Genomic DNA, 48024 nt, shown 5'->3' on the forward strand with positions numbered 1-48024 from the left:
TTCAATATAGCTTCTTTTCTTTCTACTGAGATACGAGACACAATTACTCTTTATCGCCCAAACTGGTTAAATTTTAACAGTGACATCTACCCTGCCAGATAGGGCCCTGGTGAAGGTGGGGTCGCGCCAAGTATGACTTGGGATGGGTCTAAAAACCTTAGTGATATTGTATGGCATTGGCCTCATCCAAAGAGATTTGAGCTTTTAGGTATTGAGACATTGGGCTATAAAGGCAACGTTATCTTTCCTATGACCCTACATGTAGACGATTTAGATTCACCGGTGGTATTAGATGCAAATCTGACACTATCATCATGCACGACAGTCTGTGTTTTGACCGACTATCCTTTTGAAATATCATTTATTCCCTCAGAGCTGAAGCTTTCTGAATCTGCTATGCATATTTACGCTCAAGGGATGAACTTAGTGCCCAAACCATCCCCTCTTATTAAAAATGTGAACGCTATCTGGGATGAACAAAATAGTAAGTTACAAGTCACTGTCGAGAATAGCATGGGTTGGACGGAGCCCGACATGTTAATAGATGGTACCACAGAAGAAGTCCGAGACTCGGCATTCACACAACCCGTTTTCGAGGTTGAAGGGAACAAACTGGTTGCGACTTTTGACGTCACCAACTGGATGGGGACACCTCAGCTTGATGAGCAAACGATAACCGTCACTTTAGATGACAATAACTTCATTGCTGAGCACGCCACTACAGTCAAATCTCAAATGATTATTGAAGATCGGGGCAATTTTAATATCGCTCAGATGATTCTATTCGCTTTGTTTGGTGGCTTCATTCTTAATATCATGCCATGTGTCCTACCCGTTTTAGGAATGAAATTGAGTAGTATTGTCTCGACTCAAGGTTTAGAGAAAAGACAGATACGCTTTCAGTTTTTGTCTTCTTCCTTAGGTATCCTGGTTTCATTTTGGTTGATTGCACTATTTCTAACCGTCCTAAAGCTATCAGGTAGCGCTATTGGATGGGGGATCCAATTCCAGAACGCTTGGTTTATTGGGTTAATGGTATTCATCACAGGCGTATTTGGGGCAAATATGCTGGGGTTATTTGAAATACGCTTGTCCTCTAACGCAAACACGTGGCTAGCAACAAAAGGGGATAACTCATATAAAGGACACTTTACTCAAGGTATGTTTGCGACATTGCTTGCCACGCCGTGTTCAGCTCCATTTTTAGGCACAGCTGTGGCGTTTGCTCTCGCGACAAGTATTCCAGTTATGTTTTTGATATTCACGGCATTGGCTTTGGGTATGGCATCACCATGGATAGTTGTGGCTCTATTCCCATCGGTTGCACTAAGACTGCCAAAGCCGGGTCAATGGATGAATAAAATCAAGTTGTTATTTGGCTTTATGATGCTGATAACCAGCGTTTGGTTGTTAAGTCTGTTATCTAACCACGTGCCAATGTTATGGGTATATGTAATTTCAATAGTAGCTTTGGCTCTATTAGTCATGCGTACATTGCGTGTGTATGGAAAAAAGGTTGCCACATGGACAGGAGGTGCTCTGATTATATTAGCTTCAGCAAGTCTGGTTGTAGGCAGCATAACTTCTAATAAATCGGCCACATTACTCCCTCCTGAGCCAAACTGGGAGCCACTTTCAACAACAGCAATTGAAAATCATATTGCTGACGGAAAAGTTGTTTTTGTCAATGTTACTGCCGATTGGTGTATTACTTGTAAAGCTAATAAGATTGGTGTGTTACTACAAGACCCAGTCTATGGAATGCTGCATCATTCAGATGTTGTTGCAATGGAGGGCGACTGGACAGTACCTAGCCAAAGTGTAACGAGCTACCTGCAAGAAAATGGACGATTTGGTGTCCCATTCAATATCGTTTATGGTCCTAAAGCCCCTAATGGAATACCTCTTCCCATTATTCTTACAGATGAATCTGTGATAAGTGCGATTGAGACAGCGAACGGAAATAATAAAGAGTGAAATATAAAAAATTAAGGCGTTGGCTTAAAGAGATTGGTCTTTTCGTTTTTATTGCTGTTGTCTTTTCGATCGGGGTGGATTTGTGGAGGCAACAGAGTATTCCTGTTGCTAATGCTCCCAACATTGTTGGCCAGTCGATTGATGGTAAAAGTGTCGATATATTTGAAATGAGTAAAGAAAAGCCTGTCATCGTTTACTTTTGGGCAACTTGGTGTCCAGTCTGTAAGTTTGTCAGCCCGACCATCAACTTGATAGATAAAATGGATTCTTATGAAGTTATTGGTGTGTCAATTAGCTCTGGACCTGATGACCGAATAGCGAAGTTTTTAGAAGCTCACCATTATGACTTTTCGAATTTGAATGATTCACGAGGATTGAATGCGAGAGCTTGGGGGATTTTAGTTACTCCGACGATCGCAGTTGTTAAAGATGGTCAAATTCAATTCGTTACCACTGGTTTCACGACTCCTATTGGTCTCTTGGCTAGGATTTGGTTTGTATAATAATTGAGAAAATGAGATGAAGATTGGTTATAAAATATTGATTGCAAGTGTATTCGTTTCACCGCTTGCGTTAGCAACGACACATGATGATAAAATTGAAGACATTACTAAGATACTTCAAGAAAATCCTTTGATTATAGATAACCTCCATGAAAGCTTACACTTGTATGTGAATCAACAAAAAGCTTTCGAGGGTACAATCGCTGAAAATTACGACTATATGTACAATAACTCTAATCACACAAGCTTTGGTTCTAGTAATGCGAAAACTACGATCATTAATTTTACAGATTACAGTTGTCCTTGGTGCAAGAAATTAGATAGTGTGTTAGATCAACTTGTAGATAAATATTCCAATGATATTAAAGTTGTGAATGTTTACGTGCCTATTAAAGAGATGTCAAGCCATTCCAATTCAGCGAGTTTTGCCTTAAATGTGTGGGAGAACCATCCAGAAAAGTTTGCTGAAACTCATGCGTTGCTTATTAAAAAACCAGGAATACATGATCATCGTTCTATTGAACGAATTGCTAAAAGACTAGGTCTTGAGAACCATATCAAATCAGATGCTTTGACCGATGAGATGCTTGCAAAAAACTACCAGATATTTAACCAGTTAGGCATGTGAGGAACGCCCGGAATGTTGTTAAATGGTCAAATAATTCCCGGATATGTACCACTTGATAAGCTGGAAGCATTGGTGAAAGACTCCGCTGAGTAATTCGGATAGAAAGCTAAACCACCTCAAATTGAGTTATGTAGTGGCGTAGTTAATTTGGCCAATCTTCTTAGCAACAAAGATATCATACCTCCATATTGGATGATCTTATGATAATCAAAGACTTGAGTCAGAAGCAGTTCGGCATTATAACTCCGCACTAACTGGTGACCTCGGTGAGAAAGACCATTTTGAGGCTCTATTTAGCCTGGCTAGCACGCTGAGAAGCCTCGGGAAATATCATGAAGCAGCCGTTTGGTTTGAAAAAGCATGCACTCTTTTCCCCAATACAAAGGAGGCGATGCCATTTTATGCAATGTGTTTGTATAACCTTGGAGAGGATAAAAACGCGGTCGAGAGGTTATTAAACCTCCTGATTGACACAACAAGCTCAGAGGAGATTTTAACGTACAAACGAGCTATCAGGCTTTACGCGCAAGACTTAGATCGAACTTGGTAATTTTAAGGAAATGAAGCTGTGACTATTGATACGACACTCGCCATTGAACATGACATAAACGTCTATCTTGTTAATTCATTTACTAAAGGCGGATTAGGCGGAAATCCTGCTGGAGTTGTTATAGGCCCACCTTCCCTTAGTACAGAACAAAAAACATACATCGCGCGACAGGTTGGCTTTTCTGAAACGGCCTTTGTGTACACCAATAAAGAAACAGATTTCAAGGTGGAATTTTTTACTGCTGAAGGGGAAGTGGACTTTTGTGGTCATGCCACTTTGGCTGCATTTTTCGTATTGGCTTCGCAGGGGTTCATTGAGCAAGGTTGTTACACACAACAAACAAAAGCAGGTATTCTTCATGTAGCCGTCGATGATAGCTCTATTGTAATGGATCAAACCAAACCTCTGTTTCGTCGCGCCCCTCATGTTAAAGACATCGCTTATGCTATTGGCATATCCAGTGACGTGATTACGAGTACGGGATTGCCTATTGAAATCATCTCGACAGGTTTACCCGATATCATTGTCCCTGTGCAGACTGGACATTTAGATATCCTAAAGCCTAACTTTGCTGCGATATCGAAGCTAAGCCAAGAGTTCAATACTATCGGTTTCCACGTATTTGAACTTAGCAACGATAAGGCAACGATTGCCCATTGCCGAAATTTCGCACCTTTATATGGTATCAATGAAGAATCAGCGACAGGCAGTGCGAGTGGGGCTTTAGGTTGTTATCTTATTAAGCATGGCATCACTGATAGCTTAACGTTCGCTTTAGAGCAAGGACGCTCAATGGGGGCCTTATCTTTGATTCAAGTTACCATTGATTCTAAACAAGGTATCATTCGCCGGGTTAGAGTCGGAGGTCAAGCGTCCTTGGAAGGAATGAAGGAAGTGCCGATAAGTTTATCTCACATTGAAAACCTACGACTTTGCAAGGTTTAGAATCGTTATTTTTCGGTATGTCCTATGCCATCAAAAGCGTAAGAGTTACGTAACTCTTAATGGTTTTTGATGGCGCAGTTCATTCCCTAAATCAGGGCGGTGAACATCCTTGATATGAGGATTCATTAGTTTAAGTATCAAATTTTAATCTGATACTGACAAGTTAGAGTGGAGGTTCTAACTCGGAAATGTCCAAAAGTTTGTTACACACATGTCGCTAGAGGATTAATTGGAGCGTGGTAATTTTACTACGTTGAATTTTAGTCGTTGTTCAAATTTGCAGACTTTCGATGCAATGTTATGCGAACTTATGCTGCAAATATCATCTTAAGTAATTGATTGTCTGTTTGAGCTATGCAGAGTTATGTTGCAAGCATCACCTTAAAAAAGCCGCTCTTTATGAGCGGCTTTTTGCTATCTGAAACTTTCAAAAAGTGAACAACAGTTCGTGATTGGTGGTGTTCACTCTGTACATCAGCCTACTCGTAAATGCTGTATGAAAAGTATTTACTTGCGATTTTTTGATGTTGACCATTGTCGATCAGTCTTTGTATTCCACTATCGATAAGATCTTTTAATTCGTCATCTTGTTTTCTAACAGCGACTCCAATACCACGACCAAACCACTTCTCTTCTGTAAATTTAGGGCCTGTAAAGTGATAGTCCTTACCCTGATCCGTTTCAAGAAAGCCTGCGTTGAGCCCCATTGAACCACCAAACACGCTATCTAAGCGGCCGTTGAGTAAATCGGTAAAGGCTTCATCGAATGAGCCGTAACGTTTGATATCTACATCTGGATAGATCTCAGAAAGGTACTTGTCACCAATAGTTGCTCGTTGAACCCCAATTGTTAGTTCATTTAAGCTGCCGTCATCCATATTGATTTCACGCCCCTTTTCCATGACAAAACGAGTGGGAACTTTAGCGTAAGGCATAGTGAAATTAACTTTCTTTTCACGTTCTTCGGTAATGGTCATAGCCGCTATAATTGCATCGTTTTTACGGCTTAAAAGTGATGGGATAATACCGTCCCAATCAGTCTTTGAGATGATACATTTTACTTCTAATTCGATACACAAGGCGTTGGCTAAATCGACTTCAAACCCCTCTAATTCACCATCTTGCGTTGTCCAACTGAACGGTGGGTAGGCCCCTTCAACAGTAAAGCGAATTTGTTTCCAATCTTTTGCGTATGTGAACACAGAGAAAACACTGACGAATGCAACAAGTATCCATTTCATTGGTTATTTCCTTATAGTAATAATGGATATGGATAATTAACCAATTGTTAACATTTATCAATGCAAATGCATATTGATGTGAGCAAAGGCATGCAGATCAATTAGTTTGCTCCAGTTTTATTGCCAGAAGTACTGCTAGCGTATTTAAGGACGTTAACAATACTTATCCGATTAATCCGCAGGTAGCGTTACAGTAGACGATTTTTCCCCTCGAATGAAACTCAATTTATTGTTTTTTCCTTTACTGGCTCGACTATAGGTTGGAGCTGTGACTTGTTACTGCGAGTACGATGGCTGCAGTTAAAAGCGCTGAGCCACCGATTTTATTCAGGTACGTTGGGTGATCTTGCATAAACCCAAGAAGCTTCTTGGCAGAGGTGGCGTAAATCATCACCCACGTAAAATCCAACACTGCCATTGTGGGGCACATCACCAACATTTGTGATAACAGGGGCTTGGTTGGGTCTATGAACTGGGGGAAGAATGCAGTGAAAAAGACAATCGCTTTGGGGTTACCCGCTGCAACGAAGAAACCACTTAAATAGAGTCTGTGGCCTGAAATCGCGGTGGATGAATTGGTGGTTATTTGTACATCACACTCAGGTTTATCACGCAACATCTTGATACCCATATACAGCAATGTTGTGACCCCAAGCCACTTGATAACGGTGAACGCCAGCTCAGACGTTGACATTATGACGCCAAGTCCAACAGCAACAATGATCATCTGTATGAAGTTTGCTGAGATATCGCCTAGTGCCGTAAAAACAGCTTTATTGACGCCATATTTCATTGAATGAATGACGCCCAACAAAATGCTGGGACCTGGCGTCATGGTTAAGATAAGTGAAGCGAGGCAGAAGGTTAGCCATGTTTCTATAGTCATTTGTTTTCTCCGGGTGACTGGTATCTATTTTTCGGAAAAAGTAGTCTGCTAGCATAGAGATAGATATCAAAATAACCTGAGGTTATATAAATGGTTGAAGACTTGGAAAGCATCCCATCATTAGTTCCCAAATTACTTCTGCAGCTACTAGCACTCGGAAGTATCACTGATGCCGCTCTGGTATTAGGAGTCAGCCAACCCGCTGCGAGCAAGGCTCTTCGACGAGCTGAAGATGTGTTAGGTTTCGCTTTAGTCCGAAGAGACAGTCGCCCCTTATTGTTAACAGAGGAAGGGAGGTTGATTGCTGAGTTCGCTAAAAAGCAGGAATTGCAGGGAGAGGTGTTATTGAGACAGCTTCGACTTATTCAAAAAGATGGCGCTGGACAGGTGAAAGTGGCTTCTTTTGGCGCATCCGCTTCCACACATATTTTACCCAGCCTAATTCATGCGATCAGCCAACACTTACCTCAAGTTAAAATTGAAATAAGCGAGTTTACTGACGAAGGAGCATTATTAGCATTGCGAGAGGGGCGCGTAGATTTTGCAATCGCGGTTGATAAAGAGTATTTGGATCTAGATATCATCCCAGTCTTTACTGACCGTATGGTGGCTTTAGTTCATGAAGATGACCCTTTATCCCAGTTGCCAGTTTTGTCGGCTGTGGATATCGAAGATCGAGATTTTATACTGAGTAAAGGGGGCAGCGAGGCGCTCATTAGAGAATGGTTTAAGCTATCAAAATCTCGCCTTAAAGAAAAACACACCATTGTTCAATTGACCTCGATACTTGCTTTGATTAGAGCGGGCTTAGGTGTTTCTATTGTTGCAGAGCTTGCCGTTCCAGAATCTCATCCCAGCGTAAATGTTATCCCTCTTGCGCCCGAGTACCCTCGTAATATTTGTGTAGCGAAAAGAAGCGGTTGTTTTTCTTCGAACGCAGCCAGGTTAACTTGGGACTTTTTGAGTAAAAATAGGTCACACAGTTACCTAAGCAAGCGAGGTCATTAAGTGCGAACAGACGTTTAGCTGTCATTGCCTCATTTAATTCGCAGGCAGCACAACGGCAGACGCTTCTTCCTCCGAATCTTCTTTGTCTTCTACTTGGTCAGCAACCCAATCGATTGTCTTGGTTAAATAAAGCTTATTAGTTTCGGTGTCACACCAACTTTTTGATAACCCTCTTCGATTGAATTCACTGCCAATTGCTGCGAGTGTCTGGTTGCTTGAGCGCCCGTAATACAAGGTGTCGCACAGTTGCAGGTCCGACATCGATTGAGGATATGTATTGACCGACGAGGAGTTCATGCTCAGTGCTTTTGATTGGTTATGAGTGCACCCTGTTAGGCTCAGGAAAAAGAAAAGGATTAGCGTGTTTTTCATGGTGTATCAGGTCTATTGCCGATGATTTGCAGACAGTATTGGCGTGTATGATTAAATTATTGTCAATTTTTTGCCAACTAGTTATAGACCAAGACTTTCCTCCCAGTTAGAAAGCGTTATTAAGCCAACGACAAAAACAGTATTAACAAACAAAAGCGCAATTTTGTACAAAAGCTGAAAGAGACAATAGAGTAGACTGATAAGTCGCTCGATAATTAACAGGCTTAGGAATTGTTATGGAGAACAAGAAACGCTCTAAAGAAAAGGCCGAATATAAGATAACCGAAGAGCTCGGCGGCCTTGAAATTCTTAATGCTGAATACGAAAAGCAGAACTTCTCGCGCCACAGCCACGAGGGCTATACGCTGGGAGTCATCGAGCAGGGCGCTCAGCGTTTCTATCGAACGGGCGGACATCATATTGCGCCACAAAATGCGATTATTCTGGTCAACGCCGACGAAGTCCATAGCGGTCACTCTGCCACTGAAGGCGGTTGGGCGTATCGAGCCATGTATCCACTCCCAGATCAACTTGCCAAGATCACTCAAGAGCTAAACCTACCCAATTACGGGGCGCCTTACTTCCCAAGAGCGGTTGTTGAAGATCCTGAACTCGCCAATCAATTGAGATTAGTCTTTAACACGATTGATGAATCTGACAATCGCTTGTTAAGAGAGACCTTGATGTACGGGATGTTGGTTAAACTGATTAGCCGACACGGAAAATCGCCGCTTAACCCCCAACTCGATGGGAAAACTCAGCGCCAACTTGTCTTAGTGAAAGAGTTCTTAGATGACTTTCCACAAGCCGATGTGTCCCTAGAAGAGCTATCTAAGTTAGCGGCATTGAGTCCGTTTCACTTAGTACGTTCTTTTCAAAAAGAGTTTGGTCTTCCGCCACATGCGTATCAGATCCAATCTCGGCTAAGGCTTTCTCGTAAGCTATTGAAGCAAGGGCATACCATTTCAGATACCGCGCAAGAGTGTGGCTTTCACGACCAAAGCCATTTTCATCGACACTTCAAAAAGGCCAATGGCTACACGCCGGGGCAATACATTAAAATGCTCTAAATCGGACACCTTAATTGGTTCGCGAAATCGAGCAAGTTTGTGCAATCGAACCGACTCCACTCTTCTTACATTGAATAGCGAATGTAAAGAGAGAAAAGAATGATATGGATAGTGAAACAATGGATAGACGAACACAGTTATGGAAAGGCGTTTTAGCGGGAATGCCTTTGAGTATTGCGGTAATCCCTTGGGGAATTCTAGCCGGTTCATATGCGATAGATGCCGGATTGAATCAACTTCAAGCGCAAGCGATGTCGGCTATTTTGTTTGCTGGCTCAGCACAACTTGTTGCTGCAGGTATGTTTAAAGCGGGTATTGGTTTAGGCACTATGTTGTTGACCACACTGTTCATCACCTCAAGGCACTTTCTGTATAGCGTATCGATGCGTGACAAAATCAGCCATCTTCCTGCGCGTTGGCGTCTATTACTCGGTTTTTGGCTCACCGACGAGCTGTTCGCGATTTGTAGTGGGCAGTCTCAGAAAGAATTTAATCGCTGGTATGCTGCGGGTGTAGGCGGCGGTTTTTATCTCGTTTGGAATATTGCGAGCTTTGTCGGCATTGTCGCGGGAAGCCAAATTCCTTCGCTTAATGAGATTGGGCTCGACTTCGCGGTCGCAGCAACCTTTATCGCTTTGGTGTTCCCATTAATCCGAACTCTACCCGTCGTGGTGTGTGTTGTGGTTTCATTGGTCACTTCGGTTGCCATGTCGGTTAACAATATTGAGGGCGGGCTAATGATTGCAGCGATTGCAGGTATGTTAGCGGGCTTTTTGAGTGAATCGTTCCAAGAGCGAAACAACGGTAACAAGACAATCGTGGAGGGGAAATAGAGATGATTTGGTTAACGATATTCCTCATGACTGCGATTGTTTTCTTTAGTCGGTATCTGTTTCTTGAGCCTGCAATCCCGCTTCGACTCAATCAAACCGCAAGGCGCCTATTGCGCTATTCAAGCCCAGCGGTGCTGACTGCGATTTGGGGGCCAATTGTATTTGCTCCTGAACAAACATTTTGGCCAAGCCTTGAAAACCCATACTTGATAGGCGCGGTGGTGACTGGCTTATTGATTTGGAAAACAGGCAATGTGCTACTAACGATCGGCGTTAGCATGGCGGTGTTTTTGTTCTATAACCTTGTCGCGGTTGATTACCTTTTCTCGTGAGCTTCAACTTCAATGTCAACTTAGGCTTTGTGTTTCTCCTATTATTTAAGGGCTGTATAAATATGATTACTTGTTATGTTCGATATGTGATTGATCCTAAAAAGGTAAATGAGTTTGAGGCATACGCAAAAATGTGGATTCCTCTGGTCGCTAAATTCGGGGGCCAACACAATGGTTATTTCTTACCGTCGGAAGGGGCGAACAATATTGCCTTGGCGCTGTTTACCTTTGAAAGTTTGGCTGCCTATGAAGAGTATCGGATTAAATCGTTGAACGATGCTGAGTGTATTAAAGCGTTTGAATTTGCAGACGAAGTTGATTGCATCGTGAGTTATGAACGCAGCTTTTTTAGACCTGTTTTAGAGTGATAGACCTTGCAACGTATAGCGTGGTGGCATCTAATGTACTGATTCACTGTTTGTGTGTTTAGGTTTTGGTAAGGAGTTAGTTTGGCTAAGAAATATTATGTGGTTTGGAAAGGTCGCACACCGGGTATTTTTACCACTTGGAACGAGTGTAAATCCCAAGTCGATGGTTTCGCTGGTGCGAGATATAAATCGTTTCCAACACTAGACGAGGCTGAGTCTGCTTTCGGTGGTAAAACGTCGTCTGCGTCAGGTTCTACTGCGACAAAGCCAAGCTCTGCGGGTAAGTCGACGAAAGCTAAGGTGCCGCCTCTTTCGGAGCAGCAAATCACAGATATGCCTTTTGATATCAAGATCTTTACCGATGGTGCGTGTGAACCAAACCCTGGTGAAGCAGGGACGGGGTTAGCGGTATACCAAAACAACCAATTAACCGAATTGTGGTATGGCTTGTATCAACCTGTTGGTACCAATAATACCGCTGAGTTGCATGGCCTTAAACAGGCGTTTTTGCTCGCAAAAGAGAAGCTAAACGCGGGTCTGTCTGTAGCGATCTATTGTGACTCTAAGTACTCGATAGATTGTATTACTAAGTGGGCAACGGGTTGGGAGAAAAAGGGCTGGACTAAGTCGGGCGGCGAGATCAAAAACCTCGATATTATTAAGCCGGCGTATGCGCTCTACCAAGAGCTGGCTTCAAAAATTACCATCTACCATGTGAACGGACACGTTGGTATTGAAGGTAACGAATTGGCCGATAGAATGTCGATTGTGGCTATTTCATCGAAAGAGCAACAACTCGCTCAATATCGTGACATCGACGATATTGAGTCTATTTTGGCACTGCGAGCAGGCTAGTTAGGCTTCTTAATGAAAAGCTACTGAAAGTCACTGAAAGCATAAGTCGCCATCATTAGGCAGTGCTAGACGAGCGTTACATTTCAAATGGATGTAGCGCTCTTTTGTTTTTGTGGTGCTCCGTTTTCTTATGGTGCTTAGTCGTTCTTGTGAGGCGTAGCAGTCCTTGTGATGCTTACTGCCTGAGTTAATCCTTATTGAGCTGGGTTCTCTATCCAACGAGATAATTGCTGAGCTTGTTTGATCGAATTAAAACTGTCTTTCACTCTCTCACGTGCCTTTAAACTCATCGATGTTTTATCGTTACTGCTCAGCTGCGCGAAACGCTCAATCGCTTCTCTTAATTCTTCCACATTCTTTTCGCCAACCACAAAACCTGTCTCTTGTGAGACGATCTCTTTGCATCCCATGATGTTGGTGGTAATAACTGGCGTTCCTACGGCCATCGCTTCTTTTAAAACCAGTGGTCCTGTATCCACACTCCCGGTTTCGGAAAAACAGAAGGGCGCGATTAGGCTGTCATAATTCGATAGTTTCTCTTTCACCCATTCATGAGGCTTAGCGCCAAGAAAGGTCACGTTTCGAGTGAGCCCTTGCTCTTTGACCTGTAACTTTAACTGTTGCTCTAAATCGCCAGTACCGACGATATCGAGATGAATATCGAGAGGTTCGGCAATCGGCGCCAATGCATCAATAAGATGGTGGATACCTTTTTGCTCCACTAATCGGCCAAGGAAAACAAAGCGAAGTTGCTTCGTTTCGATTTTTGGGTTGAGTTGGAATTGTTTGGTATTAACTCCGCAATGCAGGAGCTTAATGTTTCCTTTCGCCATGGTATTGAAGTCAGCAAGCATGTCTTTACACACTGTAACCACAAAATCACTCGATGAGATTTTATGTTCAATGTCATAAGCGAACTCGTAAACATCATGACCATGAGCAACGAACGAACAGGTGATATTCAGCAGCTTTGCCGCGACGATGGCGTGAGCTGTGGTGTGCTGACAGAAATGCGCATGTACGTGTTCGACGTCGTTTTCCGCGAGTTGCAGCGCTAATTTAAACCCATAAGCGAACAGTGACTTTTTGGGCATACTGGTTTGCTTAGAAATAAATGAGACAGCCTTGATGAAACCTATCCAGTTAATGCTGGCGACTTTACCCTTCCGAACATTTTTACCTATTTCGACAATGTCGTAGTCGAACTGTTTTTCACTGTTTTCAATTTTGAACGTCATTACACAAACATCGTGCCCACACGCTTTCACAGAGTCGACTTCTGTTTGAATGAAGGTCTCACTGAGTACTGGGTAGGTTGGCGCCACAAATGCTACTTTCTTCATTCCTTACTCCTCAAATCCATATGACTAAAGCTATCAAGCCAAGGTAATAACCAATAAAGCAAGATACGAACCAAGATCGAATCGTAGCTTTGGAGGGCTTTCTGATTGCTTTTCGAAGGTTACCCCTTAAGAGGTAGCTCGTTTTCTCAAATTGATAATCAAATTGGAGTTGCAGTTTTTTTGAACATCTGTGTTTGGTCGTCATTTTGAGAATGGACGCGTAGGTGGCTGATCTAGATGTGATTTCATAGCAAGACACTCTCGGCATAGAACATGCAACGTCAGCCATATAACGTATAAATCTGAGGGCGTCATTATGGCTAAAGTAAGTGTTGTTATTCCTACCTACAATTGTTTGGATTACCTGCCGAAAGCGATTGGCAGTGTACTAAAGCAGACTCATCAAGATGTTGAGCTGATTGTCATTGACGATAACAGTAACGATGGAACGTCGACGTATCTTGCTTCTATAGACGATGAACGCATTATTACGTTGTCCACATTGGGTGTTGGTGCGCCTCAAGCGAGAAACCTAGGGATTGAAAAGGCGACCGGTGAATACATCGCTTTTTTAGATGCAGACGATTTCTGGTTTCCTGAAAAAATTGAGCGCCAACTCGAATTTCATCAACGTTACCCTGATCTCGCGATGAGCTTTACTAACTACGAACACCTGACTGAAGATTACCAAGTGATCGTGGATTGCTTTAGTTACTGGTCGCAATTTCAAGATCAAGACGAGCTGTTCATCAACATCGAGAACCCGCTGGAGTTCATCATTGAAAACAACGTGATTGGAACTTCAACGGTCATGGTGAAAGCGGATGTGTTTTCTCAAACAGACAGTTTCAATGCTGACATCAAGTATGGGGAAGATTGGGAACTGTGGCTTCGAATGAGTGAAAACCATCAGATCGGTGTGTTGAACTCGGTGCAGGTTGGCTACTTGATGAGAGCGAGCTCTGTTACCCAAACTGAAAGTCTTAAATTGAGAAATTTGCAGTCTATAGAGACTATTCTTCAACATTACCAAAATGACAGTCAACGATGGAATCTACCCACTTCTAGCTTCAAAATCGCAAAGGCGAGAATACTGGAAGGTTATGCTGACTATTATCGAGGTTTACAACAGAATAGACAGGCTATTGCCTACAGTTTCCGTTCTTTGGTCATGTCACCTCAAAAACGCACATTGCGACACCTAATTGGAGACTGTAAAAGTTTCCTAAAGCCAGCTTGGTAAGGAAAAGGTGACGACTATGGGTTCTTTAAAGCAGTCGGCTTACTACGCCATCGGTATATTAATGATGAAAGGGATTTCATTGGTGATGATCCCGTACATTACGCACAATATGACGTTGGCAGAGTATGGTTCCTTAGAAGCCATTGTCTTGCTGGCAGACATTGGGACGATATTGTTCAGCTTCGGTATTGTCGATGCCATGTATCGTTATGTGGGTGTCGCCGAAGGTGATGAAAAGCAAAAGCTCGTCTCGAACTGCTTCACATTGAGCGTGCTGGTGTGCGTGCTTGGGGGCGCCTTGATTGCCCTCAGTATGCCGTTGTTAATCTTAATGTTGCCAGTTGAATTCCAGCCTTACCAGATACTGCTTCTGCTTATTCCTACCATGCTCGATGGGGCGATTTCTATCCCGCTAACGCTGATGCGTATGAACGCGATGGCGAAACGTTTTTGCATGCTCAATGTGTTGAAAGCCGGTGTTCAAGCCATCATGACTTTTGTTTTGCTTGAGGCTGGATACGGTATAGATGGCGTGTTGATTTCAGCTGCGGTATCCAGTGTGTTGCTAATGGTTTGTTTAGTGCGTTATCAATGGCAAGAGATGGGATCTTTTGGTTGCTTCAAATACTCGGCGAAGATCTTAAAATTCGGACTGCCCGTTCTGGTTGGCGGTGCATCAATGTATATGATCATGGGGCTCGACCGCTGGGTAATGGCAAGCTTCGTCGGTGTCGAAGAACTCGCGATTTATGCGGTTAGCGGAAAGTTCGCGTTGATTCTTGGTCTGTTGTTGCAGCCTTACGCGCTTTGGTGGTTTCCAAACCGTGTGGCGATGCTTCAACAGCCGGGTGGCAGTAAGATGTGTGCCGATAGGGCGTTAGTCGGAGTGAACCTCGCCATTGTTTTAGGTTCGTTGATGATTCTAACGGTACCCGGATTTATTTCTCTCATTTTACCGAGCAGTTATCATTACGCGGGGGCCATTGTTGTTGCGCTGCTTGCGATTAGCGTTATCAAAAATGCAGGTGATTATCTTAACCTTGGTTGTTTTAGTGGCGATTCGAGTCAATCTCAAATGTGGATTCAAGGTGGATGTGCGGTCTTGGCGGCCATTGGTTATTTCACAGTGACGCCTATTTATGGCGTGTGGGGTGTTGTCGCGGTTCTTTGTGCAACTTATGTTGTGCGGCTCATGCTTCTGTATGTTGTAAGCCAAGCGATGGAACAATTACCTTATGAACACAGCAAGTGGGTAACCGCAGTTAGCATCGCATTAGTAGCGATAGCGAGTGATCAACTTCTGGGATTGGTGTTGGTTGATGTCCATGACTTTATTCTTGGATCGGCTGTTGGTGTAATCGCGCTGGTGGCCTTTGTTAAATACTCAGTGATCGTTGTCCCGCAAGCTCTGCTCGACAAGTTGATGCTGGGTAAGCAGTCTCACGCAAATTAAAATAAAACACTGTTCATAATGTGTGAGATTCGATAGTATTTATAAATTCAATGAATGCCATCAATGGAAAGATACATGAACAAGTGGATTGTGCTCTCAGCTCTATTCTCAACCTTATCGTACGCTTCGTCTGAATTGTCTAACCACGACGTACTCACTCAGCACTTTGACGTTCCTGAAGCTATCTCCTTAGAAAATCAAAACAGGGTATGTAATAGCCTTGTTTGTAGTTCGGTGTCTGCGCCAAAATCTGTTCCTGCTGTTGGCGACTTCCCAGAGCGAGAATCAAACCCAACGATAGATACAATTGCGAGCGCTATCTATTTCGTCGGTGAGATTGGTGTCGCCGAAAATCTAGCGACACCCGAGTACGAACAGTTTTTTGAGAACTGATTGAAAATTTACTGTATAGATTTGGTGCTTATTTTTTATGCAGTTACAAAAGATATGAAATGCTGTTATAAACGATAAGACCTTGTTTAAGGATTTTATAATCACGGCATTTGGCAATTAGGAAGCACCAATGGAAATCTGGAAGTTACTGCTGTTTATCCCCGCTTGTTTTGCGCTCAACATGACTCCGGGCCCAAACAATTTGTTATCAATGAACAACGCCCGTTGTTACGGATTTCAGGCCGCCTTTGTCGCTGGCTTAGGAAGAATCCTCGCTTTTTCTGGCATGATTGCTTTGGCTGCATCCGGTTTAGCTGTTGTGCTTTATACCTCTGAAACTCTGTTTTTCCTTATCAAGCTATTTGGCGCGATGTATCTGTTGTGGATCGCGTTCAATCTTTGGCGCTCACAAGCCAGTCCGGTCGCGGATATTGAACGAAATAAGAACTGGTTTGGTCTTGTTAAACAAGAGTTCGCACTGGCTGCTGGCAACCCCAAACCGATACTTATCTTCACTGCATTCCTACCTCAATTTGTCGATGTTTCAGCGAACGTAAATACTCAATTCTTTGTTTTAGGCAGCACGTTCCTTGTATTAGAAATGCTCGCGATTTCCATCTATGCAGCCTTTGGTTTATATCTACGAAATTGGTTTTCAAAACCTCAAATGGCCAAGCGTTTCAACAAAGCGTGCTCGGTTTTTCTTGCTCTATCCGGTGCTAATCTGTTGGTGAGTCGACAGTAGTTCTCATTTTGCTTGTCTAGTTTATCGTTAATCTTTTAAGGTCTGTCTATGAATATTGTCTGTGCGGAAAAACAGGAACTGGCTGATATCTACCAGCTTGAACATGCTTTATTTGGCGATCACGCCTATCCGTTGTTTTTCTTTCGTCAGGCATTTGATTGCTGGGGGAAGGGCTTGCTGGTGGCGAAACAAGATTCGCAGGTTGCGGGCTATATATTAATGACACCAACCGACAAACAACAAGAGTATTGGGTTTTGTCACTGGCTGTTGATACTGCTTACCGAGGTATGGGGATTGGCCGTTCATTGATGCAACTGGCGATAGAAACCTTGCCACAAGGTTCCAAGCTTTTACTTACCGTTGATCCAAGTAACAGTTCGGCTTGTGAGCTGTATTTGTCGATGGGTTTTGTGACCATCAAAGAAGAGAGTAATTATTTCGGAGACGATGAGCCTCGTCTGGTCATGCAGCTCATCATCTAGTTCCCGCTTCATGTATCCGTTTAGATATAGGCATCGCATGCTTAAGTTAGCATCACGATACCGTGCATCAATACCACGCTAGAGGTGAGCCGAGTTCTCATATCCAAGTAGCCATCTGGGCCTTGGCTCTGGTTCTCTTCTCTCATTGACCTTTCAGCTCGCCAAACCGCAATGTAGCCAATGATGAGAATTAGGGTAGTGAGAAACTCTTTTTGCTCTCCAAGCAACACTGCCAACCATGCGACGAGCACTATCGCATTACTTAGCAGCAGCGCTTTGTTGCTTGATTGGCTTTCAAAGTTCTCGATGCCGTTTGCCCACAAGATCCCTGAAAGAAAGCTCAAAATCGCCACACTGTAGGTTATGAAGAGCGTTTCACCGCTTATCCCCATAAATTGGCTGTCGGTGAGCGAAAGGAGGAGACCGAATAAAAACGGAATTAACCCCATATAACCAAGTTTGGCCATGGTGTTACGTGTTTGAGTTGTCCCCATGTAATCTGACTTCATAACTGCTGCTCGATAGCGGTTTTAAGGATAGTACTGGTTGGCGATGTAGAACTCGGGAAGGTTGCGACCACTTTACCTTCTTTGCTGATCAAGAACTTATAGAAATTCCATTTAGGCGTTACGCCCGCTTGTTGTTGGATTTCGGCAAAGACTGGGTTCGCTTCTGGCCCAGAGATTGATGCACGCGCCATCATCGGAAAGGTGACGCCATAATCTAAGTAGCAGATTTTAGCGGATTGCTCCTCGCTGCCTCTGTCTTGGCGAAAATCATTACTTGGGAAACCAACAACCGTGAAGCCTTGGTCTTTATAGGTTTGATGGAGCTGCTCTAGTTGTTCGAACTGAGGAGTGAAACCACATTGGCTTGCCGTATTTACCACCAATAGAGTTTTGCCTTGAAACTCATCGCACAAGGCGATTTCTTCGGTTGAGTTTAACAAGCGCTGTTTGCCATTAAGTATTTCGGGACAGCTCGCTGCAAAGGCGATGGAACTCGTGAGGCTTGTAATCAGTGCGGTTGAGCAAAGTAGTGAACATTTCATAGGGTTGGCTCATTTTAGTTGGCGTAATGGTTATTACTCTTGAGCACGATGAAATGATCACTTTGCGTATTATTTACTGTCTCATTAACTCGCGCTTTTAGTTGTGCTTTTGCTCTCTGAGATAAGATATGGAGCGACCAAGCGACTGATATTCACTTTTGCACCAAGGCGAGCCGCTAATAGATACATGCCACCAATTTTTCGGTGCAGGAACAGCGCATCGGCGGGCGGCGTATGCCAATACTCTTGTTCCATGCTCAAAATGGTGCCTGCTTCACGAAGCCTTTGTGCCAATCCACTGGCTTTGAAGTCGTACTCTTCGTCAACTAACATCGGCTCACAGGCCATCTTCACTAGATTTAGAATCGCTTGGCGTTGTTCGGGAAGAATTGTCTCGCTAAAGAATCCTATTTGCTCTAAAGCTCGGTTGAGCACTTGCTCATCGTTGTTAATGACAGAGGAAAAGGCCAAGCGATAACCCTCGCTGAAGCGGTCACTGTACTCACGGGTTGCTCCGAAATCTAATAAGCCAATTTGTCGGGTGTTTTCAACATAAAGGTAGTTGGCGAAATTGGGATCGGTTTGCACCATCTTAAAATCGAACAACTCTCTGAATAGAAGCTCAAGCAAGCTGTGCATCACAAAGTCACGGGTGTCTTGGTCGTAACTTTCTATCTGTTCTATAGAGACGCCTTCGATGAAGTCCATGGCGAGCACGGATTCTGAAGAGACTTGCGGATGAATCTTAGGTACGACGAAGTGAGAGTGCTCTTTTAATGCATTGTGATAACGAGTTGCATAGCCAGCCTCTCGAGCGTAGTCCGCTTCATCATGGAGCTGTTTTTTTGCCTCTTCTAACAAGCCTTTGTAGTCGACCGACTTTGGTATCAAGCCAACAATGTTGAGCAGTGTGCCGACGTTGTCCACATCACTGTCGATGCTTTTTCGAATGCCTGGGTATTGGACTTTGACGGCGAGTTTGTCCCCGGCATCGCTATAGGCTTGGTGAACTTGTCCGATAGACGCACTGGCAATCGGTTTAAAGTTGAAGGAAAGGAATTCGGTTTTCCACTGGTGCCCAAGCGAGCTCTCTAAGACTTGATTGAGCTGCTTTGTTGGCAGTGGGTCAGCGTCGGAGCGCAGGCGAGAAAGAATGTCGGCTAATTCTGGCTCTAGAACATCGCCCGCATCCATTGATAGCATCTGCCCCAGCTTCATCGCAGCGCCACGTAGGTGCGCCAGTTGATCGGTCAGGCGAGCAATGTTCTGTGGCGTTAACAGTAAGTCTTTTGCTTTGGGTCTGTTGCCTTGTGCAAGCTGCTTGGTGCCTTCCGTTAGCACGTTGCCCGCGACCCTTGTCGCCAGCGAGGCGAACTTACTGAATCTTGAAATACGATGGGTAGGTAGATTTCTTTCTTTTGCCGACATAAAGGTTCTCACTTAGTTATCAAGACTCACTACAAAGTTCTATAAATCATTACCCAACCGAATGTTTTGTTGTGGTAACTTGTCTCGCGAAACAGTAAACAGAATTTAAAGGACAAAACATGAAGTTTATTTGGTTAAAAGTCGCGGTTACCGTTTTAGTTTTTGCTGCGCTGTTTGGTGTGGTGTATTACAAAGTCGCAAGTGGTATGTCTTAACCAAGCGCTATTTTGTGCAGCTGTTACCATCGCAGCGCGACTTTCCGGTTAACCAGAAAGAGACTTTATATCTGTTCTTGGCAAATCGTAAATAACACCAATCTGCGATTGGCTTAAATATCGCCCAACGCAAAGGAGCATATAGCCAACCTTTTCCTACTAAGCGCCACGCTTGGTAGGTCACGTCTAAACCTAACAGCACTTTGCCGTTCTCATCCAGTGCATGCAAAATGGTGTTGGCTGCGTCGGCATCAATCTGAGGGTAGTCTGAAAAGGATTCGCTGTAGATGTCAATGGTTTGAATCTTATTCTCGATATCATGCTTGGCAAGTGCCGCCATCTCTTTTGCGCACAATGGACAAGTCCCATCATAAAATATCGTCAGTTGTGTCATTGTTTATTCGCCTGTGGCTTAGCTAGAAGAACCTTCAGTTGCCCGTTAAGTCGGCACCCTTCAATTCAAGCGCTTGTTATTCGATAATCTTAGAATGGCTACGCTATTGTACCTTTTAAAGATCACTCTTCTCGAATCAAAGTTCTAAAGATGTCTGACTTAGACACTTTGTTCACCCTTTCAAGTCCTTGATTATTTGGTCAAATCTCTGGTTTATGGACAAATGATAACAAAACGTCCAAGAAAGGTGTGCCTTCAATATATAAACATCAACCAAATCAATTAGTTGAAATTGGCTTGGAATATGCTCTATCGAACCTACGAATTGCTAAAGGATTTTCTCCAGTTTGGGCATGGAAGAAAACCTTAAAAGCATAAGTATGAACAAATGGAGAGAGAACATGAAGGTTATAAATTATTTACTTAGTGTGCTTCTGTTGTTTAGTAGTCCTCAGTTGGCGTGGGCTACTGTTGATGTGATGGAACTCGATGGTAACGCGACCAGTGATAATAGTGGTATTGATTGGGACGATGTAAATGACCCCAACAGCATGGTTGGGATTGCAGAATTTTTCGAAAAAGACCGTAATGGTATCGACCAAATCTTTTGGAAAGGTGGATCAAAAGATGATTCCGACATTACAGATTGGGCATTCCGTACGGCGTCACCACAACCAAAAGATGACTTTACTAATGCGTATGCCGCAGCTTTTGAAAGCGAAGGTGACTTGCTGATTTACTTTGGTGCCGACCGATATGCGAACAATGGTGATATGTACATTGGTTTTTGGTTCTTGCAAGATCAAGTAGGATTACCGGCAGGAGCGACAAAAGGTGATTTCGTTGGCGAGCACGTCAATGGAGACATATTGGTCTTGATTTCTTTTCCGCAAGCCAGTGGTGGTAAACCTTATATTGAAGTGCTGCAATGGGATTTGAATAATGGTGATGTGACTGACAACATGACCAGACTGTTCCAGACGGCTGGAGACCCTAAATCTAATGATTTCGTTGGTGCAAGATGTGGCAGTGGTGCTGTCGGTGTCGAGAAGATATGTGCGATTTCAAATGATGATTCTATCGGGGCAATTGCTCTACCCAATGTACAAGGTTGGGATTATCTAGCTAAAACGGGTGAAACTACGTCTATTCCGACGGAGAGCTTTGTTGAAGGACGCCTGAACTTATCTGCACTATTGAATGATGAGTTTGGTATTGAGGATATCCCTTGTTTTAGTAGCTTCTTAGTGGAATCACGAGCTTCCCGTTCGATTGATGCGTCTTTGGCTGACTTCGTTGTCGGTTCATTTAGTTTATGTAGTATCAGCATAGCGGCGACTTGTAACACAACCAGTTTTACGGTTGATGGCATGTTCAACATCGACTACACCGTGACGGTTACCAATACTGGCCCTGGTTCGTTAGGCACTAATGGTGATTACGAAGTGGCCTTTTTATCGGAGTCACCAATCTTAGGTGCGCTTCCAGTGGTGGGTAACGGTGATGAAGTGTGGAGCGTCGGTGAGTCATTCTCATTCATGGGTAATTACCTGTCTGTAAATAATGGTGCCGTCGGCGTGATCGATGGTTCAGTGGATCTTGACGGGCTTATCGTGAATGCTCAAGCTCCCGTGGCTTACAATTGTGCGCCAATAGATTTGAGTCCAATGGTTGAGATTTCTAAGGTATGTAATAGCTTCTTAGAAGTTGATAGCGGTCAAGTTGTGCTTAAGAAAACCTATGATGTTGAAATATGTAATACCGGTGATATTCCATTGGCCATTGAATCGCTGGTGGATTCTAAGGATGATTCTTTGAGCCGTTCTGACTTACCTACCGAAGTCGTCAACAGCAGTTATTACCTCGACTTCGCTTTACCTTGTGATGATCTTGAGGATGTGACCACATGTGGTGCTGGTAATATGTGTAGTGCATTAAGTGCCGACCCAGAACTGTTTGCTTGTAAAACGGGTGAGGGTGAGTGGATACCGAACTTTGGTGATGCGATTGGTCAAGTTTGTACACAAGTAAGCAAAACCTATGCGCCAAATGTGTTACCAACTGGAGTAGACGGAATGCTATCTAATCAAGTAACAGCAACGTTTGACTCGTTGTTCTTGCAAGAAGCATTTATGGAAACATCGAACATTGCAACCTGTGATGTTTGTCCATTTACTGTACCTGAGCCATAAGTACTTTCATTAGTTGTACTCACTTAATTTCTAAAGCAGCCTAGTTCGTTAGGCTGCTTTATTTGTTAGGTAATTAACTAGGCGACTTAAATTACTATTTGATGTTTTTTAATTAGCTTATATAAGGTTGTCCGAGAAATAGACAACGCTTTAGCTGATTGGGAAATATTGTAATGGTGTTGCTGAATCACACGACGAACATTTTTTGAGGAAAGTCGAGTGTCACTCTCAGTGTCGGGCGACGCATCTTTCAATTGAATCCCCATATGACGAGTAGAGAGCGCGTTTGAATTCGAAAGAACAATCGCCCTTTTTATACAGTTGAATAACTCTCTGACATTGCCCGGCCAATGGTACTGTTTCATTTGCTCAAGTGTGTCACTAGGCAGTTTGGTTTTGGATGCGTAATTGTGCTTCAGTTCAAATCGAACCAAATCTTCAATGTCTTCCTTGTGATCATTGAGTGGCACTAGGTTCAATGGAAGTACATTGATCCGATGAAAGAGATCCTTACGAAATTTACCCGCAGCAACGGCTTGTTCGATATTGACGTTGGTGGCGAAAATTACACGGCAATCTACGGGTAATTGGTTATTACTGCCGAGTCGCTCTATCGAGCTATTTTCGAGAAAGTGGAGCAGGTAAGTTTGTAGTGACAGCTCAAGATCGCCGATCTCATCCAAAAATAGTGTGCCACCATTCGCTCTTTCCACGTGTCCGACGTAGCGTTTGTTTGCTCCCGTGAATGAGCCTTTTTCAAAACCAAATAACTCTGAGTGGATCAGGGATTGTGGAATTGCGCCACAATTTACGGCGATGAAAGGTTTCTGGCTACGGGCTGAGGCCTCATGTATTAAACGCGCACATAGGCTTTTTCCTGTTCCTGTTTCCCCTTGAATCAGTACTGGAAAATCGTTGTTAGCGATCTTAGTTATCTTCTTTTTAAGTTGTTGGATGGTGCTGGATTGCCCTACCAATTGACATTCATGGCACGAGGCAGACTTAGGTTTAGTTTGCTTGGTGTCGACCATGCCATACGCATGTCCTAAATTTCGACAAAGCCATTCTGTATCAATAGGGAGGTGGTAATAATCCCAAAAGGTTTGTTTAATGAGCGATAAGTTGCGGCTTGGTGGTTGGTTGCAGATAGCGATTGCTTTTAAATTTGGAGAGTGAACCTTTAACGCTGATATTAGCTCACATTGTTTGTCGATTGAGGATGATGTTAGACAAGAAACCACAATTGGTGCGTAGCTTTCGCTGCGTGTATCGAGTAAGTGAATGGCCTGTTCGGTTGTTTCTGCAACTTGAGCTTCCCAGTTATGGAGACGCAGTTCTCCAACCCACTTACTATGGTGCAGGCATGCGGTATTGCATAACAAAATCACAGAACGAGTTATTGGCTCAGGTGATACTCTTTTTGATGGCATTGTGCTCACTCTTCATGTTTCGATATCCATGATGAAACCTTCAGTAAGCCCCCTAAATATCCCATAAGCTTAGAAGCAAAATTCAATTAATTCGAGCACACAAATCTGATGGCGCTTGGCTGACAAGTGTCATTATCTCAAGCGGGAAAGCCAATCTGGTGCTTTACTTATTTATGCTTATTAATTAAAGGTATTCACGAATATCGTGTTTTTACTGTTTTGTTTATTGATGATCACACAGTAAACTCCGCGCTAATCACTAACGAAAAAGAGCTGATATTGATGATAATTAACGTAGCAAAAAAGTTCATTTTGGCAGCGTCTGCGCTGGTGCTAGGTGGTTGTGTGAGCTATAGCGTGACTGAACAAGAAATGACGAACTACCTTCAAGATTCGGTGATGTTAGAGCAAGAAGTGGGTGTACAAAACGTTATGTATGCGCAAGTCGCTGTCGATGACTTAGCGGTGCAAATTGGCCGAGCTGATGCCGAGCGCGTGTCTGTTCTGGCGAATACCAATGCACAAGTTCAGGTGTTTAACGTGCCGAATATGAGGTTGGATCTTGATATCGAGTTCAGTGCGATTCCTGAATATGACAAAGAGAGTGGCGAGATTTATTTGAAATCACTGCGTTTAGAGCGCTTTGAAGAAAAAGACAAACAGCTTTCTCCTGAGATCGCCAAACTACTTAAGCCTGCCGTTTCTATGATTGGTTTTGCCTTATCTCAGTCGCCAGTTTACAAACTCGACAGCAATAAGGTTCAAGAGTCATTGATTAAGTCTTCGGAACCTAATCTTGTGATTAAAGACAACAAGCTGGTCATCGAGTTATTCGATTAACCTTTCACGTTTAGCTTAGACTAAGATTTAAAACACAATGGCTGCCGATTCGGTGGCCATTTTTGTTTGTGTTGAACAAGCAAGACTTCTGTTTTTGGGCTGTTTATTAAGCTTGTTTTCTCTGGCTCATTTATTGAATTAGCTGCGTATCTCACCTTTACTTTACTCTTGTGAGCAAGTCATCGCTTCAGTCATCAAATCATAAGAAAGAAAAGGTGAGCGAACTATGAAGAGTCCAGTAATTGCGGATAACAAACCCGTTAAAGTAGAGCTGACGAAGGGAGAGAAGTATTACTTCTGTACCTGTGGGAAGTCGAAAAACCAACCGTTTTGTGACGGTTCTCATGCTGGTACGGGGTTCAAACCGAAAAGCTTTGTCGCCGAAGAGAGCGGAGACGCCTACCTTTGTCGCTGTAAGTATTCCAACAACCTTCCTTTCTGCGATGGTACTCATAAACAGTTCACAGCGGAACAAGTTGGGCAAGAAGGCCCGGAGGTTCACATTCAAGCGGCTGCGCCAGATTTGTCTCCAGCTGCGAGCGCAACCAAAGAAGAACCTACCGTCGAGTTTATTCATCAATTGGCACGAGATGGCTTATCCAAAGTGGGTCACCATGGGCCAATGACCTCAATGGGCGTCCCAAGATATCAATTACCTCACTGGGATGATATTCAAGTGATGGTCGCGCAAATGGCCACCAAGCCTTTGCTAGAAAATGTGCCGGTTGGTACTGAACTGATTATTGGTCCCAAAGCGAAGAAGCCACTCAAATTGGACATCTCTTTGTTTGTGTCTGATATGAGTTTTGGCTCGCTATCTGAAGAAGCAAAAGTCTCATTGGCGAAAGGTGCCGAACTCGCAGGGACGGGTATCTGCTCCGGTGAGGGCGGTATGTTACCCGAAGAGCAAGCGGCGAACTCTCGCTACTTTTATGAATTAGCCAGTGCTCAGTTTGGTTACGATGAAGCTAAGCTCAAAAACGTTCAAGCCTTCCACTTTAAAGGCGGGCAGGGTGCCAAAACCGGAACGGGCGGGCACTTACCGGGCGCGAAGAACATAGGCAAGATCGCGGAGGTGCGTGGCATTGAAGCGGGCACGGCAGCGATTTCTCCACCCACCTTTGTCGACCTTAACACGGTCGAGGATTTTAAAGAGTTCGCCGACCGTGTTCGAGAGGTGACAGGCGGTATCCCGATTGGCTTTAAGTTAAGTGCCAATCACATCGAAGAAGACATTCAGTTCGCGCTTGATGCCAGTGCCGATTACATCATCTTAGATGGGCGTGGTGGCGGTACAGGGGCGGCGCCAGAAATGTTCCGTGACCATATCAGTGTTCCCACTATTCCAGCACTCGCTCGCGCTAGAGCGTATCTCGATAAACAAGGGGTCAGTGACAGAGTCACATTGATCATCACGGGCGGCTTGCGCGTGCCGATGGATTTCGTAAAAGCGATGGCGCTTGGTGCTGATGGTGTCGCTATCTCAAACAGTGCCATGCAGTCGATAGGTTGTGTGGCGGCGAGAATGTGTAACACCAATAATTGCCCTGCTGGTATTGCAACTCAAAAAGCCGATTTACGTCAGCGTTTGAATGTCGAGAAAGCATCGAACCAGCTTAAGAACTTCTTTGAAGCCTCGACAGAATTAATGCAAGTGATGGCGAGGGCATGTGGGCATGATCATTTGAATCAATTTAACCCTCATGATTTGGCAACATGGAATCGCGAAATGGCCGAGCTATCCGGTGTCGCTTACTCTGGTGTCTGTCCATTAAATCACTTTAAGTAAATAATACTTCGATAAAGCACACTCAATGTATTTTGGGTGTGCTGACTTTTTCCTGTGTAATGCCAACCTATGTTAAACCTTTCATAATCAACTGCTTTATAAGTGTTTTTAAACTATTTCCTATATTTTGAAAATATCGCTTTACCTCAAGTTAACTTGAGGTTTTATCATCATCCCCAATCTAAAAACACAATCTATCACCTTGTCGCCTAGTGCAGGTTTTGATGTTATCAAACAGACGTTACGAATCTTCAGTTATGAATTTTGAGCTCCGTAATTGAAGTCATGAGTGCAAAAAGGTGAGAAAAATGAACAAGGATCAACAATGAAAGTATTAGCGATTGGCGCGACCAACAGTACAACATCAATTAATCAACAACTTGCAGCGTACACCGCAGGTTTAGTCGAAGGCGCGCAAGTCGAGGTGCTCGACCTTAATGATTTCGAGATGCCAATTTACAGCGAGAAAAGAGAGCAAGATTCAGGTGTTCATCAACACGCTCAACGCTTTTTTAGCAAGATTGGCGAAGCAGATGCTGTGGTCATCTCTTTTGCAGAGTATAACGGCTCATACACCGCAGCCTTTAAGAATGTGTTTGATTGGACATCACGCATCGACATGAAAGTTTATCAAGGCAAACCTGTTGTTATGCTCTCCACATCACCAGGCCCTGGTGGTGCAAGTTCTGTGTTGTCGTCAGCGGTAAATTCTGCACCTTACTTTGATGCTGATGTGAAAGGCTCTATGTCGGTGCCAAGCTTCTACGATAACTTCGATATGGAAGCGGGAGAGATGACTAACGTAGAGATGATCGATAACCTTAAGGTGATAATGAAAAAGATCTAGGTGCATATTGGTCATAAGACTCAAACACCCTTCCTTGATGGCTGTTTTTGCGTTTTAAGCCCTGCTGTTGTTATATGAAAACTCAAAGCTAACTCAAGGACCTCAACTTAAACTTAAGATTAACTTTAGCTATACTGCTCTGTGGACTTGAATAGCTAAATAACATGAACAGGGAAAGTGATAGAGCATGAAAAACATCGTGTATTTAACGATTGGTCAACTCTCGGAGCGCAGTGGTGTTGCTCCTTCTGCACTGCGTTTCTATGAGACTAAAGGGTTAATTGCCTCTATTCGAACGAATGGAAACCAACGCCGTTATCAGTCAGCGATGTTGCGTCGAATTGCTCTTATTCAAGTTGCGCAGTCGATAGGCTTTACTCTTGAAGAGATCACGGAAGAGTTATCGACGCTGCCGATGAACCACACAGCAACCAAGCGAGATTGGGAGCGAGTAGCGAAGAAGTGGCAAGGGCAACTCGATAGCAAGATGGCACAAATACGTTCGCTACAAGAGAATCTAACAGGTTGTATTGGCTGTGGTTGTTTGAGTATGCAAAAGTGCCATTTATTAAACCCAGAAGATATTCTTCATGACCAAGGGCAGGGTGCTCAGCGTATTGTTGATTAGCCTCCATTTCGTCTGAACATCGAACTCAATTCTATATGTGTTATCACTTGATAGAGCAGTGGTGGCAGGGGTAGGGGTATCTCGTCTAGACAAAGCGGAATTAAGGGTCTAGTTTAGGTGGTTCTTTCAATAAAAGAAGAGGTTAGTTATGTTCAGCCATGTTTTTCTCGGTACCGAAGATATTGAACGCGCGAAGTGTTTTTATGACCCCATCATGAAAGTACTTGGTTATAACGAAGGCTCAGTTGATCCCAAAGGGCGCTGTGTTTACGTTAGCCAAACGGGCGTGTTGGGCTTAACGAAGCCGATTGATGGCCTGCCTGCAACGCACGGCAACGGCATGACGGTGGGTTTTCTGGCGTCTTCTCCTGAAGTTGTAGATGAGTGGCATCGGGTTGGCGTCGAAAATGGCGGTACCAGTATTGAAAACGGCCCCGGAGCGAGAGGTTCTGACGAGCGTCGCTTGTACATGGCTTATTTGCGAGATCCTGATGGAAACAAGATCTGTGCAACTCACTTTATGCCATAGTTTACCTTATGTCATCGTTCATTTTATGCCACAGTGGCGTATACTTAGATCATGTTGATGGTTCGGAGTTGGCGAAGTCGCGGCTCTGAACTTGTTAGCTTTCTGAATACTCAAAATTTTGCAAAGGTTCAGCTAAATGACATCGAACGAACTGTTTTATGAAAGCTTTGAGCGCTGCCGGATCGACCAAGAATTTCTCGAAACGTTTTTGGCGGATTTTTGCGAGCATAATCCAAGGTTTTCAGAGCGTTTCGAAAAGATAGGGTTAGAGCAACAAACCAAGATGCTTAAAGCCTCGATCATTCTTATCTACAACTCTGCTGGTCTGCCGAGCGTGCGTAACTCAGTAAAGAAATTGGGTAAAAGGCATAAAGACTTAGGGCTGGATATTTCCGAAACTGAGCTCAACGAGTGGTTCAATTCGTTACTCAATACGGTTAAAAAATACGACCCTCACTATGATGAAAGCGTCGAACAAGCTTGGACAGAAACTCTCGAGGCCGGCTTAACTATCATGAAGAAAGAGTGCGTAGTTCCAAACACTGTGAATAACTAGGTCGTTGATGGGTAGTTTTGCTTGTTCGTTAGTTAAAACCGGCATTAACTCTTGAAAGATTGACATTGTCAGGTAAGCCTAACGATATCAGGCTTACCTCTTATTGTTTGACTAGAAATGAGCAGCCCAACCAATCAGGAACCCTTGCGATGCGGTATCGTATTCAAAGGTGCCCTTGTTCTCGTAATCAACCCAAGTTGATTTGTAGGCAACATTTAAGTCAGACCAACTGTTTATCTGGTATCGCACGCCAGTTAAGAGAGATGAGGTAAAGTTGGTGTCACTACCAAGCCCTGCATCAATGGTTGCGTGAAACTTCCAATCCTTATTGATCTGCGTTATCCATCTCACACCTATTTGGTACTGTCCATCACGCGGTCACGTTTGGACGCACCTGTCACCTGAATACGAAGCGATGCTCGGTCAAAACGGTTGGGGACTCCAAGAAGTGGTCATGAAAGATCTTGATGATCACGTCGGTGAGATGATGGCGAAGATGGAAGAACTCGGTATTGCTGACAACACCATCATCATTTTCACTGCCGATAACGGCCCAGAGATCATGACTTGGCCAGATGGCGGTATGACACCTTATCACGGTGAGAAAGGCACAACTTGGGAAGGTGGCGTAAGAGCCCCTGCATTGGTTAGCTGGCCGGGTAAAATCCCAGCGGGTACTGTAGGCAATGGCATCTTTGATGGTATGGATTGGTTACCCACTCTTGTCGCTGCGGCTGGTGGTCCAACGGATCTAAAAGAAAAACTGCTGAAAGGTCACGATGGCTTTAAAGCGCACCTTGATGGTTACAACCAAGTGGATATGCTGACCGAGAAAGGCGAGTCAAACCGTAAAGAGATCTACTACTACGAACGAGACAAGCTGCAAGCGGTTCGTGTTGGTGATTGGAAGGCGCATTTCATCGTGCAAAACCACGGTTGGAGTGGCCCTAAAGAAGAGCTAAACGCACCATTGCTGTTTAATTTACGTCGTGACCCATACGAGCGAGCGGCGGAAGAGTCGGGCATGTACCTAAAATGGATGGGACAAAAAAATGTGGGCATTTGGCCCGGCACAAGCGGCTGTCCAACAACATCTAGCAACCTTCCAAGAGTGGCCTCCAGTGACGCCTGACTCTCCGGCAGAGAAGACCGGTGGTGTAGGTAACTAGTTAAATATCATAAAAAATCCCGCTCACACTGAGCGGGATTTTTGTTTGAAAGCGTCTTAACGTTGGTTCTGTTTTAGCGTCGTGTTTCGTTCAATGAACTTCACTGGCACCATCAGCTTAACCAAGCTTGTGTCTTGCTCTTGAATCTGGCTAACGACAATTTTCACTGATTCACGTGCAAGGCGTCTGAAATCTTGCTTGAAGGTAGTGAGTTGGTAGTTCAACCATTGAGTCTGTGGGATATCGTCAAAACCAATCACTTGAAGATCTTCTGGAATACGCAGGTTAAATTCTAAGCGCGCCACATCCATTACTGCCATCGCGAGGTTATCTGTCGCACAGAAAATCGCTTGAGGATGTGTGGGTTCTGAAAACAGAGTCCGAATGGTATCTAGAGCATCAAGGTAGTCATAGTCAGCTTCAATAACACGAGCTTGCTTGCCTGTTAGATCTTCGAATTCTGAGCAAAAGCCCGATTCACGCTCGCCGTTGGTGTAGGTTGGCACGTTACCTGTCAGGTAAACCGCTGACTTTGTTCCTACGCTATGTAAATGTTGAGCGGCGACTTGGCCTGCGGCGTAGTTGTCGCTTATTACATGGCTACTCTTAGTCCCCTCAACTACACGAGCATACTGAACAATGGGGATGTTGAACTCTTCACACTCTTCATAAAGCGACTTATTAAAGGTCGCCGAAGCAGCAATTACGCCATCAACTCGGTATTGGAAGATATTAGGAATCGAGTGGTTGTCGTTTCCATCCACTTGCCAAGGAATCAATACCGCAGAGTAACCCTGCTTTTGTAGCTCAGTAGAGATAAGCTGCAGAGTTTTCATGTGGATAGGGTAGTCGGCATCTGGGAAAACTAAGCCAATCAATTTGGACTCATTTGTCGTCAGACTGCGGGCAAAGGCATTGGGACGATAGTTCAACGATTTTGCTGCATCGAACACTTTTTGCTTGGTCTTTTCAGACACTGAACTGCCCGGGACAAATACACGAGATACAGTTGATTGAGAAACGCCAGCAAGTTTAGCGACATCTTTAGAGGTGACGGTTGGCTTTGACGCCGTGGAGTGTTTTGGAGAGCTCATAGACCATACTTTTGAACCAAATTGATTGTGCATAGAGTAACATAATTAGGTACGTACTCAAAAATACAATATGCCATGATTGGATGAAAAATAAGGGTTAGTAGAGAGTGTTGAATATTATTCTGGGTATGACCCAAAAAAGCTCTGCGTAAGAGCAGAGCTTTGTTTAAAGAATTTATGAATCGACTAACTGGGCGTTAGAAGTAGTAACGAATACCTGCAGCGAATTGGTCATCTCTGTTTTCGAATTTATTGCCAACGAGCTGATCTTTACCTAGGTCGAATTGGTATTCAGTCCAAACTAGGAATTTGTTCTTCTGGAAGTGGTATTCAACACCAGGGATAAGCAGGTTACGCTCATAGCCATCTGTTTGGTCATCACGATCTTCCATGTAGTTGTAGTTCAACGTAGGGCGTAGGCCATTGTCGAAGTGGTAGTACGTGTAGATTTCACCACCTAGGGTATCGAACATTACATCCGTACCGCCATGGCTTACAGCTTCCCAGTTTTCGCCAACATGGAAAGTGGCACCTGCGTAGAAGCCGCCGTTGCTGTAGTTCGCACCCAATAGCATGATGCGCATGTTGTCGCCATTTTCTACGCCAACCACACCTGAGTCTAGGTCTGCAATTTCATTTTGGTGGTAAGCTGCACCTAGTGTTACGCCATCAACCGGTTTGTAAGTGATTGACGCACCCATACCGTTTTTCAATGAAGCTGTCGCATTACTCGCTAGTGCCACTTCTTCACGTGTCGTTTGGTAAGTGAAGCCGTAGCTTACTTGGTCGTTGATCGAGTTACGGTAAGTAATGGAGTTTTCTGCTCGACCTGTACCAGATGCAATACCCCAGTCAGAAAGGTTGTAAACACCTGAGCCGCGAGTACCGAAGACACGACCTAAGTCGGTGTACCATGCGACGTCATAAAAAGTAGACCACTGCTTAGTACCTGCTGCGATCTTGCCGTATTTGTCGTGCTCTACGCCTGCGTATAGAAGTCGGTCGTAAATATTGTCGCCGTTAGCACCTGAGTTGTAACCCCATTCAGCATGGCCAAAGCCAGTCCAGCCGTTATCGAGTCCCATTTGACCTTTAAGGCCGAAACGAGAGCTACCGCTGTTCCACTCACCGTTGTGGTCGCCGCCCTTATCTTGGTAACGAACGTCGAAACGACCGTCTAAAGTAAGGCTATCGCCCGCGTCATTGGTAAAAGTGTGTGCAGCAAAAGCAGAACCTGAGGTAAGTGCTGTCAGGATCACTGCTGAAAGAATCGACTTTTTCATTGTAATTCTCTTTATTCAGGCCGTAGAAAGCCACCGTGCTTTCAAGCCCGTTATATTGGTAATGGTTTGGCAGGGTGTACCCCATCCATGAGGCACTAGTAGATTCAGTTATTAGTGGAGCAATAATGAATTGGTTGGAGCACTTACTAGGAGCGAGAAGGGTCCCCCAGTAAGCGTGGCAACCTAAATCAGATGTCTATTTAGGTTGCCACTATTTCGTTTCAATCTTTTGGATTAAAGCGTATCGATTACAGCGTTGGGTTCATGATGCTTGAAGTGCGTTCGAACACATCTAGACCTTGCTGTTGTAGCCAGTAAGGAAGGTCGATAAGAACCCAGTTCTCAGACAGTTTGTCACCGTCACGGTAGTAAACGTCAACTACTTGCATGTTTGCACGTACTTCACCGCCAGTCATACCTAGGAAGCCACCTGTTGGTGTGTTTGATAGGTTTGGCCAACCGAAGAAACAAGAGAAGTTACCTTCAGCGAAACGACAAACGTGGCCGTTGAACTTCTTGTCTTTCAGGTTGTTACGGAAAGGAAGTTGGTGCTGTTGTTGGTAGCGAGGAATTGTGTAAGACGCGCCGATACCACATGGGCCGTACCAAATCATGTCTTTTGACCAGCTCTTCGCTAGTACTTCTGGTGGGCAACCCATCGCGCCGCTGTCGTTAAGAGCAGACAGGTCATCAACCATTTTGTTTACTAGAGCAAGTGTCGCAACACCTTCTTCTGGAGCCGCGTCTTCGAATAGCAGACCGTCGTGGTTACGTGGGCCAGGGTATACGAAGTGCTTACCAGTTGATGGTGGAAGTGGGTAGCAACCCGCTTGATCCATCATGCCTAGTAGGTCTAGAAACAGGCCTGTCTTAGTGATTTTGCCATCAACAACACAGTTAAATTCTGCGTAGCGAACGTTCATGATCTTGCCAGTTGGGCGCATACCTAGGTATTCAGCGTCGAATAGACCCATGAAGTGACCCATGCTCATTACCCAAATCTCATCTGGGTTAACTTCGTTGTTACCACCGATGAAGATGTCTTGACGACGCTGCATGCGAGTCATTGACTTCATCATTGGTGCCCAGAATACGTCAGCTGCTGCTTGTGCGCCTTCTTGCTCACGGAATGGGTAAACACCGCGCCACAAGTAATCTTCAGAAGTGTGTGCTTTTAAAACTTCAGCAACGTTCTCGTGAGTTGCGTTTTCCATTGCATCGAAGTATTCACGAACAATGCGTTTCGCTTCTTGATATTTAGACATAATAATTTCTCTTTGTGTTGTCGAGTCAACATTCGGAACAGGACTCGATTTGGATTTTGTTACCGGCTGATTTATCAGCCGGCTTTAAATTTTTCGTATTTGAACTTCAGCGTATGAGTGTCGAATTAAGCTTTTGCTGCTTCAGCTTTTTTGCTCTTATCGAAGACGCCACCTTTTAGAGTTTCAGGCAGTGTTAGCCATAGTAGGCCGGCGATAATCCATACGATTGGTGAGCCCCACATTGCTGTTTGTAGGTCGGTACGCTCTTGGATGAAGATAAGAACCATTGGTGCCCACATGCCGATAATACGACCGCCATGGAATAAAGCTGCACCATAGCTACGCAAGCGTGCTGGGAACAATTCAGAGAAGTAACCGCCCCATACTGCAGAAGCAGACAGGCCGAAGTTGTAGATAAGACCTAGAAGAGCCAGCATGTTTAGGCCGCCAATCATCATGTCGCCAGGTGCGACAAAGAAGATAGAAACCATGATACCTGCGAGGATGAAGCCGAACGCGTTGATCTTACGACCGTACTTATCGGCTGCCCATCCCCAGAACCAAGCACCGAAGAGTGAACCAAATGCTGAGATAGAGAAGATCAAACCGATGGTTGCACCATCAAACATACGAACATCTTTCAGGTAGGTAGTTACAAAGCCACCGAAGAATTGGAATCCGTAGAAGTTAAGACCAGAAAGAAGTAAACAAGTAATCGTAATTTTGCGGTAAGGCTTGCTTAACATCTCACCCCAAGAACCTTTTTTAGCTTCGGTTACTTCCCCAGCTGTATTGGTTGTTGTTTGTTGATCTTCTTCACCGTAGGCGATCACAGTTTTGTCGCTTGGTAATACAAAGATCATTAACGCTGCTGCTACAAGCGGTGGAATACCACCTACCCACATTAGGCTCTGCCAAGGTGCATCAACACTTGTAATGAAGGCTGCGTAAGCGCCCATTGCCACTAAAGCAACAGAGAACATTGAAGAAGCAAAAGCAGTCAACTTACCGCGAACCGTTGGTGTAAATAGGCCAATCATCAAAGATACAGCTACAGTGAAGTAACCACCTAAAGATAGTCCAATGATGAAACGCATTGCAGCCCAAGTGGCGTAGTCGGTAAACATCATGTTGATGATGGTTGCACCACCGTTTAATGCCGTAATTGCTATTAGTGTGGACTTCTTGCCGAACTTGGTTGCGAACCATGCACAGCTCAGAGCACCAATCAGAGCACCAACCGACTGCCAAGTGTAGAACTGAGCGGTATCAGAAAGGCTAATACCAGCATATTCTTCCACAATGTATGGGCGTACGTAGTCAATAATTACAAAGTTATAACAATAAAAAAAGTAACCTACTAGAATTGCTAGATATGCGGCTACCCTTTGAATCATAGGAACTTCGCTCATGTGTTTTTTAATGGTCATGACCGATAAACCTTTATTTTATATAGGGTGGTTTTGGTTTTAATTATTGTGTGTTGATTATTTAGCTTCATCACACCGTCTTCATTTCGGGAGAGATAATAGAATCTTTGTGGTTATTAGATCCGTGATCAAAGTCAATTTTAAAATGAGTGCGTACCCATTTTGTGCATTTTAGTGATCTTGATCTCATTTAACTGGGTTTTTGTGCTTTGTGGGGTGGTTTGAGTGTTTAATCGTCTATCTTAGTGATAATAGTCACACTTATTGTGGGTTTTTGAGGGAAAATATCCATTTTTGAGTACTATTGGCAGCGAATTAATTGCGACATACAATAAACGGAATCTAAAAATGGTTACGTACTCAAGTTTTATGGTTATTGCTCTTTATGTGCTAACTACTTTGTTTATCAGCTACTTAGTTAATAGGCGCTATAGCGTCGGTGGCGACTTTTCGACTGGTGGAAAACAGTTTGGTTGGTTTACGGCAGGTGTGTCGATTCTTGCAACCTACATCAGCGCAATGACGTTCGTTGGCATGCCGGGCTGGGTTTATAGCTCAGGCATGGAAGCGATGAGCGTACATTTGAACTATCCAATAGTGATCTTTTTCACTGTGCTTTTCTTTGTTCCGGTGTTTTACAAGCTCGGCCTAACCTCGATTTACGAATACCTAGAGCACCGCTTTGGCGTTGTTGCTCGCACGATCAATTCCATCGTGTTCATTGTGGTTCAGTGTATTTCGGCAGGGGTTATTCTGTATGCGGTAGCCCTGATCTTAGTGCAAGTGCTGCCAGTGAGTATCTCTGAGGCGATCATCTACATCAGCGTATTTACTGCGTTGTATACCTATGCGGGTGGTATCTCGACTGTAATCTGGACTGACATGCTTCAGTCAGCAGTGTTGATTATCGGCAGCATTGCGATCTTTGTTTTATTGCTGATGAAAATCGATGCGGGCGAGATGTTGTCTCCTGAACATTTGAATATCATCAATCTCGATTTTGACTTAGGCGTCGATACCACATTGTGGGCCGGCGTAGTGGCTGTGAGCTTCTTGCACCTGAGTGTGTATGGCACTAACCAACTGATTATTCAAAGAACATTGGCGACTAAGTGTGTTAAAACAGCGCAAAAATCGATGTTGCTTTGTGGCTACGGCGCATTTTTTGTTTATCTGTTCTTTGCTGTGATGGGGGTGCTGTTAAGTGTCTTTTATCAAGACAGCAGTTTTGAAAACAGCAACGAAGTGATTCTCGATTTTGTGTTTAACCATACCAACCCAATCATTGTTGGTTTGGTGATCTCAGCACTTTCGGCTGCGGCAATGTCGACATTGGATTCCACCTATAACTCAATGGCGACGGTCGCAACGTTCGATTTCTATAAGCGCTTCTTCCGTAAGCAAGCCTCTGACGCGCACTATGAATCAGTGGCTAGAAAAATGAGCCTGGTTGCTGCAGCGTCGGTTGTTGTGCCTGCGTTACTGGCTGTTTCTAATGAATCAGTGCTTAAAACGATTGCGAGCTTAACCTCTATTTTTGTTGGTATTCGCCTTGGCTCTTTCATCTTGGGTTTGTTCTTCAAACAAGCAAACGAGAAAGGCGTAATTGCGGGCAGTATTGGCAGTGTGGCCGTCGTATTCATCGCCAAATACAGCGGAATAGCTTGGCCTTGGTTTGCCTTGATTGGCACTGTGGTTTTCTTAGTGTTAGGTGTTGTTGTGAGCCGCTTCTGGGGAGAGGTAACCGAGCAACAAAATGAATTTATAGAAAAGCAAAAGCATTTGTTTGCAAAGCCTACCGCGAGTCATTATGGCTTGTTGGTGTTCGCTGTTGTGACGATTGCTGCTTGTACTGTTATCCCTGATTGGCTTTATGCCGCTCTTTCTTAATTGACCGATTTTTTACTGGTATATCTATGTTATCGATCTTTGATATCTACAAAATTGGTGTTGGGCCATCGAGCTCTCACACCAACGGCCCAATGATTGCGGGTTTCCATTTCACACAATTAATCGCTGATAAAATCGCAGAAGTGACGCGTATTCAGGTGGATTTATACGGTTCTTTGTCATTGACTGGCATAGGTCACCACACCGACAGAGCTACAATATTGGGGCTACTCGGCAATAAACCAGACACCATCAAAATCACCAGCGCAAACCAAGCAATGCGTCATGCCGTAGACAGTGGTGAGATGGATTTAGCGGGCACCAAGCACATTGCCTTCAACTACGAAACCGACATGTTGTTCCACAAAGACAATCTGCCTCTGCATGAAAATGGCATGATGATTACTGCGTTTGACCAGAGTGGCAACGTGATTGTCGATGAAACTTATTATTCGATTGGCGGCGGTTTTATCGCAACTGCTGATGAACTGCAAAATGGTACTCAAACCCAAGCGGTAGAAGTTCCTTTCCCGTTCAAAAACGCCGATGAAATGCTTCAACAAGCTGACAATAGTGGGATGAGCCTCGGTGGTATGATTCTAAAAAATGAAGCGGAGTTCGAAGGCGCTGACATTATTTCAGAGAAAGCGGATCAAATCTGGCGAGTGATGAGTCGTTGTATGGAGCGTGGCTTTGAAACCGAAGGCATTCTTGATGGTGGTTTGAACGTAACTCGTCGTGCGCCTAACCTACTGAAAAAGTTAGAAGCGAATGCGGCGGTTGAAAACGACCCAATGGAAATCATGGATTGGATTAACTTGTTTGCGTTTGCGGTTAGCGAAGAAAATGCGGCTGGTGGCCAAGTGGTAACATCACCAACCAATGGTGCGGCGGGCGTTATTCCTGCTGTGTTGATGTACTACCATCGCTTCATTAAAGAGTTGGATACTAAGCAGTTAAAAGATTTCTTAGCGGTATCGGGCGCGATTGGTATTCTGTACAAAACTAACGCTTCGATCTCTGGTGCGGAAGTAGGATGCCAAGGTGAGGTAGGCGTATCATCCTCTATGGCGGCTGCGGGATTAACGGCACTACGCGGTGGCAGCAATGAGCAGATCTGTATTGCGGCGGAAATCGCGATGGAACACTCATTGGGTATGACTTGTGACCCAATTGGCGGCTTGGTTCAAGTGCCGTGTATCGAGCGAAATGCGATGGGTGCGATGAAGGCAATTAATGCATCTCGCATGGCATTGAAGCGAAACAGCAAGTCTTTGATCTCACTCGATAAGGTCATCGCAACCATGTACCAAACCGGTAAAGACATGAACAAGAAATATCGTGAAACATCACTCGGTGGTTTAGCCTTGATCCATCTAGCTCATCCTTGTGAATAGCTAAGCCAGTTAACCCAGTAAATAATAACGTTAAGCCCAGAGCCTTAGACTTTAGAAATCTATCGCGGCTGGGCTTTTTGTTTTATGTGTTTTAGGGAGCTAATCTGAAAGCGGTAATCGATAGCTGTTTTTCAACTCTTTTACTGAGATGTTCGACTGAATCGCACTCACGCCTTTGACTCGTCTGATCGAGCTAATACGCTCAAAGTACTCTTCCAAATCTTTGGCCAACACTTGCACCATGTAATCGGCGCCGCCTGCAATGCAGTGACACATAGGAATCCAATCGGTTACCGCGACAAATTCTTCGAATGGTTCTGTGTTTTCAACTTCATGGTTACCCAAGGTCACAAGAGTAAAACCAGCCACATGAAAGCCTAATTTCTTACGATTCAGCTTAGCGGCGTAACCATCGATATAGCCAGTTTCCTCCATGCGTTTCCAACGACGCCAGCATGGGGTTTCGCTGAGGTTGACCTTCTCTGCGAGCTTGCTGTTGCTCATGCGTCCGTCTTGCTGGATATGCTCTAAGATGGCGATATCTGTGTCATCTAACACTTCTTTGGTGGATTCTTTCTGTTTCATGGCTATTTTAGAAAAGTCTTGCTCAAATTTGGATTAATATTAGCCTATATAGCAATTTAATTCCTAGTCGAATCTGTAAACTCTCCCCCTATAAATACTTTACTTATTAGGAGTGAGAGGAGATGAGCTCTCAATTAATGCTGGCGTTCTTGCTATTTTCAACATCAATAGCAATTACCCCTGGGGCAGGCAATATCGCATTACTTGGGATTTCAAGTCGTTATGGATTTGCTGCGACTTTACCTTTTATCTCTGGGAACGCTGTGGGCATCATCATCGTACTGGCGGGTTCTAGTGTCGGTTTGGTGAGCCTATTTACCCTTTACCCAGAGCTATACAACATTTTGAAATACGCGGGTGCGGCTTATTTGCTGTTCATGGCATGGTCGATTGCGAATATGCAAATCGAAGAAAGCACCACCGACAATCGCTCGGGCTTTATGTCAGGCGTGTTGGTGCAGGTGTTGAACCCTAAAGGTTGGATAGCGTCATTAACCGTGTTTTCACAGTTCATTACTCCGAATGCCGATTACTTGATTCAAGTCGTGACCATTATCGCGGGCATGGTGATTACTGGTGTGCCGTGCATGTTGGTGTGGGCGTATTGCGGTACGATGCTTAAAAAGTTGCTGCAATCACCAAAACAGATGGTGTTTGTGAACCGTTGCTTGGGTGGAAGCTTAGCGATGGTGGTTGCCTTCATGCTTTATCAACCTGCATAAATCACAAAGAAAAAAACCACTCCTAAATCCATAGGAGTGGCGTCTAAATCGTTAACAGTAAATAATTAAGTTAACAAATATTTAAGGAACTTGAGTTAAAAGCTTTAAGCTTTTCAGTGTAAAGGTTAAGCGGTTTCAGCTTCTTTAACTGGAGCTGAGTTACGGATTAGGTGGTCAAATGCACCTAAGCTTGCTTTTGCGCCTTCACCCATCGCAATGATGATCTGTTTGTAAGGTACGGTTGTCACATCGCCTGCTGCAAATACACCTTTCATTGATGTTGCGCCATGAGCGTTAATTTCAATTTCACCGCGTGGTGAGAGCTCAACTTTCGAACCCTTCAACCATTCGCTGTTTGGCATCAGGCCGATTTGAACAAAGATACCTGCGAGTTCAATCTGTTTAAGTTCATCGGTGTTGCGGTCTTTGTATTCCAGACCGGTTACACGGTTGCCATCACCAATCACTTGCGTTGTTTGTGCCATCTTGATGATTTCGATGTTTGGCGTTGCGTTCGCTTTGTCGATAAGTACTTGGTCAGCGCGCAGTGTGTTCGCAAACTCAAGCACAGTTACGTGTTCCACGATACCTGCTAGGTCGATAGCCGCTTCAATACCTGAGTTACCGCCACCGATAACCGCTGTTTTTTTGCCTTTGAACAATGGACCGTCACAGTGTGGGCAGTAAGCAACACCTTTGTTGCGGTACTCTTGCTCGCCCGGAACGTTCATTTCACGCCAGCGAGCACCTGTACTTGTGATAACTGTGCGAGCTCGTAGTGTTGCGCCGCTCTCTAGCTCAACGTGGATGTAACCGTCTTCAGTGTCTTCTGCCGCAATGATGTTTGCAGCGCGCTGCTCAGTCATTACTTCAACACCGTACTCTTTTACGTGCTCTTCAAGGCTTGCCACTAATTTAGGGCCGGTGGTTGCTTTCACTGAGATAAAGTTCTCAATCGCCATGGTGTCCATCACTTGGCCGCCGAATCGGTCAGCAACCACACCAGTACGAATGCCTTTACGTGCAGCATAAATTGCCGCTGAAGAACCTGCAGGGCCGCCGCCGACAACCAATACATCAAACGGTGCTTGTTGGTTTAGGTTTGCTGCTTTCTTTTCCGCTGCGCCTGAATCAACCTTGTTAAGGATTTCAGCCAGTGACATACGGCCTTGACCAAATAGCTCACCATTAACGAATACACTTGGTACTGCCATGATGTCGCGAGACTTCACTTCATCTTGGAATGCTGCGCCATCGATCATCGTTGTCTTAATTAGAGGGTTAATCGCCGACATCATATTGAAGGCTTGAACCACTTCTGGACAGTTTTGGCATGAGAGCGAGATAAAAATCTCTACATTAAGCTCTTGATCGAGTTCTTTAATTTGCTCGATTACGTCCGCTTCAAGCTTGATAGGGTGACCACCACTATGAAGCAGTGCTAGAACCAGTGACGTAAATTCGTGACCCATTGGCAAACCGGCAAAACCGATCGCGGTGCCTTTCTCTTGGTTCACGACCTGCATGATAGGGCTGCGAGTGCTTGCGCTGTCATCGCGAGTCACTTCAATTTTATCGGTTAAAGACGAGATGTCATTCGCCAGATCTTGAAGTTTGTTCGCGGTGTCGCTGCCATCCAGGCTAAGCACTAACTGAACATTGGTTTTTAGGTTTTCTAGGTATGCTTTTAGCTGCTGCTTCATTGCTTGATCTAACATAATCGTGCCTGCTCTTAAATTCTGTGTCTTGGTATTGACCAATACCTTCTTGCTGAAAAAGGAAAATAAAAAGGGGGCGCAAGTCGGCAAATATTGTGGTGTTGATGTTTTGAAAGGGTGGCGCGCGACTGCCCTTTAGGAGGGGGGCCGAAGCGCGCCTGTAGAACCGTTTAGCTATTCTTGTTAGCTAGGCTTAGATTAAATCTTGCCTACTAGGTCTAGAGATGGAGCTAGAGTCTCTTCGCCTTCTTTCCATTTAGCTGGGCAAACTTCACCTGGGTTAGCGGCTACGTATTGTGCTGCTTTAACCTTGCGTAGTAGGTCTTCTGCGTCACGGCCGATGCCTTCAGCTGTGATTTCCATTGCTTGGATAACGCCTTCAGGGTCGATTAGGAACGTTGCACGGTCTGCAAGGCCTTGACCTTCACGCATAACGTTGAAGTTATTTGTGATGTTGCCAGTTTGGTCGCCTACCATGAAGTATTCGATAGTGCCGATTTTGTCAGAAGTATCGTGCCATGCTTTGTGAGAGAAGTGAGTGTCAGTTGATACTGAGTAAACTTCTACGCCGCGAGATTGAAGCTCTGCGTATTTGTCTTGTAGGTCAACTAGCTCAGTTGGACATACAAACGTGAAGTCTGCTGGGTAGAAGAAGAATACAGCCCACTTGCCTTTAACGTCTTGCTCAGTGATTTCTACGAATTCGCCGTTTTTGAATGCTGTTGCGTTGAATGGTTTGATTTCTGTGTTGATCATGATTTGACTCTCTTTCTAATTTATAGTGTTTAACGCTATCCCGCGTCGATGTAGATATATTGCATTGCCACCGAAAATTAGTGAAATCGGACATTTCTATAGATTCAATAGGCGAATCCTATCTTCGAAAGGAAAAGGCTATCGGTAAAAGCTATCAACAAAAACAATTAACAAAAGCCATCAAACATCAACAACTCCCAATTTAAGTAGCTATGCTCTTTAGGTTGTTCTCTACATTGGGCTTATCTCTATTGGTGTGTGTATCTATGTATCTATGTATCTATGTATCTATGTGTCTATGTAGGTAGGGTTCGGTATGGTTTCTTTGCGTGAGTTGAGTTGTTATATTAAACTGTAAATAACGAAAAATTATCATTAATATAATTTATGATAATTTCAGTTAATCATAGTTTCTCCCTATACTCTCTTCATCGAAACGAAATACCGAAGTTAGACTTCGAAAAGCACAGAATAAAAAACGAATTGGAGAAAGTTATGAAAATGAATCACGTAGGCATCATGGTAGGCGACATGGACCAAGCAGTCGAGTTTTACACGAAAGCGCTAGGTCTAAGAATCGTAATGAACAACACTAAAGTGATGGAAGAGCGTGAATCAGCAATCGGCCGTATGTGTATTGCTGTGTTCGGTGAAGGCTTTAAAGGCTTCAACATTGCACACCTAGTAACATCTGATGGTATCGGTGTTGAGCTGTTCGAAATGAAAGAGCGCCAAGAGCGTCACGAAGTTGATTTCTCACGTCTAGGTATCTTCCACTTCTGTCTACAGCTTCCAAAAGAGCAGTTTCATTCAGCGATTAAACGTGTTGAAGAGTTTGGCGGTAAGGTCCGTATGGACATCATGCGTTACCACCCAGAAGACGAACTAAAACAAGCACAAATGGTTTACCTAGAAGACCCGTTTGGCAACCTGTTCGAATTCTACTCGCACACATACGAAGACACTTACGCGACTGACTACGAGTAATAGTGTTATCTACCTGTCATAAGGTAGAAAACCGAAACACCCCCTAAAGAGGATTGGTAGCGATACCAATCCTTTTTTTGTTTGTGGGGCTTAATTTAGGAACATCGGATAAACCGTCGGTTGCACTAAAACAAGCCGACAGTGTTGCTCTATAGTGCAGCACTGGCTAAAGATGAAACTTAACTGATTGATAAGTATGATGTTAAACCATTGGCATATATGTTGCTCTATTGTCTTTATGTAAATTGTATACAATAAAAAATACATAAAGGAAGTCACATGGAACAGAACAGTGAATTGATCTACGGATTAGACGATAGACCATCAGTCAAAGCAGCCAGTTACGCGGCGCTGCAGCATGTATTAGCCAGCTTTGTTGGCATTATCACACCCACGCTCATTATTGGCGGTGTTTTAGGGTTGGGTGAACACATCCCTTATTTGATCAGCATGGCACTCATGGTGTCTGGGGTTGGCACTTTTATACAAGCTAGAAAAATAGGGCCAGCTGGCGCAGGGATGATCTGTGTCCAAGGGACCAGCTTTGCGTTCTTAGGTTCTGTGTTAGGTGCGGGTTTTCTTGTTAAAGCAAATGGAGGTGGGCCGGATGAAATGCTCGCCACCATTTTTGGTGTCTGCTTCTTTGGTGCATTTGTCGAAATCGTCCTATCGCGCTTTATCGAAAAACTCAAAGTAGTGATCACGCCCGTTGTTACTGGCATCGTTATCACGACGATTGGTGTCTCTTTGATTAAAGTTGGCGTCACTGATATCGCTGGTGGTGTTGGCGCAGAAGATTTTGGTTCTGGAAGCAACCTGATGTTGGGTGCGATTGTGCTCGGAACCATAGTGGCACTTAACCTAAGCAACAACACCATGGTAAGGCTGTCGTCGATTTTAGTCGGATTGGTTGTAGGGTGGGGCGTTGCTATTCTGATGGGTAAAGCGCCAATGGTTTCTTTTGCATCTCAACCGCTATTGAGTATCCCTGTCCCATTTAAATATGGTTTCGCTTTTGATTGGCAAGCCTTCCTCCCTATTGCTTTTATTTACTTGATTACTGTTATTGAAACGACGGGCGACCTTACCGCCAACAGTATGTTCTCAGGGCAGCCAGTTAAGGGGCCAAAATACATCAATCGACTCAAGGCGGGCGTGCTAGGTGACGGTGTGAACTCGCTCATCGCAGCGGTATTCAATACTTTTCCGAACACGACTTTCAGCCAGAACAATGGCGTGATCCATTTTACTGGGATTGCGAGTCGTTACATTGGCTACTTCATTGCGGCAATTCTTTTTCTATTAGGTCTATTTCCCATCTTAGGCGCGGTATTAATGACGATCCCAAAGCCAGTATTAGGCGGAGCGACATTGGTGATGTTTGGTACGGTTGCTGCGGCGGGCATCAAGATTATCGCTAGTGAGAAGCTGGATCGTCGCAGAATCATGACGATTGCCATCTCATTAGGTTTAGGACTTGGAGTAATGCTAGTGCCTGACTTATTGAAAGAAGCACCCAAGCTAGTGCAAAGCATATTTGGCTCACCTGTAACCATGTCTGGTATTGCCGCGCTTGTGACTACCGGGTTGATGTCTTTGGTGCCTGAAACTAAAGCCAAATCGATGACGAATTCGGTACAAACCAGTAAAGCGTAACTTATACAGCCGAGAAGAAGCGTAGGTGACTGATTACGGACAATTGCGCTTAAGGCAGAAAAACGAATTACCCCTAAAGAGGATTGGTAGAGATACCAATCCGCTTTTGTATTTGGATGTTTGGCTGAGTGACTTATCTACATGAAGCGATTAAGAAATATACAGATTTAAGACGTTGTTAAAGTTGACGTTTTGACGATAAAACCTTTCATGAATATGACGGAAGAAAGTGTCGTTCATGAAAACATTCCGTCATCATACCGAATGGTAGCCTTGGCTGAGCAGTGACTATACTCAGCATTATATTGCTAACCAACAACAACGAAAATAGAGAAACATGCAGAGATTAGCGCACACAAACCACATGAAAAAATTACATATTATCTTTACCGCTCTTATCCTTATGATATTAGCCGGATGCACCTCAACGTCGGCTGTCGGCAGTTCTAAAACAAAGGAATATGCCAAGTCACATGCTCTTGCTGGTAAAGCTTCTTGGTATGGCGATAAATTCCATGGAAGGCTCACAGCAAGTGGTGAGACGTATAATATGAATGCGACTACTGCGGCTCATAAAACCTTGCCATTCGGGACTATCGTGAGAGTGACCAATACAAACAATAACAAGTCTGTTGATGTGAAAATTAATGATCGAGGCCCTTATGTAAAAGGCCGAGTGATCGACCTGTCGCACAAGGCATTTGCAAAAATCGGCAACGTTAAACAAGGCACCGTGCCTGTTAAAATCGAGATTGTTGATGATAGTAATACCTTTCGATACAAACACTAGAATCCCCTCCTAACCTCCCCTTGGTTTACATCTCCGATCCCTTACCAGTAGTGGGAAAGGGGAGGAACAGAACCTCGATATCGGTGAATCAATAGCTCATTTATGCTTACTCAATAAGGCTGCTTTGTAGCCTTATTTGTGCCTTTCGATAATCCATTTTTAATAAGATTATCTTATTTCTAATATGTGGGTTGATGATGTTATGAGGTAAATAAATCAGTATCTTAGCTTTCTTATCATTAGGGTTCATTGAAATTCATTGTGAAATAATGAAAAGCTGAATTAATCCAAAATTGGTTGTGGCGGGCGTGTAATAGAAAGGGGGAGGTACAATTGATGGGAGAAGAAGACTCTCAAAGAGAGGGAAATTACATTTCGTTACTCACTGAAGTAAATCTGAAATATTAGTGACACGGTTCTGAAATTTTTTGGTGTTTAGCTTATGGGCTTCTATATCGCATTCAAATAAGGAAATACCCGTGAAGCTAACCCCTGTCGTTGCAGCCCTAATTATGTCTTTTAGCTCAGCAAGCTATGCTTTCAGTCTTCAACAATCTGCCAATGAAAACAGTGAAGATCTCGTATGGACAGGGCACCTAAGCCCAGACAGCGACACGGTAATGTCTGCGATGCTCGCGGCTCATATCTATGGCGGTACAGCGACAGTACCAGAGCCTATCAATCCAGAATCCACCTTCATCTTGAACTACTGTAATGCTGAATCACCACGCGTAGAGACAGATTACTCTTCATACCGAGTGGGGCTGGTGGACTTCAATCAAGTCACTCAACTAGCACCAACTATCGACCAAGCATCGATTGTTGCTGTGGTTGATCATCACGCAATTGGTGGCTCACCGATTAACACCCCACAAATTGTCGAAATGGATATTCGAGGTTGGGGATCGGCTGCAACTATTCTGGCTGACAACGCTGAAAAGCTGGATGTGACACTACCTAAGCACCTTGCTTGTGTAGGCTTAGGCGCGATCCTTTCTGACACTGTGGTATTCCAATCATCAACCACGACTGAGCATGATCGTGAATATGCTGAAAAACTGGCAAAAGTTGCAGGTATTTCAGATATCGAAGATTTCGGCCAACAGATGCTGATTGCTAAGTCGGATCTCAGTCATCTTTCTTCTGAAACCATTCTGACGCTGGATTACAAAAACTTTAAATACGGTGGCAAACAGGTGGGTATCGGTGTGGCTGAAACGCTAACGGCTCAGCAATTGATTGACCGCAAAGATGAGCTTTTGGCGGCTATGAAAGCCTACAAAGAAGAGAACGGGCTAGACCATCTGTTCTTTTCAATCACAGATACCAAGAACAAAGAAGCGAACTTATTGTGGGTGGATGAAAGCGACTATCAAGTCATCAAATCGGCTTTCAACGCTGAACCAACAAGTGACATGCTGACTTTGGAAGGTGTCACTTCACGTAAGCGCCAGATTGGCCCTGCGGTTCAAAAGGCAATTGAGAGCTTGTAAGTAGAAAGAGAGTTTGGAGGGGATTGGTAGAAATACCAATCCCTTTTTTAATTATTGGGCGTCTAAATGGGATTTGGACAAAACCTTGTCAGCTATATTACTAAATTAGGATGTAACGGATTAGTACAAGTATGTAAAAGTAACACCAAGCTCACCTGCACATATTACGGAGAGCGTTATTGTGTAAAATTGGAGCAACGCGACATACACAAAAAAGAGCGTAGCAATATGTGCCCGCGTGCAGCTTTTTGTTATGTGCCTTCACTAGCGTTTCATTTTGTTGCGAATAGCAAAAGTGAGCAATGCAGCCTGTACAACACAGTATAGTCGCCCAAATCCTGCTAATAAGTTATACAAAATCAATAATAGCCAGTTCTGATCTATAAATAAGAGCAGTGTATCCTTTGTTGGCGTGACAAAAAATGGCACAAAATCTCTTAGACTAAAAAATATAGAGCGAGCCACACTCCAATCCACTTGAAAACTAAAGCCTGTATAGGCTACCCCCAAGGAAGCCCTATCTGGCAGGGTAGATGTCACTGTTAAAATTTAACCAGCTTGGGCGATAAAGAGTAATTGTGTCTCGTATCTCAGTAGAAAGAAAAGAAGCTATATTGAAGAAGCTATTACCTCCCTATTCAATGTCAGTTAAAGAAGTGTCG

General features: G+C 44.1%; 45 protein-coding genes and 3 pseudogenes. 31 read left to right on the plus strand and 17 right to left on the minus strand.

Going from position 1 to position 48024, the window contains the following annotated elements; all coding sequences use genetic code 11:
* The first annotated feature begins 132 nt into the window (after window positions 1–132).
* The 5 genes and pseudogenes from F0229_RS18975 to F0229_RS18995 all read left to right on the plus strand — a co-directional run bounded on the left by F0229_RS18975 (window position 133) and on the right by F0229_RS18995 (window position 4603).
* Window positions 133–1977, plus strand: a complete 1845-nt coding sequence (locus F0229_RS18975) for a thioredoxin family protein (RefSeq protein ID WP_253821009.1) — start codon at window positions 133–135, stop codon at window positions 1975–1977.
* Window positions 1974–2480: a protein disulfide oxidoreductase gene (locus F0229_RS18980; RefSeq protein ID WP_016787633.1), complete on the plus strand. Its 507-nt coding sequence runs from the start codon at window positions 1974–1976 to the stop codon at window positions 2478–2480. The genes F0229_RS18975 and F0229_RS18980 overlap by 4 nt, the downstream gene beginning before the upstream one ends.
* Window positions 2481–2496: 16 nt before the next feature.
* A complete protein-coding gene (locus F0229_RS18985) occupies window positions 2497–3108 on the plus strand; it encodes a thioredoxin domain-containing protein (protein ID WP_253821010.1) in 612 nt (203 codons plus the stop codon).
* Window positions 3109–3337: 229 nt separating this feature from the next.
* A pseudogene (locus tag F0229_RS18990) lies at window positions 3338–3658 on the plus strand (tol-pal system YbgF family protein); the annotation flags it as partial.
* An 18-nt stretch (window positions 3659–3676) separates the two neighbouring features.
* Window positions 3677–4603 carry a PhzF family phenazine biosynthesis isomerase gene (locus F0229_RS18995; protein ID WP_171733465.1) on the plus strand — a complete coding sequence of 309 codons (927 nt, stop codon included), beginning with the start codon at window positions 3677–3679 and terminating at the stop codon, window positions 4601–4603.
* A gap of 479 nt (window positions 4604–5082) precedes the next feature.
* On the opposite strand, the gene F0229_RS19000 is transcribed toward F0229_RS18995, so the two are convergent.
* Both F0229_RS19000 and F0229_RS19005 read right to left on the minus strand, forming a co-directional pair.
* Window positions 5083–5844, minus strand: coding sequence for a transporter substrate-binding domain-containing protein (locus F0229_RS19000; RefSeq protein WP_004736414.1), 762 nt, complete (start codon window positions 5842–5844; stop codon window positions 5083–5085).
* Between the two features lie 253 nt (window positions 5845–6097).
* Window positions 6098–6730, minus strand: a complete 633-nt coding sequence (locus F0229_RS19005) for a LysE family translocator (RefSeq protein WP_102440900.1) — start codon at window positions 6728–6730, stop codon at window positions 6098–6100.
* Between the two features lie 90 nt (window positions 6731–6820).
* On the opposite strand from F0229_RS19005, the gene F0229_RS19010 reads away from it, so the two are divergent.
* Window positions 6821–7738 carry a LysR family transcriptional regulator gene (locus tag F0229_RS19010; RefSeq protein ID WP_102440901.1) on the plus strand — a complete coding sequence of 306 codons (918 nt, stop codon included), beginning with the start codon at window positions 6821–6823 and terminating at the stop codon, window positions 7736–7738.
* A 33-nt stretch (window positions 7739–7771) separates the two neighbouring features.
* On the opposite strand, the gene F0229_RS19015 is transcribed toward F0229_RS19010, so the two are convergent.
* Window positions 7772–8110, minus strand: a complete 339-nt coding sequence (locus F0229_RS19015) for a hypothetical protein (protein WP_171733466.1) — start codon at window positions 8108–8110, stop codon at window positions 7772–7774.
* A 236-nt stretch (window positions 8111–8346) separates the two neighbouring features.
* On the opposite strand from F0229_RS19015, the gene F0229_RS19020 reads away from it, so the two are divergent.
* The 5 genes from F0229_RS19020 to F0229_RS19040 all read left to right on the plus strand — a co-directional run bounded on the left by F0229_RS19020 (window position 8347) and on the right by F0229_RS19040 (window position 11568).
* Window positions 8347–9180 carry an AraC family transcriptional regulator gene (locus F0229_RS19020; protein WP_050634771.1) on the plus strand — a complete coding sequence of 278 codons (834 nt, stop codon included), beginning with the start codon at window positions 8347–8349 and terminating at the stop codon, window positions 9178–9180.
* A gap of 104 nt (window positions 9181–9284) precedes the next feature.
* Window positions 9285–10013 carry an AzlC family ABC transporter permease gene (locus F0229_RS19025; protein WP_029235402.1) on the plus strand — a complete coding sequence of 243 codons (729 nt, stop codon included), beginning with the start codon at window positions 9285–9287 and terminating at the stop codon, window positions 10011–10013.
* Between the two features lie 2 nt (window positions 10014–10015).
* Window positions 10016–10345 carry an AzlD domain-containing protein gene (locus F0229_RS19030; RefSeq protein ID WP_029235401.1) on the plus strand — a complete coding sequence of 110 codons (330 nt, stop codon included), beginning with the start codon at window positions 10016–10018 and terminating at the stop codon, window positions 10343–10345.
* Between the two features lie 62 nt (window positions 10346–10407).
* The gene (locus F0229_RS19035; RefSeq protein ID WP_017070270.1) at window positions 10408–10713 is read left to right on the plus strand and encodes an NIPSNAP family protein; all 306 of its coding nucleotides are present in this window, start codon (window positions 10408–10410) and stop codon (window positions 10711–10713) included.
* 81 nt (window positions 10714–10794) lie between these two features.
* Window positions 10795–11568 (plus strand): viroplasmin family protein, encoded by a 774-nt coding sequence (locus tag F0229_RS19040; RefSeq protein ID WP_017070271.1) that lies wholly within the window; start codon window positions 10795–10797, stop codon window positions 11566–11568.
* A 194-nt stretch (window positions 11569–11762) separates the two neighbouring features.
* Here F0229_RS19040 and F0229_RS19045 read toward each other — a convergent pair whose 3' ends face one another.
* A complete protein-coding gene (locus F0229_RS19045) occupies window positions 11763–12911 on the minus strand; it encodes a glycosyltransferase family 4 protein (protein WP_171733467.1) in 1149 nt (382 codons plus the stop codon).
* Between the two features lie 316 nt (window positions 12912–13227).
* On the opposite strand from F0229_RS19045, the gene F0229_RS19050 reads away from it, so the two are divergent.
* The 5 genes from F0229_RS19050 (at window position 13228) to F0229_RS19070 (ending at window position 17228) form a co-directional block, all read left to right on the plus strand.
* Entirely contained in the window at window positions 13228–14154 is a 927-nt protein-coding gene (locus tag F0229_RS19050; protein ID WP_017062218.1) for a glycosyltransferase, read from the plus strand.
* A 16-nt stretch (window positions 14155–14170) separates the two neighbouring features.
* Window positions 14171–15607 (plus strand): lipopolysaccharide biosynthesis protein, encoded by a 1437-nt coding sequence (locus tag F0229_RS19055; RefSeq protein ID WP_017067059.1) that lies wholly within the window; start codon window positions 14171–14173, stop codon window positions 15605–15607.
* 75 nt (window positions 15608–15682) lie between these two features.
* Complete coding sequence (locus F0229_RS19060; RefSeq protein WP_017070274.1) at window positions 15683–16000, plus strand: hypothetical protein; 318 nt, start codon at window positions 15683–15685, stop codon at window positions 15998–16000.
* Window positions 16001–16130: 130 nt separating this feature from the next.
* A complete protein-coding gene (locus tag F0229_RS19065; RefSeq protein WP_171733468.1) occupies window positions 16131–16745 on the plus strand; it encodes a LysE family translocator in 615 nt (204 codons plus the stop codon).
* A gap of 48 nt (window positions 16746–16793) precedes the next feature.
* Entirely contained in the window at window positions 16794–17228 is a 435-nt protein-coding gene (locus F0229_RS19070; protein ID WP_055320100.1) for an N-acetyltransferase, read from the plus strand.
* Between the two features lie 41 nt (window positions 17229–17269).
* Here the strand turns inward: F0229_RS19070 and F0229_RS19075 are convergent, their stop codons facing one another.
* From F0229_RS19075 to F0229_RS19090, 4 genes are all read right to left on the minus strand, one after another.
* Window positions 17270–17737: a DUF3429 domain-containing protein gene (locus tag F0229_RS19075; protein ID WP_102478646.1), complete on the minus strand. Its 468-nt coding sequence runs from the start codon at window positions 17735–17737 to the stop codon at window positions 17270–17272.
* Entirely contained in the window at window positions 17734–18279 is a 546-nt protein-coding gene (locus F0229_RS19080; protein WP_171733469.1) for a glutathione peroxidase, read from the minus strand. The genes F0229_RS19075 and F0229_RS19080 overlap by 4 nt, the downstream gene beginning before the upstream one ends.
* An 84-nt stretch (window positions 18280–18363) precedes the next feature.
* Complete coding sequence (locus F0229_RS19085) at window positions 18364–19707, minus strand: AarF/ABC1/UbiB kinase family protein (protein ID WP_171733470.1); 1344 nt, start codon at window positions 19705–19707, stop codon at window positions 18364–18366.
* A 222-nt stretch (window positions 19708–19929) separates the two neighbouring features.
* The gene (locus F0229_RS19090) at window positions 19930–20316 is read right to left on the minus strand and encodes a thiol-disulfide oxidoreductase DCC family protein (RefSeq protein ID WP_171733471.1); all 387 of its coding nucleotides are present in this window, start codon (window positions 20314–20316) and stop codon (window positions 19930–19932) included.
* A 401-nt stretch (window positions 20317–20717) separates the two neighbouring features.
* Between F0229_RS19090 and F0229_RS19095 the strand changes: the two genes are divergently transcribed.
* Window positions 20718–22508: a hypothetical protein gene (locus F0229_RS19095; RefSeq protein WP_171733472.1), complete on the plus strand. Its 1791-nt coding sequence runs from the start codon at window positions 20718–20720 to the stop codon at window positions 22506–22508.
* Between the two features lie 86 nt (window positions 22509–22594).
* On the opposite strand, the gene F0229_RS19100 is transcribed toward F0229_RS19095, so the two are convergent.
* Entirely contained in the window at window positions 22595–23938 is a 1344-nt protein-coding gene (locus tag F0229_RS19100; protein ID WP_171733473.1) for a sigma-54-dependent Fis family transcriptional regulator, read from the minus strand.
* A gap of 282 nt (window positions 23939–24220) precedes the next feature.
* Here F0229_RS19100 and F0229_RS19105 point away from each other — a divergent pair, with 282 nt between their 5' ends.
* The 6 genes from F0229_RS19105 to F0229_RS19130 all read left to right on the plus strand — a co-directional run bounded on the left by F0229_RS19105 (window position 24221) and on the right by F0229_RS19130 (window position 29127).
* Window positions 24221–24778: a DUF1439 domain-containing protein gene (locus tag F0229_RS19105; protein ID WP_055320121.1), complete on the plus strand. Its 558-nt coding sequence runs from the start codon at window positions 24221–24223 to the stop codon at window positions 24776–24778.
* Between the two features lie 226 nt (window positions 24779–25004).
* Window positions 25005–26567: a glutamate synthase-related protein gene (locus F0229_RS19110; RefSeq protein WP_171733474.1), complete on the plus strand. Its 1563-nt coding sequence runs from the start codon at window positions 25005–25007 to the stop codon at window positions 26565–26567.
* Between the two features lie 325 nt (window positions 26568–26892).
* The gene (locus F0229_RS19115) at window positions 26893–27414 is read left to right on the plus strand and encodes an NADPH-dependent FMN reductase (protein WP_171733475.1); all 522 of its coding nucleotides are present in this window, start codon (window positions 26893–26895) and stop codon (window positions 27412–27414) included.
* A 187-nt stretch (window positions 27415–27601) separates the two neighbouring features.
* Complete coding sequence (soxR, locus tag F0229_RS19120) at window positions 27602–28042, plus strand: redox-sensitive transcriptional activator SoxR (protein ID WP_055320106.1); 441 nt, start codon at window positions 27602–27604, stop codon at window positions 28040–28042.
* Window positions 28043–28190: 148 nt separating this feature from the next.
* Window positions 28191–28571, plus strand: coding sequence for a VOC family protein (locus F0229_RS19125; RefSeq protein WP_102432870.1), 381 nt, complete (start codon window positions 28191–28193; stop codon window positions 28569–28571).
* Between the two features lie 136 nt (window positions 28572–28707).
* Window positions 28708–29127, plus strand: a complete 420-nt coding sequence (locus F0229_RS19130; RefSeq protein WP_171733476.1) for a globin — start codon at window positions 28708–28710, stop codon at window positions 29125–29127.
* Between the two features lie 111 nt (window positions 29128–29238).
* Here F0229_RS19130 and F0229_RS19135 read toward each other — a convergent pair.
* Window positions 29239–29490, minus strand: a pseudogene (locus F0229_RS19135) (DUF481 domain-containing protein); the annotation flags it as partial.
* Between F0229_RS19135 and F0229_RS19140 the strand changes: the two are divergent.
* A pseudogene (locus tag F0229_RS19140) lies at window positions 29486–30296 on the plus strand (sulfatase-like hydrolase/transferase); the annotation flags it as partial. The pseudogenes F0229_RS19135 and F0229_RS19140 sit on opposite strands and share 5 nt — an antisense overlap.
* A gap of 56 nt (window positions 30297–30352) precedes the next feature.
* Here the strand turns inward: F0229_RS19140 and F0229_RS19145 are convergent.
* From F0229_RS19145 to F0229_RS19160, 4 genes are all read right to left on the minus strand, one after another.
* A complete protein-coding gene (locus tag F0229_RS19145; RefSeq protein WP_017065252.1) occupies window positions 30353–31390 on the minus strand; it encodes a LacI family DNA-binding transcriptional regulator in 1038 nt (345 codons plus the stop codon).
* Between the two features lie 197 nt (window positions 31391–31587).
* Window positions 31588–32673, minus strand: a complete 1086-nt coding sequence (locus F0229_RS19150) for a porin (protein WP_171733477.1) — start codon at window positions 32671–32673, stop codon at window positions 31588–31590.
* Between the two features lie 248 nt (window positions 32674–32921).
* Window positions 32922–33938, minus strand: a complete 1017-nt coding sequence (locus tag F0229_RS19155; protein ID WP_017065254.1) for a nuclear transport factor 2 family protein — start codon at window positions 33936–33938, stop codon at window positions 32922–32924.
* Between the two features lie 125 nt (window positions 33939–34063).
* Complete coding sequence (locus F0229_RS19160) at window positions 34064–35368, minus strand: MFS transporter (protein WP_017065255.1); 1305 nt, start codon at window positions 35366–35368, stop codon at window positions 34064–34066.
* A gap of 348 nt (window positions 35369–35716) precedes the next feature.
* Between F0229_RS19160 and F0229_RS19165 the strand changes: the two genes are divergently transcribed.
* Entirely contained in the window at window positions 35717–37258 is a 1542-nt protein-coding gene (locus tag F0229_RS19165; RefSeq protein ID WP_171733478.1) for a sodium/solute symporter, read from the plus strand.
* 26 nt (window positions 37259–37284) lie between these two features.
* Window positions 37285–38655, plus strand: a complete 1371-nt coding sequence (locus tag F0229_RS19170) for an L-serine ammonia-lyase (protein ID WP_017065257.1) — start codon at window positions 37285–37287, stop codon at window positions 38653–38655.
* A 99-nt stretch (window positions 38656–38754) separates the two neighbouring features.
* Here F0229_RS19170 and F0229_RS19175 read toward each other — a convergent pair whose 3' ends face one another.
* Entirely contained in the window at window positions 38755–39240 is a 486-nt protein-coding gene (locus F0229_RS19175; protein ID WP_017065258.1) for an Lrp/AsnC family transcriptional regulator, read from the minus strand.
* A 122-nt stretch (window positions 39241–39362) separates the two neighbouring features.
* Between F0229_RS19175 and F0229_RS19180 the strand changes: the two genes are divergently transcribed.
* Window positions 39363–39962 carry a LysE family translocator gene (locus F0229_RS19180; protein WP_171733479.1) on the plus strand — a complete coding sequence of 200 codons (600 nt, stop codon included), beginning with the start codon at window positions 39363–39365 and terminating at the stop codon, window positions 39960–39962.
* A 125-nt stretch (window positions 39963–40087) separates the two neighbouring features.
* Here F0229_RS19180 and ahpF read toward each other — a convergent pair whose 3' ends face one another.
* Window positions 40088–41680, minus strand: a complete 1593-nt coding sequence (gene ahpF / locus F0229_RS19185) for an alkyl hydroperoxide reductase subunit F (RefSeq protein ID WP_171733480.1) — start codon at window positions 41678–41680, stop codon at window positions 40088–40090.
* A 198-nt stretch (window positions 41681–41878) separates the two neighbouring features.
* Complete coding sequence (gene ahpC / locus F0229_RS19190; protein WP_016798107.1) at window positions 41879–42436, minus strand: alkyl hydroperoxide reductase subunit C; 558 nt, start codon at window positions 42434–42436, stop codon at window positions 41879–41881.
* Window positions 42437–42931: 495 nt separating this feature from the next.
* On the opposite strand from ahpC, the gene F0229_RS19195 reads away from it, so the two are divergent.
* The 4 genes from F0229_RS19195 to F0229_RS19210 all read left to right on the plus strand — a co-directional run bounded on the left by F0229_RS19195 (window position 42932) and on the right by F0229_RS19210 (window position 47362).
* The gene (locus tag F0229_RS19195) at window positions 42932–43423 is read left to right on the plus strand and encodes a VOC family protein (protein ID WP_017065261.1); all 492 of its coding nucleotides are present in this window, start codon (window positions 42932–42934) and stop codon (window positions 43421–43423) included.
* A gap of 279 nt (window positions 43424–43702) precedes the next feature.
* The gene (locus tag F0229_RS19200) at window positions 43703–45079 is read left to right on the plus strand and encodes a uracil-xanthine permease family protein (RefSeq protein WP_171733481.1); all 1377 of its coding nucleotides are present in this window, start codon (window positions 43703–43705) and stop codon (window positions 45077–45079) included.
* A 337-nt stretch (window positions 45080–45416) separates the two neighbouring features.
* Complete coding sequence (locus F0229_RS19205; protein WP_102320537.1) at window positions 45417–45869, plus strand: septal ring lytic transglycosylase RlpA family protein; 453 nt, start codon at window positions 45417–45419, stop codon at window positions 45867–45869.
* Between the two features lie 479 nt (window positions 45870–46348).
* Window positions 46349–47362: a manganese-dependent inorganic pyrophosphatase gene (locus F0229_RS19210; protein ID WP_102572624.1), complete on the plus strand. Its 1014-nt coding sequence runs from the start codon at window positions 46349–46351 to the stop codon at window positions 47360–47362.
* The last annotated feature ends 662 nt before the right edge of the window (window positions 47363–48024 follow it).

The organism is Vibrio sp. AIC-3, assembly GCF_013114515.1.
Taxonomy (GTDB): domain Bacteria; phylum Pseudomonadota; class Gammaproteobacteria; order Enterobacterales; family Vibrionaceae; genus Vibrio; species Vibrio crassostreae_C.

What these genes read in the sequence shown, in the direction of transcription:
- F0229_RS18975 (WP_253821009.1), top strand. Translation starts at nt 133, where the DNA reads ATGACTTGGGATGGGTCTAAAAACCTTAGTGATATTGTATGGCATTGG.
- F0229_RS18985 (WP_253821010.1), top strand. Translation starts at nt 2,497, where the DNA reads ATGAAGATTGGTTATAAAATATTGATTGCAAGTGTATTCGTTTCACCG.
- F0229_RS19000 (WP_004736414.1), bottom strand. Translation starts at nt 5,844, where the DNA reads ATGAAATGGATACTTGTTGCATTCGTCAGTGTTTTCTCTGTGTTCACA.
- F0229_RS19005 (WP_102440900.1), bottom strand. Translation starts at nt 6,730, where the DNA reads ATGACTATAGAAACATGGCTAACCTTCTGCCTCGCTTCACTTATCTTA.
- F0229_RS19010 (WP_102440901.1), top strand. Translation starts at nt 6,821, where the DNA reads ATGGTTGAAGACTTGGAAAGCATCCCATCATTAGTTCCCAAATTACTT.
- F0229_RS19015 (WP_171733466.1), bottom strand. Translation starts at nt 8,110, where the DNA reads ATGAAAAACACGCTAATCCTTTTCTTTTTCCTGAGCCTAACAGGGTGC.
- F0229_RS19020 (WP_050634771.1), top strand. Translation starts at nt 8,347, where the DNA reads ATGGAGAACAAGAAACGCTCTAAAGAAAAGGCCGAATATAAGATAACC.
- F0229_RS19025 (WP_029235402.1), top strand. Translation starts at nt 9,285, where the DNA reads ATGGATAGTGAAACAATGGATAGACGAACACAGTTATGGAAAGGCGTT.
- F0229_RS19030 (WP_029235401.1), top strand. Translation starts at nt 10,016, where the DNA reads ATGATTTGGTTAACGATATTCCTCATGACTGCGATTGTTTTCTTTAGT.
- F0229_RS19035 (WP_017070270.1), top strand. Translation starts at nt 10,408, where the DNA reads ATGATTACTTGTTATGTTCGATATGTGATTGATCCTAAAAAGGTAAAT.
- F0229_RS19045 (WP_171733467.1), bottom strand. Translation starts at nt 12,911, where the DNA reads ATGAAGAAAGTAGCATTTGTGGCGCCAACCTACCCAGTACTCAGTGAG.
- F0229_RS19050 (WP_017062218.1), top strand. Translation starts at nt 13,228, where the DNA reads ATGGCTAAAGTAAGTGTTGTTATTCCTACCTACAATTGTTTGGATTAC.
- F0229_RS19055 (WP_017067059.1), top strand. Translation starts at nt 14,171, where the DNA reads ATGGGTTCTTTAAAGCAGTCGGCTTACTACGCCATCGGTATATTAATG.
- F0229_RS19060 (WP_017070274.1), top strand. Translation starts at nt 15,683, where the DNA reads ATGAACAAGTGGATTGTGCTCTCAGCTCTATTCTCAACCTTATCGTAC.
- F0229_RS19065 (WP_171733468.1), top strand. Translation starts at nt 16,131, where the DNA reads ATGGAAATCTGGAAGTTACTGCTGTTTATCCCCGCTTGTTTTGCGCTC.
- F0229_RS19070 (WP_055320100.1), top strand. Translation starts at nt 16,794, where the DNA reads ATGAATATTGTCTGTGCGGAAAAACAGGAACTGGCTGATATCTACCAG.
- F0229_RS19075 (WP_102478646.1), bottom strand. Translation starts at nt 17,737, where the DNA reads ATGAAGTCAGATTACATGGGGACAACTCAAACACGTAACACCATGGCC.
- F0229_RS19080 (WP_171733469.1), bottom strand. Translation starts at nt 18,279, where the DNA reads ATGAAATGTTCACTACTTTGCTCAACCGCACTGATTACAAGCCTCACG.
- F0229_RS19085 (WP_171733470.1), bottom strand. Translation starts at nt 19,707, where the DNA reads ATGTCGGCAAAAGAAAGAAATCTACCTACCCATCGTATTTCAAGATTC.
- F0229_RS19090 (WP_171733471.1), bottom strand. Translation starts at nt 20,316, where the DNA reads ATGACACAACTGACGATATTTTATGATGGGACTTGTCCATTGTGCGCA.
- F0229_RS19095 (WP_171733472.1), top strand. Translation starts at nt 20,718, where the DNA reads ATGAAGGTTATAAATTATTTACTTAGTGTGCTTCTGTTGTTTAGTAGT.
- F0229_RS19100 (WP_171733473.1), bottom strand. Translation starts at nt 23,938, where the DNA reads ATGCCATCAAAAAGAGTATCACCTGAGCCAATAACTCGTTCTGTGATT.
- F0229_RS19105 (WP_055320121.1), top strand. Translation starts at nt 24,221, where the DNA reads ATGATAATTAACGTAGCAAAAAAGTTCATTTTGGCAGCGTCTGCGCTG.
- F0229_RS19110 (WP_171733474.1), top strand. Translation starts at nt 25,005, where the DNA reads ATGAAGAGTCCAGTAATTGCGGATAACAAACCCGTTAAAGTAGAGCTG.
- F0229_RS19115 (WP_171733475.1), top strand. Translation starts at nt 26,893, where the DNA reads ATGAAAGTATTAGCGATTGGCGCGACCAACAGTACAACATCAATTAAT.
- soxR (WP_055320106.1), top strand. Translation starts at nt 27,602, where the DNA reads ATGAAAAACATCGTGTATTTAACGATTGGTCAACTCTCGGAGCGCAGT.
- F0229_RS19125 (WP_102432870.1), top strand. Translation starts at nt 28,191, where the DNA reads ATGTTCAGCCATGTTTTTCTCGGTACCGAAGATATTGAACGCGCGAAG.
- F0229_RS19130 (WP_171733476.1), top strand. Translation starts at nt 28,708, where the DNA reads ATGACATCGAACGAACTGTTTTATGAAAGCTTTGAGCGCTGCCGGATC.
- F0229_RS19145 (WP_017065252.1), bottom strand. Translation starts at nt 31,390, where the DNA reads ATGAGCTCTCCAAAACACTCCACGGCGTCAAAGCCAACCGTCACCTCT.
- F0229_RS19150 (WP_171733477.1), bottom strand. Translation starts at nt 32,673, where the DNA reads ATGAAAAAGTCGATTCTTTCAGCAGTGATCCTGACAGCACTTACCTCA.
- F0229_RS19155 (WP_017065254.1), bottom strand. Translation starts at nt 33,938, where the DNA reads ATGTCTAAATATCAAGAAGCGAAACGCATTGTTCGTGAATACTTCGAT.
- F0229_RS19160 (WP_017065255.1), bottom strand. Translation starts at nt 35,368, where the DNA reads ATGACCATTAAAAAACACATGAGCGAAGTTCCTATGATTCAAAGGGTA.
- F0229_RS19165 (WP_171733478.1), top strand. Translation starts at nt 35,717, where the DNA reads ATGGTTACGTACTCAAGTTTTATGGTTATTGCTCTTTATGTGCTAACT.
- F0229_RS19170 (WP_017065257.1), top strand. Translation starts at nt 37,285, where the DNA reads ATGTTATCGATCTTTGATATCTACAAAATTGGTGTTGGGCCATCGAGC.
- F0229_RS19175 (WP_017065258.1), bottom strand. Translation starts at nt 39,240, where the DNA reads ATGAAACAGAAAGAATCCACCAAAGAAGTGTTAGATGACACAGATATC.
- F0229_RS19180 (WP_171733479.1), top strand. Translation starts at nt 39,363, where the DNA reads ATGAGCTCTCAATTAATGCTGGCGTTCTTGCTATTTTCAACATCAATA.
- ahpF (WP_171733480.1), bottom strand. Translation starts at nt 41,680, where the DNA reads ATGTTAGATCAAGCAATGAAGCAGCAGCTAAAAGCATACCTAGAAAAC.
- ahpC (WP_016798107.1), bottom strand. Translation starts at nt 42,436, where the DNA reads ATGATCAACACAGAAATCAAACCATTCAACGCAACAGCATTCAAAAAC.
- F0229_RS19195 (WP_017065261.1), top strand. Translation starts at nt 42,932, where the DNA reads ATGAAAATGAATCACGTAGGCATCATGGTAGGCGACATGGACCAAGCA.
- F0229_RS19200 (WP_171733481.1), top strand. Translation starts at nt 43,703, where the DNA reads ATGGAACAGAACAGTGAATTGATCTACGGATTAGACGATAGACCATCA.
- F0229_RS19205 (WP_102320537.1), top strand. Translation starts at nt 45,417, where the DNA reads ATGCAGAGATTAGCGCACACAAACCACATGAAAAAATTACATATTATC.